We start from the raw sequence: 57,671 nt of genomic DNA, 5'->3' as shown, positions 1-57,671 counted from the left end.
TTTGCCTTGACTACCTCTCATGTTACAACCGCAGTACCCTCTTCAGAACCGATTACCTTAACGCTTGTAGGTAGAACAGTGTATGCCGCACCGGTTCAAACTCTCTCAGGAACTGTATATGAAATAACAGGCGACCTCACTTTTACACCGACCCCTGATGTCAGGTACGTTGTAAAAGGTACTTTGGACGCAGACTACTCTGCCGTCTGGGTAGAAGAAACAGAAACAGGTAAAATCATAAAGAGCAAAATTGAGACATATGAAAATACTGAATTAGGCTTCTTTGAGAAATAATCTCGAAAAGATAGAACAAATCATAGCCAGTGCCTTCCATATTCGTCCAATAGCGGGAGTGCCTGGCTCAGATAACCCTTGCTAATCGCACTCCTTGTCGTGAGTGCGATTAGCAAGGGTTAACTTAAGCTCTGTTAAATTTGACCTGAAAACTGGATTATTGCAGCGATCTTGCCCTGCGCTACTCGCTGAGTGCAATGCTAGTTTCGCTGGCGGCAAATGCGCTCAGTAATCATTTTCCCCTAAAGTTGCGAAGGCCACCTACAATATCAGTAGCAACACATCTGGTATGTAGGTGAATTGAGCCTTACCACAGCAGGCAACCCAGAAATCAAATGGACTATTGGAGTTGACTACAGGCACGTTTGCGTGCCAAAGAAACATTGCCTTGAGCATACGTCCGGACAGTGATATTTTGCAAGGCACGAGCCATAGTCATTACAGATAAAACTATTCAATGAAGCCCAACAAACTTTTCCTCGCGTTTGGCCTGGTCTGCGAAAACGCCTGGGCATGGCGCTACAGCAATTGCAGCGGCAGCTGTAGTGAATTTCTTCGCACTATTTCGGGAGGCAACACTGGGATACTTGCCCTTGAAATTGCGCTATTTGTTTTTGTTGTTCTGACCCTTTTTATTAAACTCATGGAAAAATGGCACAAATAAGTGCAGGGCTTATTTGCAAAACACTTTGCCACCAATCATTTTAAAGGCGGGCGTGCCGCGCACCAGCGTATCTCGGGCAAACACGGTATCGCAACCTGGACACACACCGCCAAGCTTAGTGTGATCCGTCACAATACGTTCTTTAAAGCACTTAACCAATGCGCCTTTTCCACCCTTTCGGTATTTATACAGCGGAGCCTTACAGTTGGCACAAAAAATATCGACGGTTCTGGTGGGGCCTTTTTTATTGGGTTTCGCCATGAGTCACGGTAAAAATCTAATACTGAATAAAGTGAAGTATATCTGGGAACACTTTTGCTGGACATAGCAATACCGCATAGATGTATCTGCATTAGCGAGGTTTGCCATCGTTGCAACTGTATACAGGAAGGTTCTACGAGATCAGTTGTGTGAGATTGACGCTAGGGGTTTGGCTGTATGAAGTGGCCGCTAAAGGGCACTTAGCAGGAATACGCGGGCCGCACACAGCGGCCGACAAAAAGGTCAGGTTTTTTTCTGGTAAATGATACCCGGGTTACAGCGCAGCATATCAAAGTCGTTGTTCAGACCCGCCATAGATTCAGACGCACCAAGGAACAAATACCCTTTAGGGTTAAGCGCTTGGGCAAACTGGCTGATGATCTTCGCTTTAACATCCGGCGAGAAGTAAATCAGTACATTACGACAGAAAATCACGTCAAACTTGCCCAGCAATGCATAAGAGTCGAGCAAATTTAAATGTCTGAAGTTAACCATGCGGCGAATAGGCTCATTCACTTTCGCCATCCCGTTACCACTGTCTGTAAAGAACTTCTTTTTACGTTCCGGTGACAAGCCGCGTGCCAATGCCAGCGCATCGTACTCGGCATTTTTACACATATCCAGCATGGTATTGGAGATATCTGTACCAACTATCTGAACACCCATTTTCAACGCGCCAGGGTTTGATGTCTGAAACTCATTGGCTGACATGGCAATAGAATAAGGTTCCTGCCCGGATGAACTGGCCGCAGACCAAATCTTAACGGGCCGACGCAGATCTTTAAATTCAGAGAAAATCTTCGTTTTAAGTAGCTCAAAAGGATATTGATCACGAAACCACAGGGTTTCGTTAGTGGTCATCGCATCCACCACAGCGGCACGCAATTGCCGCTCGTGCGGGCTGAGCGTTTTACTAACCAGAGCTGACAGAGAGTCAACGCTAAAACGAGACATTAAGGGCGCCAGTCGGCTTTTTACTAAATAAAGTTTGTTGTCGCCCAGTACAATCCCACACTGTTGTTCTAAAAAAGTGCGAAACTGGTCATACTCGCTTTGTTCTAAGTGTTTATTTTCCAAAGTATTACCGCCACTAATTAATCGCAATGAACCCATTTCTTCACGGCTGTTGCCAATTCATCGGGGTTAAATTTAGCAATAAAGTCATCAGCACCGACCTTTTCGATCATTGCGTGGTTAAATACGCCACTCAATGAAGTATGTAAAATAACATGCAAAGGCGCCAGTTTAGGATCCGCTTTTATCTCTGCGGTCAGGGTGTAGCCATCCATTTCAGGCATTTCAACGTCTGAGATCAACAAGCCCACGCGTTCAGTGACATCGTTCTGGCAATCCATCTCCGCAATTTCTTTCAAGCGGATCAGGGCTTCTTTACCATTTTTGGCCAGCTCAGTCTGCACTCCTAATGGCTCCAGTGCGCGCTTCACCTGATTACGTGCTACCGCAGAATCATCGGCAATAAAAACAATACGCTCACCCAGGTCTCGCTGCATTTCACCGTCGGCGACAATTTCTTGACTCACTTCAGTGTTAATTGGGCAGATCTCATTAAGGATCTTTTCTACATCGAGGATCTCAACCAGCTCATTTTCAATTTCGGTGACCGCAGTCAGATAGGAATAACGCCCTGCACCTGAAGGCGGCGGCATTATTTTTTCCCAGTTCATATTTACTATGCGCTCAACCGCCCCCACCAAAAACCCCTGCACAGAGCGGTTATACTCAGCAATAATGATGAAGCAGTCTTTGATATTTTCGATAGGCGGCCCGCCAACAGCCAACGACATGTCGATCACGGAAATGGTTTGCCCCCGAATGTGTGCAACGCCTCTGATAAACGCATTGGACTTAGGCATTGCCGTCAGGGGTGGGCACTGTAGTACCTCTCTCACTTTGAATACATTGATCCCAAAGCGTTGGCGCCCTCTGAGGCGAAATAGTAAAAGTTCAAGTCGGTTTTGACCCACCAACTGCGTTCGTTGGTTTACTGAGTCCAAAATACCTGCCATGTCATTCTCCTGCTATAAAACTGCTTATCGGAACAATGTTTGCTTGTACTCTACCATTCAAAGTCGCCCTTGAAGCGGTGAGGCAAATCACGCAAAATCTTTATACCTTGTTTCACCACATAAGCATAGTCGAAACATCATGAGTTTGTTAAAAATTACATTATCCGCTTATTTCTTTCCCATAGTGGCATATTTTTTAGCCACGTCATTTGCTTATGGTCAAACCTATGAGTCAAAAGACATTGAAAAATTAGCAATAGATTTTATTGCAACGCAGACCCCTGCGCCCACTCAGGCAGAAGAAGAGCAACACGTTACGGCGTTACCACTGGACACCCGCATTCCTGAACGTCAATGCCTGCAACCACTGCAAGTTAGCAGCAAATCCAGCCCGCCTTTTAATCGTCAGGTGACGGTTATGGTGCGCTGTGACGACTTGGAGTCTTGGGTTCAGTTTGTTCATGTAAAAATCGAAACACTGCTCCCTGTGATTGTCAGCACCCGCATGCTTGATAAAGGCGTACTGTTAACTGCAGAGGATTTAACAATCGAGATGCGACCCAAGCACTTTGTGCGTGCGGCCAATATTGACGATATGGCACTGCTGGTGGGCAGCAAAACCAAACGCCGCATCCAACAGGGTAAACCGCTTAGCATGTTTCAGATTTGCATGATTTGCAAAGGCGATAACGTGACAATTCTGGCCAGTGATGGCACACTTATGATTAAAACCAATGGTATTGCCTTGCAGGATGGGAACTTAGGAGAGCAGATCCGGGTCAAAAATGCGAGGTCAGGAAAAACGGTGCTTGCACGGGTGAAAGATGTTGATTCAGTAGCAGTCAAAATCTGATTTTTTTGCTAAAGTAAGCGAAAGGCTTGCCGATATAAAGGCTGAAGCAATTTAACTAACGGGTCATCATCATGGTAAACAACATTAACGGTCAAAATCAGCCGAACAATGTTGCAACGAATGCAAAGCAACAACGTGCTGAATTACAAAGAAATGAAGCAAGCAACACCGCAGCCAAGCCACAAGCGCAAGCTAAAGCCGCTGCCGACTCAGTGAGTCTGACGCCGCAAGCTCAGCAACTGAAAGGGTTGCAGGAAAAAGCGCAACAAGCACCATCTTTCGACAGTAAAAAAGTCGATGAACTGAAAAAAGCCATTGCCGAGGGCAAATATCAGGTAGACAGCGAAAAGCTGGCTAAAAATATTGCCGCCTTTGAGTTCGATTTATTTGGATAGAGTATAAGTGGACGACCAAACGGCACTGTGTGCCCACCAGCTAACAGCGCAAATTAATCTTCTGGAAGCTCTGACCCAGCTTCTGGACGATGAACTGGATGCGCTTGCTTCTCGCAACGGCGACAACCTCAAAGAAATCGCTCGCACTAAGCTTACGACCCTTAATCAGCTGCAAAAGCTTGATAAAGACCTGTCTAAATACCCGCAAGCGACATTTAGCCACGAAGAAATCACCCCGTTAACCGAGCAGGTTAAAGATTTACTGTATCGCTGCAAAAAACAAAATGACGTTAATGCTCAGGCTGCGCACCAGGCACAGCTAACCGTTCGCGAGCTGAAAGATATTTTGATTGGCGCGCCCACCTCGATGACCTATGGGCAAGATGGCAGTGTCGTCTCTAATATGGGTGAGTTGGTTAAAAATCTTAAAGCCTGAGTGTTCAGGCTAAATCTACTCGGCTTTGGTGGGAAACAGGTTTTTGGTGATCACCAGGATCACGCCGAACACCTCAGCCAGCGTTCCCGCCATGTATAAATTCAGTGTCCACTCTTCAAAATGCAACTTATCCATACCCACCAGTACGAGCACTAAGTTCATAATCAAAAGTTGTACGGCAAGAATAACAATAAACCACAAAGCATAACGCTGTTTCAGGCCACGGTCTGACTCGGCATCTTTAACCTTCTGCGCCTGCATGGGGTCAACATTGGTGAATTTATTCTCTTTGACGTTGTGTTTAATTTGCGCAACAAACGATGACTGCTCGGCCTTACTATCTTCCCTGTTTTGCGTCATTACAACAGCTCCAGCGCATTGAGCTTATACTTAAGGGCTTCAACGGACACACCAAAATGCAGCGCCATTTCAAAGTGGGCCATTTTCTTACGATGCAGCTTTTTCACTTCTTCATTGGGCATTAATAAGTTGGCAGCAAACTGGTTGGCGAACACTTCTTCCTCGTCTTCGCCGGTAGACGCGCTGGGGCCTCTGAGGTCGATATATTCGTATTCTTTGTCTGTATTGTCAGACTCGATACGGGAAATATAATGGCCAAGCTCATGGGCACAGCTAAAACGCTTGCGATTCAGGTGGTCGTCCTGATGTAACACGATAACCGGATCGGCACCCGCCTCTTTGATAAGCGCACCCGACACCTTATCTGGTAGCGCCATTTCTACAACGTCCAGGCCTAGCGACTTACAAATGGTCACAGGATCAACCGGAAACTGACTGTCACACCACAAACGTTTAAGCACCTTTTGCGCTTCATTTCTCGGATCAAGCACCGACAAATCTCCCATTAACCTTACTCTGCACCTCAGATCGCTGAGGTGATGTGTATATTTAAACAGTATAAATTGAAGGCACAATGAAAGCAAAGGACATAATTTACCGCCCTAGCCCGTCAGGGCTCGCTCAGTAATACGTGACGCGCTCGACTTTGCGTGGTTTCACTTCACCGATATACAAATCGTGAACCCGCTTCATATCCAGCTCCAGCTCTGTGGTATAGATATCCCCAACCGCATAGCTTTTCATTACCTTAGCACCGCGGATCAAGCCTTGTACCTGACTGCGTAACCCATCGTTTTGTGCAATTGCGCCCTGTACCGTGGTGCTGGCACTTAATCTGTGACCATATACCTGCTCAGCCAGCTCACGATAGGCTTCAAGCTTAGATACCTTAATGGCCATCAGCATTTTTTCTGTGTCGCTGCTGCCCGGCTGTGAACTCAGTGGCGCATAGCCAACCGCCTTAAGCACAGGGTAAGAATCGGGTTTTACATAACTGTATTCAACATGCTTATCTATAATAGAGCTACATCCCGCCAGGCTTAGTCCTGTTGCAACAACACAGAATTTAACCAGGCTGACTACCCGTTGATGCCAAAGCGCTCTAAACTGATTCATAGGGTAACTCCTCTGTGTGGCCTGTTGGCCATATCATCAAGTAAGGTTTCTGTATGCACAAACCTTGCCAACACCATTGGCACGAGACTTGCTGTTTCAGTATAGAGATTTGCTTAGAGTTCGGTAATAAAGTCATGAAATTGTCGCGTATTATGAGTGTGTTACTGGCTACCGCCAGTTTTGGGGCCAGTGCAGAGTGGTTTGAAGTAACGGGCTATGCCAATGCGCACACCGAAGATCTGGCCGAAGCACGCCAGGAAGCCGTACAGGATGCCATCACTCAGGCGCTGATCTTCTCCGGTGCGACCGTATCCAGCGTTCAGACCCTGGCCGACGGCGTGCTCACGCAAGATCAGATCAAGATAAAAAGTCATGGCGAGATCCAACAGATCAACCTGGTTTCTGAACAAAAGCAAGATGGGATCGTCAGTGTTACTTTGCACCTGGACATCTTCCCCAAGCTGGAGCAATGCGCACAAGCGGCGGTGGCAAAGCAGGTGACCATCACACAAAGTCAGCTTATTCAGCCGCATCAGGCACGCCTGGGTCAAATTTTTGACATTGCCAAAGCCACCAGTGAACGCCTTTACCATACACTGGCGCAACGCAATCTCACCGTTAAGCCGATCCCCTATCTGGATCATGCGATCAATGCCCGTCCGTTTTTTACTCAACGCTTTGAATACGATGGACAGCTGATCGATTCGCTGACCACCGTGAGCAATAGCCAGTACGTGCTGATGAGCCAGATCACGGACGTTGCAGCGGGAGATAAAACCAACGATGACTACGCATTCTGGCAGGATGAAGAATACGTGCGCAGCTTTAAAATCGACTTTGTAGCATTTGATGCGCTGACCCGAGACAAGGTGTGGCAAAAACACTATGCCGTCAGTGGCGTCTGGCCTTTCGAAAAGACCAAAATTGTTGATGTCTACAGTGATACCTTTTGGCGTACCAACTATGCCAAACAGATCCAGAGCGTTTTTAACAGCGTGGCGCAGGATCTGGACTCGGCACTGTCATGCCTGCCCAGCAAAGGTAAGATCCTGCACCGGGAACAGGGCAAGCTGGTGATCAACCTGGGCCGCAATCATGGTATTGAAATTGGCCAGGTATTGACTCTCTCTCACCGCCGCGACATGCAGGGCTCGACCAACCAGTTTTTTCCGCAAAGTATTAAGACCCTGAATCAGGTGCGTATTACTCAGGTAAATGCACAAAATGCGATTGCCGAGAATATTTCAAAGCGCCCGCTGAATAACATTCAGATCAACGATCTGGTAGAAGTGATGGTACAAACCCAGGAAGATTTTGCGCTTTAGCCGCACAGTATCAAAAGCACGCTCGGTAAAATTAGTCACCCTCTCATGATGAGGTTCACCTGAATCAATTCAGGTCGTTCAGAGTGAGGCTTGGTTACTGTATCAGGATTGCTTTAAAAGAAAAGTAGCTGGCGGCCCCTGCAGGAATCGAACCTGCAACTACCCCTTAGGAGGGGGCTGTTATATCCATTTAACTAAGAGGCCGTGCCGCTGCGAAAAATACTAAGCGTTTTCGCTTAATTGGTCAACCATTTGATTCTTAATACAATAACTGATTTTTTTACGGTGGGTGAGCTGCGGCAAAGGAAAAATCAGCGCTTTGCCGCTAAATGGCTATCTGGCCGCGGTTGCGCCGGAATCTAACACAAAGTAGGGAATGGTCACCATACAGCTGGCAACCACCAGGCGGCTTTCAAAATCGAGCAGCCGCGCATTGACTTCTACGCCCCGGTCACGGTAAATCATAGTGCCCGACAACACATGGCTGGGTTCGGGTTTACCCGGTAAGGCTCTGCTATCGCGGGAAAACAAAAAATCGCCACTGCGGGTGACCTGGATCTGTTGCTGTGACTTGAAATCCAGCGCAGCATAACCCAGCTTTTGGAAAGCATGGATCAGGTTCTCGGCCAGCTGATTACCCAGCTGATTGCTGCTTCTGAGCGTATCATCAAAGCTCACAAAGCTTGTGACCGCCACGGAATGAGGGTGCACGCCTAATAGAGAGTCGGACAGCTCCAGCGCTATCTGGGATGCATAGTTGGCCACCTGTTTACGGTGTCGTTCGCTGATAAAGCCTGGATCAATCGGCTGCTCGGCCTCTGGCGCTTGTTCCTCCAGAGCTTCATAAAGCACTTCTATCTCTCGAAACTTGGCCACTTTGGGCGTCATGGGGGTGGTTTCCACTGCCTGTGGCGCCGGCTGCGTCCCCATCATCTGACAGCCACTCAACATGACTATCGACAGCGTTAAGCCACTCAGAATGCGTGTTTTCATGATCACTCACCCGCTCGTTGTAACCGGATCCCTTCGTGGATAGCGCCGTCTCTTAGCGCATTCACCACTGACTGAGGTAAAAACCCTTGGGCAGTGCCCACCACCACTTTGCTTTGCATACCCACAATCCGGGCATTCACTAAAATCCCACCTTGATGATGGGTCAAGGTGCCTGCCAGTACGTATTTAAATGGCAACTCATCAGAGAGCTCTAAAAAGTCACGACTGAAGATAAAATCCCCGTGCTTGGTGACGCGCATAAAGTCCGTGGTTTTAAAATCGATCACCGGAACGCCAAAGTTATGTAACTCATGAATAAAGCTTTCGGCAATCTGGTTGCCAAGCAAGGTCGCATGGTTAAAGTCTTCGTCTAAAAAGACAAAACTCGATACCGCTACCGGCGTCTGGTCATTAATGTATTTCACATTACTCACCATGTCCTGCATCAGCTTCTGTACATAGTGCGTCACATTTTTGGCCGCCATACGTTGTGATGCAGACATTTGTTGTACGCCCCTGGGATGGGCCTGAAACTGTTCAGCCGCACTGAATTTGCCTGGTGACGTGGCGGTTTCCTGGTGTTTTGTCATACCCAGTTGTGCGCACCCAAATAAAGTCAGGGTGGGTAACACAAGTGCTATCACAGATTTTTTCATCTTTGTCTCCACTAATACTGGCCGCGATGTAGCTTGCCATCTCGCATCTGGGCTTTTTCATTGCCCCACAACACCGCCTTGGGCACGGATATGGTCGCCGCGGATGCCGTGCGACTATCAAGCATAGTGATCAATCGCGCATTGATCGTGTAATGGTCGTGGCTTTCACTGATGGTCCCTGTCAGGGCAAGGTCAAATTTATGACGTTCGCGCAGCAGGGCAATGTCACGGTTTAATAAGTTATCGGCACGGTCCGACAAAGTTAAAGTGCGTTGTAGCCGAAACTCCACCACTTCCAGGCCCATCTGCGTCACATAGCTGATCAGACTTTCCTGAACCTGGGTGCTTAGGCCACTGCCCTGATTGCTGGCAACGGCATTACCCAGCTGATCGGCCAGATAAAAGCTCGTCACCGCGACAGTCGCGCCCGGTTTAAGCGGACGGCTGTGTTCACCCAAGGCGGCAGCAAGTTGCCCCATATACTGATGCAATGTCGGCAAGGGGGGCGCTTGCTCCACCTCTTTTTGTTGCTGCGCTTTTAGCATGCCAGCGCAGCCACTGAGCAGCACCGACAGGGCCAGTGCGACTATCACAGCAGGAAGTTGCATAATGATCACCTCTTTCTATTTGACCAATCAAATGCAAAAAGCGATCCACAATGTATTATAGTCAGTGCTAGAGTGTGACAGGATTGTCTGTGTAATGACTCAACAGACACTGAGGATGAAACGGTTTAAGTTCGGCGCACAACGCCTTACCCTGCTCTTTGCGCTCAAACGCACCGAGTTTAAGCCGAAAATACCTTTGCCCTTTGACCTCTACTTGCTCAACATTGACGGGATGTTTGCGCAACGCTGGATAATCCTGCAGCAGACGCCGGTGGACCATTTTTAGCTGGCTTTGTTTTCTGGTGGCAGCCAGTTGCACTGCAAACTCCGCTTTGTTGTGATCCTCGACTACAACCACTGGTTCTTTTTTAGGTGCAGCGGGTATCGGCCGGCTGGGTTGCGCATTCGCAGCCTGTTGCTCTGCACCCGCCTTTGTCGTGTTACTGTCTTGCTCAACAATTCCCGGTGGCTTGCTGATTTGTGCCACCATCACCTCGCTTTGCGGTTGTGCAGGTGCCAGCGCAAGCTGTAACTGGGTACTGAGCAAATTCAAATCCTGCTCAATACTCAATAGTTCATTGACCTGCGGCGCAACTTGCTGCCACTGCGCGATACTGCTCTTCATCTGCTCGACTTGCGTGTTTAACGCCGTCAATTGCTGCTCCAGCTCTGCCAGCCGCTGGTTATCCTGACCAGTGCTGGCACAGCCGCTAAGCAAACTGAGCAAAGGCCATACCAGATAAGGAAATAACTTCATCGCTTGCTCCTTTTATCGTTTTAATTCTGTTTGTTCCAGCTGACACATCACGCCGGCTGTTTTCAAGGTTTCACAACGTTGTGTCAGTTGCGTCGTATCGTCAGCATTTTGGGTAAACTCTATACCCAGCACATAGGTTTCAGCCTTTTCATCAAAAAGATAAAATGGCGGTTCAGGTATCAAATTCGGGTGACGCTTGCGCAATAGCAAGGCATAGGTTTTTAATACTGCCAGTGAGGTAAAGCGCCCGGCAGATAATACTGTGACATCAACACTCGCGCGCGCTTTCAGTTGCAAATCCACTTCCAGCAGCATATCCCCATGCTGCGATAAGGCGACCTCAGTGACCTCGGTATGCGTCAGGCCGCGCTTTGCCGCATTGGCCACTTGTGCCTGATAGCGTCCGGGTTTGATCCCGGTGATCACGTAATAGCCGTCATAGGCACTTTGGGCACTCGCAGCGACCTGCCCTTGCTCGTCTATCAGCGTTACTTCGGCATAGGGAAGAGGTGCATTTTCTTCACTTTCCCGTTTATACACCATGCCCTCTATTTCACTGGTATTCACCATAGGTAATTCCAGATATTCAACGTAGCCACGTCGGGGTGTGATGGCTAAGCCCTCCATTGCAGGCGCAACGAAGGGTGTTTCCACACTGTCGATATCAATCACCATATCGGTTTTTTGATTTAACGGCATACCACTGAGTAACAGCAGGCCTTGTTCATCCGTGGTCCCCTGCAAATAGTTTTGCAGTGCACGCACGCGTACATCAGGCATCACTTCGTCATCACCATCGAATATCCCATTATTATTGTTGTCCAGATATACCTTGACGAGCACGGCACCGTTACTTGCCAGCCGTCGGCGACTGAGCAACATCTGATCTGTGTGTGGATGATAACCAAAACTGAACTGACCATTTAACCCCAGCTGCCATTCATCTTCACTGTCGTAACTCAGTAAGCTACTTACGCGCATTTTATCACCCAGCCAGTTAAGCCCGAGTTCCCCTTTATGGTAATCAGTATCGATTGTATCCCGAAACCCCAATTCAACATTGAACTGCTCGCTGAAGCTGCGATACAAGCGGGTTTCATAGGCGATCAACTCACGCTCTGGATGCAGCTGGTAGTCAAAGATTAAACGTCCAAACACCCGGCCAAAACGGCTTTGAAATCGTACTTGGCCATTGAGAAGGTGATCTGCCTCGGCGCTGTCGTTTTGCCATTGTAATGTGTTACTCACGTTTACCCCCAAGACAGCGCTGCTCATCTGACTGGTCACCACAGTTTGTTCGCGGCCTCGATCACTTTCACGCCACTGCACGCGGTTTTGGTAGTTTAGAGCGCCCATGTCACCGCGCACAGCGCCGGACATGGTTAACTGCAGTGTTTGTGTATCAGAGAGCTCACCACGACGAATGCCACTGGTGATGAGGCTGCGCTTGTTAAGCCAACTCGCGCTGATGGCCTGTCCAGCCAATTCGCTACGCGCACTGAGCTGTGCCTGTTGTTGTGCCTCATTGTCCCTGTGTAAATCCAGGTTAAGCAGCAGTTTTTTCCACAAACTCAGACGCGCACCTGTGGTCAGGATGTTTTTTATGCTGGCGGATCCGGAGAATGCATGCGCAAAGCCACCATAGACAGACAGGTTTTCGTAAACCCCCTGATCATAACGGCCGTTAAGCTGCCATCCTTTTTGGTCGGATGTAAAGTCCTCGTTATCCAGTAGGGAGTTACCCATGTCAGTAATAGACACGTCAAAATAACCGCTCCCCGATTCAATGCCCGTTCCCTCAACGTAGTAATTTCTCGTTTCCCGTTCTACCTGCCCCTGCGGTCCATATTTCACCAGTTCAAAACGGTTCCCGCCAAAATACAAAGGGACCCCTGCAAAATCAAATCGCCCTGTCTGGATTTGCAACTGCTGTGCAATCATCAAATTATTGTGATACAGCTCAACATCCCAGCCAGACTGAATGGGCCCACTGATCTGTACGGTATTATCCAGACTGGTGCTTTGCAGGGGCGTGTCTGACACGCGCAGCCCCATGCCCTGGTCACTATTTAAACCAGCACCAATTTTGCTGGCAACAATATCACCCACCTCCAACTGAGTTGCCGCCACTTTGCCCAGCAGCTCCCCTTCAGGATCTTCTTTTGCTACCTTAAGGCGCCCTTGATCAAGCAACTTCCCTTCCCTGCCGGCAACAAAGTATTCGACATTCCAATATGCCAGATCCTGCGCGCCCAGCATTGAGTAATAAAGTGAATCTTCCGTCTCTTTTTCTGGGTCACTGGTGGGCGTATCGAGCGACTCATTGCGATTCAGTTTACGGCGGTAACCAAACTGCACGTCGAGTAAGGGGGACGACAACGCCTGATAGTCGTTGGGCTTCCAGGGCAAACGAGATGCTCTATTTGCCCACTGATTGGCCGCTTTGCGTTTAGCCCGGTTGAGCCTTTGAATGGCGGGTAATGGCTGTTCGGAGCGTACATAGAGTTGTTGATCGGTGTAATTAAACTGCAATTCAATGCCAAACCACTCCATGAGTTGCTCGGCTTCAACGTAAATATCCTCTCCTTCACGGCTGATAAGCTCAGGAGCAACACGCAACTCACGTTCGTTAAGCTTTACCTGCAAACGTTTGGCGTCGAGAGAAAATGATTGCTCTGGTTTGAGATACCACCCCGACAGGACATTGTCTTCCGTCTCGTCAATGGCAAAATCAAGTACGGCTATCAGACTTTGTAATTCGACCTGAGCCTCGCGGGCACTTTTCAGTGCAAAGACCTCACCCAGGTATTCTCGCTCTGCATAAACGGAGAGAAACAGCGCTTCCCCTTCAGGAATACCGGTTTGTTGCGCTGGATTTTGTACTGTCACAGACGCTTTTGCTTGCGCCAGCTTAGCCTGTGCACGTTGCAAAGTTTGCAGCGCCTGTGTCAGTTTGGCCTGCTCTATAGCAATAGCAGGCGCACAAAACAGCCCGCTTGCCAGCAGCCAGATTGGGATCACATTCCGTGTCATCACGCGCCTGACTATTGACCTGAGGAAACCGTAAATATCCGCTCAGCAAACTGCTGCTCCGTATACTCTGAACCACCGTCATACACGACTTTAAGCTGACCAGAACGGCGGTTTTGAAGCAGTTCTGGTTTTAATATCGTCAATTTCAATTCAGCCCGACTGACTTCAGGATAAATACTGTAGCTATTCGTTAAGGCAATTTGCTGCCACTGGGCCTGCTGATTTTGACGCCACAACACCCTGAGATTACCAAATGAACTGGCATTGCCATTGCGCTTCAGTGTTACCGCTACTGTGTCATATAAACCCGTATCGCTGCGCAGTATCTGTGCCTGCTCAACCTCAACCTGAGGAAGCGAGGTAGACTGACGGTAAATGACAGGAATGCTATAACTCATGATCATGTTCAGACGGATCCCACCCCCTGGTTGGCCTTGTTCCTGTCCATTTGGTAATGCCTGAAAAAACAAATGAGAGCGATATTCTCCTTCGGCCATCCCCTTTTTACGCCGCAGCGCCAGTTTCACTACCTGGCGCTCACCGGGCGCGAGTCGAACTTGCTTCGGTGTCATCCTCAGCAACTCACTCAATCGCATTGGGTTTTCTTCACTGGCAATATCCTGGTAGCCACCTTGTGGCAATGCGCGCTTCTCCTTAAAGCTCAGGCGATAAGTTTTATACTCCTGGCTGCTATTGATCAGAAAGATTTTTGCATGGCGCTGACGTTCATCAAATACGACCCGTGTGGGTGAGATCATCAAGCTGGCATGGACTTTCAGCGTGCACAAAAGTAACACGGCAAACATTATTCGAAGCGTGGCATAGTTCATGATTTGGAGCCTTATGTAACTGCATATTGTTGAACAGGCGATGTAATGGACCTGTTCAGTAACTTATTTCAAGGCTGACCGTAGTCTGATAGTTGCCATCCAGATAGGCGTGCGCCAGAGGCTGGCTTTGCATGGTACCGCCAATCACTAAGCGGGCCCGTCCAAAACGGTCTGTATATACCCTATCCACATGGTGAAGCGCTGTTATCCCCAAGTGTCCTGCTGTACTTTGGCTGGTATGATTCAATTGATCATTGAGCAAGTATGTTGTGACATTCAGGTACACACCAACTGGAAAATCCTCCAGTAACAATTCTGCCGGGTGCCCTTTTTGGATCACATGAATACTACCTGACGAACTGGTAGCCCCCGTCGGTGAGACAGTGACAGATCCAATTTGGTGAGGTGAAGCAACAATAATTTTGCCAAAGTTTAGATCACTATTGAGTGTAATTGCCCCATAGCCAGGCACACTTAGTAATACACTCAGGATGTATATCAGAGCCTTAGTCATAGTAACAGGCGGGATATCCCGCCAACACAACTTAGTAATTTAGCTCTAAGGTGAAACTACCTTCATAGGTGCCATTCAGATAATTACCAGTAGCGGCGCTGGTTGTGGTCAAAGTTGCGCCCACATTGAACGCGACTGTACCATCTGAATCAACCTGAATTGTACCGGTAACAGGCCCTGGGGTGCCTGATGTCATATAGTAGGTAAAATTACTCAGCAAAAACCCTGGAGTACCTGGTGGCAGGTTTGTCGGTGAGACCGTCGTATTCGTCGGATCCGTAATCGTCAGCGTAGAAAATGGCGCAACGCCATCCACAGTAAACGATGCCGGGCTGCCCGGATTGATAACCGCAATCGACGCCAGGTTTGCGTTAGTTGAAGTGACAGTAGGCGCGGTAGCAGCGTTCGCCGCAACGGTCAGCGTCGCCGTTTCCGCCCCAGCTGGGTCACCTGAAGCTCGAATTGTACCAAAATCCAAGTCGTTGACTTTTACAAAGTTGAACGAGTTGGTCACTTGTACCGTGGCCTTAAATTCCGCAGGCTGGGCATGTGAAAGAGCGGGCATAACTGCCAAAATTGAGAGCAGGGTGTACTTATTCATTAACTTATCCATGAGTAGGTCCTTTTTAGTGCCGGCCAAATCCACTTGGCCATATCAATTATTAACCAGTGGCAAACACTGTGCGCGCCACCTTTATTACTACTTTATAATGATTCGATTGAATGACGTAATTCTGCTCCTCTGAGTACAGTGGGTAGTAAGTGCTCAAATTAGAGTAAGCGAACTAGTCAGTCCTCTTAATATCGTACCTAAATATAAAACCTTTAGCTATATTTCAATATTTTTAGTTAGTTAACTAATTTGCAGGGCTGGCCACTTGCTTTTATCAAGCGGCAAAACAACTGGCTTTCTTGCTTAGACGAGAAACCAGATGCGCGCGTCTCATAAAACCGAGTACCATTTTGCGCCGGTTGCTGTAAAAAAATAGACACGCCTTTGAACATATCCGGGTAGTAACTTTGCATGAGTTGCAAAGACTGCTCAATCTGCGTGTTTTGCGCATTCGCTCGCTCACTTCGCAGGTGACGACCAAATTGCACTAGATGGGCATGATTACTTCCAGGCTGGGGTGTGGCCGTGTTCTCTGAATCAGTTGCCTGGTGGGTAATGACAGGCTTATCTGTCTGAGCAAATTGCTGTTCCAGGGAGGAAATATGATTACTTTCAGACAACAGTTGCAGGAGCTGACTGAGATCCTGTTCCATCTGCGCAACACGCTCAATGCGTGCTTTGTGCTGGTTATAGGTCTTGATCAGCTCTGCTCTGGCCTGCGCTTCAGCTTCCTGGTCTGGCCCAGGGGCCGTATTACAAGCAGACAAACAGCACAGTAACACCAACCCAATAAGGGTTCTGGATGACTGACGAAAAAAACATCGCCTTTTGGTACGGGTGCGATAAAACATTTCTATCTTCCTTTTTGCCCTGACGGCCTTCACTGGCCGTCTACAACAGATAGTAAGCCAAACACCCCTTAAATAGCAACAGGTGCCTTAATGTTAGGGTCGGCGTTATAGCCTTCAATGGCAAAATCCTCAAAGCGATAGTCATAAATAGACTCAGGCTTGCGCAAAATGTTGAACGTGGGCAGGCCCTTAGGCTCACGTTGTAACTGCTGCTCAATCTGTTCCATGTGGTTTGAGTAAGCATGTAAATCGCCAAAGCTGACAATCACTTCACCAGGTTCAAGGTCGCATTGTTGCGCCAGCATATGCACCAGCAAAGACAAACTGGCGATGTTATACGGCAGCCCCAGGAAAATATCTGAGCTGCGAATATACAGTTGCCCGGATAATTTACCATCTGCCACGTAGAACTGATAAAGCAGGTGACAAGGCGGTAAGGCCATACGACCAGCCTCGACATTTTCTTGCGGACTCATCGACTCATCGGGCAGATACTCCACATTCCAGCCATGAAATAAGATGCGACGGCTGTTCGGATTATTTTTGAGCGTATCGACCACATAGTCTATCTGATTAATTTCTCCACCGTCTTTGGTCGGCCAGGCTGTCCACTGCTTGCCATAAATTGGGCCAAGGTCGCCGTTTTCCAGTGCCCACTCATCCCAGATTTTTACCCCGTTTTCATTTAACCAGGTTTTATTGGTATCGCCTTTAAGAAACCAGATCAGCTCATTGGCAATGCTCTTGAAGTGCAGCTTTTTGGTGGTCAGCAGCGGAAAACCATCCTGGAGGTTGTGACGAATTTGACGGCCAAATACGGAGCGCGTACCAGTACCAGTGCGGTCCCCTTTCTGGGTGCCGTTCTCTAATACATCTCGCAACAACTCCAAATACACTTTCATGCTTTACTCCTCAAATGATCTCACTAATGACCCGACTCAGGGCTTATCTGGCACGAAAGTATACTACGTTCGCAAGCTGGGGTAACTAATTCACGACGGGATTTATTGGCAGGCAATGTGGGCCCCTGAGATCTGGGGCCCACCGACATTTATGCGCGGGCAGTTGCGGTGCGCTTGTGGCTCCAGAGCATCAGGCCCAGGCCACCGATCACCATAGGTAAAGACAAGATCTGGCCCTGAGAAATCATACCGGCATACAAACCGATATGGGCGTCCGGTTCACGGAAATACTCAACGATGAAACGGAAAGTACCATATCCAAGCAGGAACAAACCTGCCACGCTGCCAGCCGGACGTGGCTGTTTTCTGTACCAGATCAGCATAATAAACAATACCAGTCCTTCCAGGAACGCCTCGTAAAGCTGCGACGGATGACGTGCAACCGGGCCTCCCGTAGGGAAAACGACGGCCCAGGGAACATCTGTAGCACGGCCCCAAAGCTCACCATTGATAAAGTTACCAATACGTCCTGCCAGCAGGCCTACCGGCACCATGGGAACCACAAAGTCGCCAACCGCCAGCGGAGATTTCTTGAATCGCCACGCAAAAATAAAGATACCCGCTATCACGCCCAGTGCACCACCGTGGAAGGACATGCCACCCTGGTCAATGCGCAGCAGGTACATTGGGTTTTCAAGGAAGTGGCTGAACTGGTAAAACAACACATAGCCGATGCGTCCGCCCAGGATCACCCCAAGCATGCCGTAAAACAGCAGATCACTGACTTCATCTTTGGTCCAGCCCGAGTTGGGCTTGTCGGCTTCTTTATTTGCCCACCACATGGCAAAGGCAAAGCCAATCAGATACATCACGCCATACCAGCGTACACTTAGGGGTCCAATCGAAAAAATAATTGGATCGATTTCTGGAAACTGCAAAGCCATCGCTTTCCCTCAATAAAATAACATTTTTCCCGCAATCACCACGAGCAGTAACGCGAACACTTTCTTAATCACTGGCACCGGCAGAGTGTGTGTTGCTTTGGCCCCAATTGGAGCGACAAACCAGGATGTCAGCACAATACCAAATAATGCCGGTAAATACACAAAACCGGCAAAACCGTCGGTTAATTTCAATGCCTGCCCACCCGATACGACGTAACCAATAGAGCCAAACAAAGCAATCACAATACCGCTGACTGCCGCGCAGCCTATCGCTTTGCGCATGTCCACACCAAAATAGCTCAGCAGCGGCACAATCAGCACGCCACCGCCTATACCTATCATGGCAGACAAGGCCCCCATTAACGAAGTGATACCCGTCAGCACAGGGCCGGATGGCAGATCTCGCATTTTTTTCGCCTTGCCTGGGCGAGTACTGAAGACCATTTTAGCGGCAATAAGCAACACCGAAATGACAAACGTCCACTTGACCCAGTGCACAGGGATAAGCGCGACCATAAAACCACTGACCAAGGCACCCACGGCCACCCCCGCCATTACCCAGGGGGCAATCTCCCAGGGCACATTTTGATTTCGATGGTGAGCCAGCGCAGAGGAGGTGGACGTAAACAAAATCGACGCCAAAGAGGTGGCAATGGCAACCACTATCACATACTCATCGGCCAATACCTCAAAGTACAATAAGATTGCCGACAGCACAGGCACAATGATCAAGCCACCGCCAATACCGAGTAACCCGGCCAGAAAACCGACAATACAGCCAAGCAAGGCGCAGCTTAAAATGAGTAACACACTGATTGTCATAAAGACACTCTTATTATTTTGGGCGCGTTATAGTAGCGTATCTGTGCGCACGCCTCCAGTCGCGGTTCAGGCCGTATCACTTTTGGCGTACAGCAACTCACTGAGGCCCTGGGCTATCAAAAATTCGCGCAGCAGTCTATGCACCTGCTTGGCGCTGGATGCCACCAGACACTGGGCCAGCAAGGCTTCCATGTCTTTGACGGCAAGCCTGCGTAGCGTCCACTTTATTTTATTTAACGAAGAGATGTTCATGCTGAGGCGACGAAACCCCATGGCAACGAGTAAAATCGCGCCTTCGGGTTCACCACCCAGCTCTCCGCACAGACTAAACGGCAACTCGAGCTGCTGGCAATCATCGGCAATTTTCTTCAGCACTCGCAGCACACTGGGATGATAAGGTTCAAATAACTCAGCGACCTGCGCATTGGCCCTGTCTACCGCCAGCAGGTACTGCGTCAAGTCGTTGCTACCCACAGAGCAAAAATCAACCTTGTCGGCCCACTCGGGCAATAAAAAGATACTCGATGGCACTTCCAGCATCACGCCGATATCGGGCTTATCTATGGTATAAAATTGATCAGCCCACTCTTCTTGCAGCTCAAAGTATGCCTGCTCCAGCAGTGCCAGCGCTTCGTCTACTTCCTCTGTATGACTGACCATAGGCAACATGATCCGTAAGTTACCCAGCCCGGCATTGGCTTTGAGCATGGCCTTGAGTTGATCTAAAAACAGCTCGGGATGGTCGAGCGTAACCCGGATCCCCCGCCAGCCAAGAAAAGGGTTATCTTCACTGATGTTAAAATAATCCAGGACTTTATCGCCGCCAATATCCAGGGTGCGCATAATAACGGGCTCAGGGTGATAACGCGCCAACACCTCGCGATACCAGTTTTCCTGCTCAGCCTGTGACGGAAACTGGCCGCGCTGCATAAACCAGGCTTCGGTGCGATACAAACCTACACCATCGCAGTATTTGGCACTGAGGTGCTCGGTAGACAAGTCCAGACCCGCATTGAGTAACAAGCTGATCCGCTCACCATCGGCGGTGACAGACGCCAAATGGTGCTCGGCCTCAAATTTATCGTGCAGCTGACCTTCTTTCAGTTTCAGTGCAGAGTATTCATTACGCAAGACCTCGGAGGGCGAAATATAGACTCGCCCGGCATAGGCATCGAGGATCATATCTTTGCCATCGAACTGCAACAGCGGAATATCCTCAATCCCCCAGATTGCAGGGATCCCCATTGCCCGGGTCAGGATTGAGGCATGGGAGTTTGCCGAGCCATGAACGCTTATCACCCCTTTGAGCTTATCTTTGGGTACTTCGGCCAGCATCGCCGGGGTCAGCTCATTGGCAATTAAAATAGTATTGTCCGGATAGCTTTTTACCATGCTTTCTGTGCTGACCAGATGGTGTAATACCCTCAGCCCCAGATCTCTGACATCGACCGCGCGCTCTTTGATATAGGGATCGGACATAGCTTCAAACTGTGTCACCAGCTCGATAATCACATGTTTTAACGCGGATTTGGCATTCCAGCCTTGCTCCAGCTGTTGCTCAACGCGCTGACCCAGGCTGCGCGCATCTAACAGCTGCTGATAGACCTCGAATACGGCCAGCGCTTCTTTGGGTAAGGAGTCACTGAGGGTGTTTTTTAATACATGAAATTCTTGTCGGGTCGCAGCCACCGCTTGCTGGAATAACTGGCGCTGCTGATGGATTTGCTCACACTGCTGAGATTCAATGCTGGCAAAGTCGAGCTTTGGGATCACCACAAAAGCTTCACCCAGTGCTATGCCTGGGGCACTGGCAACCCCTTTAAGCACCGAGGTTTTGTGGCTGGATGCATCCTGTTTGAGCGCGGATTGTAACTCTACCTGCGCAAGCTGTGAGGCCAGTTGCGCAGACAGTGTAATAAGAAAGGACTCTTCATCATGACTAAACACCCGCTCATCACGTTGCTGAACCACGATGACACCCAGTACTTTGCGTTGATGCACCACTGGAACCGACAAGAAGGCGTTGTAGCCTTCTTCATGTACTTCGGTGTGTAGTTTAAATCTGGGGTGACTTTGTGCGTGCGCTATGTTGATCGGCTCTTCCCGCTGAGCAACTAGCCCGACCAGGCCTTCAGTAAAGCCAACCCGAAACCGCCCGACGGCATCAGGGTTGAGACCATCGCTGGCCATCAGTACAAAATTGTCCTGACTATAATCGGCAAAGTAAACCGAGCAACACTCTGTGTGCATTGCCTCCTTAACCATCATCACAAAGCGAGATAAGGCCGTTTCGAGGTTATCCTGCTGAGAGACAACCTCCGCGATGGTTCGTAATGTTGCTAACACACCTGACTCCTAAATTGGTAGAAATCGCTCTGTACTGCTCATTTACTCTTTCTAATTACCCTGATCTGACCTACGCCTGCACCGATTAACGGCGTCGCCAGTGATCTTTATGCGCATGCTCTTTGCGATTAAAGGGCATCGCAAAAGGCGCAAACTCTTTCATTACCCGGCGGTATACATCGCGCTTAAACGACACAACCTGACGCACCGGATACCAGTAACTCACCCAGCGCCAGTCATCAAATTCGGGATGATGGGTGCGCATTAAGTCTACATCTTCATCTTTGCACTTGAGTTTCAGCAAAAACCATTTTTGTTTCTGGCCAATACACACGGGACTGGAGTCTTTACGGATCAGTCGCTTTGGCAATTTATAGCGTAACCAATGTTTTGAGCTGGCAACGATCTCGACATCTTCCGGTCGTAACCCAACTTCTTCATGCAGTTCACGGTACATGGTCTGTTCGGGTGTTTCGCCTTCATCTACACCCCCTTGCGGAAACTGCCATGAATGCTGGCCATAGCGCCGCGCCCAAAATACCTGCCCCTGATTGTTACAAATAACAATTCCTACATTGGCACGAAATCCTTCGGCATCAATCACCTTAAGTGCCTCGTATATTTGTTTGATATGATTTTGATTGTTCCACAACTCAGGGCACTGGGCAAATTTAATTCCTGCTTTTACGCAACTTACCCACAACTTGTGCATAAGTTTAATTATTCATGATGATTTTACAGACAAATCCACAATAACACGATGAAATCTGCATTTTCTCCACAGAATCTGTGGATAATTATGTTTATATACTTGTATTTATCCAAAAACAGGTTGATTTCGCCTCTTATTGATGTAGAGTAAAATTTAAAAAGATCATATAAATCATAAAATTAAACCTAAAGAGTGAGAAAGTCACAGCTTAAAGAATAACCCACAACGAAGCAGTTCAAAAAACACACAAAGCGGTTTTCATCCACATTGGCGAATTATTTTTGTTACCATACGAGGCCAAGCAGAAAAAGACGAGCCAGATTGTGTCAAAGCCAACACCTCCCCATTCCATTGCCGAACTTATGACCCGCGTAGACGCCATCGCCGGGCAAACACTCGGAGAGCTTGCGGCGCAATTCCATTTTAAAACCCCGCAGGATCTGAACCGTGAAAAAGGCTGGCCGGGACAGCTGATTGAATATGTGCTCGGCGCCAGCGCAGGCTCTAAACCTGTACCCGACTTTGAATTTATCGGTGTCGAGCTAAAAACCTTGCCGATTGGTTATAACGGCAAGCCACTCGAAACCACCTATGTGTCTGTGGTGCCTCTGACCAACCTGACTGGTTTGCGCTGGCAGGACAGCACAGTGAAAAAGAAACTGGCTCATGTATTGTGGCTACCAATTTTGGCAGAGCGCGATATAGCACCCGTGAACAGGACCATAGGCAGCGGCTTTTTATGGCAACCAAACGCCTTACAGGAACAGCAGCTACAACGGGACTGGGAAGAACAAATTGAATTGATTGCGCTGGGGCGGGTCGATGAGATCAGTGGCAAACTAGGCGAGGTCATGCAGATCCGACCAAAAGCGGCCAACAGTAAAGCCCTTACCGATGCGATTGGTCCTCAGGGCAAATTAATCAAAACCCTGCCCCGCGGGTTTTACCTGAAAATGCAGTTTACCCAGGGCATTCTGGCTGAGCAGTTTGTGGGTTAGCAACAGCAGACATCATCACGCACCTGACCCACATAGAATGACAAAAGGAGAAGTCATAAAATGGCCTTCTCCGCTGCGTCTATTTTAACAGCTTGAAATTGTTAAGCCCACTGCTGTCCAGCGACTGATACTGCCCTTGCGGACAGGTGCGCGAACCGTTATAAAATGTGAGTTCGATTTTTTGATCTGTGCTCAATGCCACAAGTAGCGCGCTGTACAAGGCTTGGCAATATTCTTTTGTACTTCCCGTTAACTTACATACTCCAGAATCTGATACGTCCAGTGGCTGGGTGTGTCCGCCAGAGGTTGTCCCAACAGTAGACACAACAACACGACCTTCAGGTTTAAGCTGTACATTAGATACCTTTGCGCTGCAATGGACGTTACCAGCAGCCATTACACCTGCTGAGTTGAAAGCCATCACACCAGAAAAAACCAATAAGCTAAGTACTTTTTTCATTTTAATATTCTCCTTTATATTGAATAAGGCCTGAAAATATCGAAGCAATTTTTTAAACAGCTCAGCAGCAGCAAAATTTTAAATACGAAATGTCGAAGTTGGACACTGCAGCTCCCAAAACAGGGCAATAATCCTCGGCCTAATAGTAGCTAAGCAAGTATTTTTGCGTAAAAAAGCCGTGCTCAAAGCGCGGCTTTTTCAGTCAGATAATTTAGATTACTGACCTTTGATCTCGCTACGACCTTTGTAGATTGCCTTGTCGCCCAGCGCTTCTTCGATACGTAGCAACTGGTTGTACTTAGCAACACGGTCAGAGCGGCACAGTGAGCCAGTCTTGATTTGGCCAGCCGCAGTACCCACTGCTAAATCAGCGATGGTTGCGTCTTCTGTTTCGCCTGAGCGGTGAGAGATAACCGCAGTGAAACCTGCGTCCTGTGCCATCTTAATTGCGTCCAGAGTTTCAGACAGTGAACCAATTTGGTTGAACTTGATCAGGATTGAGTTACCGATCTGCTCATCGATACCACGCTTAAGGATCTTCGTGTTAGTAACGAACAGGTCATCACCCACCAGCTGTACTTTGTCACCGATCTTATCAGTCAGGATCTTCCAGCCAGCCCAGTCGCTTTCGTCCAGACCATCTTCGATAGACACGATTGGGTAACGCGCAGCCAAATCTGCCAGGAAGCCAGCAAAGCCTTCAGAGTCGAACGCTTTACCTTCGCCCTGTAGGTCATATTTGCCATCTTTGTAGAACTCAGACGCCGCACAATCCAGTGCCAGTGTCACATCTTTGTTCATTTCATAGCCCGCTGCTGCAACCGCTTCAACGATCACTTCCAGCGCTTCTTCGTTTGACTTAAGGTCTGGTGCAAAACCACCTTCATCACCTACGGCAGTGTTAAGGCCACGTGATTTCAATACTTTCTTCAGGCTGTGGAAGATTTCTGCACCCATGCGCAGTGCTTCACGAAAGCTTTTCGCGCCCACTGGCTGAACCATGAACTCCTGGATATCAACGTTGTTGTCAGCGTGCTCGCCGCCGTTCAGGATGTTCATCATAGGTACTGGCATAGAGTACTGGCCAGCTGTACCGTTGATGTCTGCAATGTGCTCGTACAGCGCCACGCCTTTTTCTTGTGCTGCTGCTTTAGCCGTTGCTAAAGACACAGCCAGGATAGCGTTAGCACCCAGCTTTTCTTTGTTTTCAGTGCCATCCAGGTCCAGCATTAGCTGGTCAATTGCACGTTGTTCAAGGGCATTGTGTCCGTTCAGGGCTGCTGCGATTTCGTTGTTAACATAGTTTACCGCGGTCAGTACACCTTTACCCAGGTAACGAGCTTTATCTCCGTCACGTAATTCAAGTGCTTCGCGAGTTCCTGTTGATGCACCAGATGGTGCACACGCGCGGCCCCATGCGCCCGACTCTAAATGAACATCGGCTTCAACGGTAGGGTTACCACGTGAGTCCATAACTTCACGGCCAATCACTTTTACGATTTTTGACATCTTGATTCCTCTTTTCCCAAAGTGGTGAGTGTGTTGTGTGTCTGCTTTCGCATTGCTATATACCCGCTTGTTGCAGTTACATAGCAATACGGTGTGTTACTTACGGCGATTAAAAAAGCCGTGCACTGAGGCACGGCTTTTCATCATTAAGAATCAGCTTTTTGGTAGCTGAACGCAGCTGCAACGAACCCTTCAAACAGCGGGTGGCCGTCGCGTGGCGTTGACGTAAACTCAGGGTGGAACTGAGCCGCAATAAACCAGGGGTGATCTTTGTTTTCGATGATCTCAACCAGTTTCTTGTCTTCCGACAGACCCGTGAAGGCAAGACCTGCCTGCTCAAGGCGCTCAACGTAGTGGTTGTTTACCTCGTAACGGTGGCGGTGACGCTCAGTGATCTCGGCATTGCCGTATACGTCGCGTACTTTTGAGCCTTCTTTGAGGTGACACAGCTGAGCACCCAGGCGCATCGTACCACCCAAGTCTGACTCTTCAGTACGGGTTTCAACGTTACCGTCGGCATCTAACCACTCAGTGATCAGACCAACAACCGGATGAGGCGATTTAGCATCAAACTCAGTTGAGTTAGCGCCTTCAAGGCCCGCTACGTTACGCGCGTATTCAATCAGCGCAACCTGCATGCCTAAACAGATACCTAAGTAAGGCACTTTGTTTTCACGCGCATATTTGGCCGCCAAAATCTTACCTTCAACACCCCGGTTACCAAAGCCGCCCGGTACCAAAATCGCATCCAGGTGGTCAAGCAGTTCAGTGCCTTTGCTCTCGATGTCCTGTGAATCAACATATTCGATATTCACGGTTACTCGATTCTTCAGGCCAGCGTGCTTAAGCGCTTCGTTTACTGACTTGTAGGCGTCTGGCAATTCAATGTATTTGCCAACCATACCAATGGTCACTTCGCCTGTTGGGTTTGATTCCTGATATAACACCTGTTCCCACTCAGCCAAGTCTGCTTCTGGTACATCCAGGTAGAAACGACGACAAACCAGGTCATCCAGTTCCTGTGATTTAAGCAGTGCCGGGATTTTGTAGATGCTGTCTACATCCTGCAATGAGATTACGGCTTTTTCTTCCACATTCGTGAACAGCGCAATCTTGGCACGCTCGTTAGCTGGCAGTTTACAGTTTGAACGACATACCAGGATATCCGGCTGAATACCAATTGAGCGCAGCTCTTTTACCGAGTGCTGAGTTGGCTTGGTTTTTACTTCACCCGCAGCGCCCAGGAACGGCACTAAGGTCAGGTGCATAAACAAAGCGTGCTCACGGCCCAGCTCTGTACCCAGCTGACGGATGGCTTCAAGGAAAGGTTGTGACTCAATATCACCCACAGTACCGCCGATTTCAACAATCGCGATATCGTGGCCTTCTGCCCCTTCCAGAACACGACGCTTGATGTCGTTAGTGATGTGTGGGATCACCTGAATGGTCGCGCCCAGGTATTCACCTTTACGCTCACGACGCAGTACATCTTCAAAAACACGACCCTGCGTGAAGTTGTTGCGGCTGGTCATTTTGGTGCGAATAAAACGCTCGTAGTGACCTAAGTCCAGGTCAGTTTCTGCGCCGTCTTCCGTCACAAAGACTTCACCATGTTGGATCGGGCTCATTGTGCCAGGGTCAACATTGATATAAGGATCCAGCTTAAGGATAGTGACGTTTAAACCACGCGCTTCTAATATCGCAGCCAATGAAGCAGCTGCAATACCTTTACCCAAGGAGGAAACAACTCCGCCCGTTACGAAGATAAATTTTGTACTCATGCGAACCCTAGAATATCAGGAAAAATGGAATTTAAATAAGAATCAAGACGGGGCAATAGTATAGCAAAAGCGCAGGGGGCAATCCAGCGAAAAATCACCCCCTTTAATTATTCTCACCTGAACGCTGGCGTCGTTTGACTTCTTCCCACGCCTCATCCATTTGCGCCAAGCTGGCGTCCGACAAGGCGATTTCCCGCTCCGCCAGAATGCCCTCAATGGCACTAAAGCGGGCGATAAATTTGTCACTGGCTCGGCGCAAAAGCTGCTCCGGGTCGCGTTTGATGTGACGTACCACATTTACCGTAGCAAACAGCAGATCGCCGAGCTCCTCCGCACTGTGCTCGGAGTCAGGGTCGTGACTGAGTGCCTCACTGACTTCTGTCACTTCCTCGGCCACTTTGTCCAGCGCGCCCTGATAGGTAGGCCAGTCAAACCCCAAAGACGCAGCGCGCTTTTGAATTTTCGCAGCGCGCGATAAGGCGGGTAAATTCAGTGGGACATCGTCGCCAAAGCGGACCGGCTTGGCACTGCGCTCCTTATCTTTGATGGCCTGCCACTGCGCACTTAATTCAGCATCGCTCAACGTGCTATTAGGAGTGTCAAAAACATGAGGGTGACGACGCACCAGCTTATCATTCAGCCCTTTCACTATGTCTTCAAACTCAAAGAGCCCGGCTTCTTTGCCCAACTGAGCATAAAAAATCACCTGGAACAGTAAATCGCCCAGCTCATCTTTTAGCCCGACAAAGTCTTGCTGCTCTATGCTGTCGGCCACTTCGTAGGCTTCTTCAAGGGTGTGGGGCACTATGGTTTCAAAGGTTTGTTGTTGATCCCAGGCGCAACCCTTTTGCGGGTCACGCAGGGTTGCCATAATCTCTAGTAATTGCTGCAACGAGGCGCTCATAGTCAGTGTTGTCTCCGGGCTTCAAATACGCCTTCTATTTGCATCAGCTTGGTCAGTAAGCGGTTCATCGCGGATAAGTCACCCACTTCGAGTTTCATGGTGAAAATGGCAATGTGCTTATCATCCTGCGTATTGACGTTCATATTCATCACATTGAGTTTTTCGTTGGCCAGCACCGAGCTGATATCGCGGATCAGGCCGTGGCGGTCATTGGCCTCAATATGCAAGGTCACGGCATAGCAGGCGCGCACATCGTCTGACCAGCTGACGGCAATTTCCCGCTCCGGATGCTGCTCACAAATATGCGCAAAGGAGTCACAATCGGCACGATGCACGGCAATGCCCCGCCCTTGGGTGATATAACCGACAATCTCATCCCCCGGAACCGGCTGACAACACTTGGCAACATGGCTCATCAGATTACCAACGCCTTCAACCACAATGCCATTGCTATCGCCCTTGTGCTTTTTCGGCGTGCTCATTTTGAGCTTAGGCATCGGCTCTGGCTTGTCCTGAACATAATTCAGGAACTGGTTGATGCGAATATCACCGGCCCCAATGGCCACCATTAAATCGTCGAGCTCCTTAAAGTTAAAACGCTCAATGGCGGAGTCGAGATCTTTGTAGGTCAGGTCGAGCTTTTGCAAATGACCGTCGAGAATTTCTTTCCCTGCCTGCAGGTTTTTATCTCTGTCCTGCTGCTTAAACCAGTGATGGATCTTGCTGCGCGCTCTGGATGAGTGCACATAGCCCAGCGACGGGCTGAGCCAGTCACGGCTTGGCGACGGATTTTTCTGGGTCAGGATCTCAACCTGATCGCCGGTCGATAGCTTATGGGTAAAGGGCACGATTTTGCCAAATACCTTGGCTCCGATGCAGCGGTGTCCAACGTTAGAGTGAATGTAGTAGGCAAAATCCAGTGGCGTCGCGCCTAATGGCAAGTCAAAAATATCGCCTTTGGGAGTAAAGACATACACTCTGTCTTCTACAACCTGGTTTTTCAGCTCTTCGGCCAGCTCGCTGCCATCGACCACTTCTTCTTGCCATTGCAGCAGTTTTCTCAGCCAGCTGATCTTTTGCTCATAGCCTGAACCACGACCCGGCAGCGCCCCTTCTTTGTACATCCAGTGCGCCGCCACGCCCAGCTCGGCATCCTGATGCATGGCCTGGGTGCGAATTTGGATCTCAACGGTTTTGCCCTCTGGGCCAAACACCACAGTATGGATGGATTGATAACCGTTTTGCTTTGGTGTGGCGACATAGTCGTCAAACTCTTTGTGCAGATGACGCCAGTTGGTGTGCACTATACCCAGCGCACCGTAGCAGTCCTGAATTTCATTGACCACCACCCGCATCGCCCGGATATCAAAGAGTTGATCAAACTCGTAATTCTTTTGCACCATTTTTTTGTAGATGCTGTAAATGTGCTTAGGTCGGCCATACACTTCGGCCTCAATGCCCGCCTCTTTGAGCTTGCTCTGCACCAGCTCAACCATATTGGCCATATAGGCTTCACGGTCCAGGCGTTTATCCGACAACTGCTTGGCAATGCTCTTGTAGGTTTTTGGGTGCAAATAGCGAAATGAAAGATCTTCGAGCTCCCATTTGAGCTGACCGATCCCCAGCCGGTTGGCCAGTGGCGCAAAAATATTGGCCGTGGCTTTGGCTGCCACCACCCGCTCTTCCTCAGAGGCGTTTTTAACGGCGCGCAAATAGCAGATCTGCTCTGCCAGCTTGATCACCACGGCGCGGACATCTTCCACCATGGCCAGTAACATGCGCCGAATTTTGTCTATCTGCAAGCTGCCCTTGCCCTGATGGGCCAACGTACTGATGGACGCCATTTGCTCCACGCCTTTGAGCAGCAGGGCAACATTTTCGCCCTGTGCCTCTTCAATGGCGTCGATCTCAATTTGCCCGGACAGGAAATAAGGAGTCAAAAAAGCCCCGGCCAGTGACTCTGAATCGAAGTTCAGCTCTGCCAGGATCTCAACCATTTCAATGGCTTTGGCCAAAGTGGTGGTCGCCTCATCTTGCGGACATAAATCATACACCTGATCCAGCCGGTCGCGCTTTTCCTGCGATAAATTCAGTAACCCAAGCCGGGCATGAAAATCAGCCGGAAGACCGGATTGATGAGACTGGCGAGTCGCAACCATATGACTACCTCCTTTGGAACAACGCCATGGTTTCTATATGTCCTGTGTGCGGGAACATATTCATTAAACACACTTTATCGACCACAAAGCCCGCTTCCAGTAGCAATGCCGCATCTCTGGCCATAGTCACCGGATCGCAGGACACATATAAAACCTGTTTAAATTGCGTCAACGGCAACTGGCGTAAAATCTCGTACGCCCCGGTGCGTGAAGGGTCTAACACCAGTACATCCAGCGCCGCATGAAACCAGTTCGCCGTCGTCAGGGGCTGAGTGAGGTCAAACTGGTGAAAACTGACCGTGTCGATGTGGTTAGTGTGCGCATTTTGCCGTGCCATTGCAACCGACTCGGCCACCCCTTCTACTGCAACCACCTTGTTTGCGTGTTTTGCCAACAATAAGGAGAAGTTACCAATTCCACAAAACAGATCCAGAACCTGCTCTTTGCCCGTCAAAGCCAGCCACTCAAGTGCCCTTTGCAGCATTTGTTCATTAATATCGCGATTAACCTGAATAAAGTTGTCGAGCTTAAACGCAAACCTTACGCCGGCGCTCTCATAAGCGGGCAACAACGCATATTCTGGCTGCGACTTGCCATCATCCCAGACAAACTGCCAGTTTTGCCCGGTAAGACGCTCTGCAACCTGAGCTTTAACCTGTGAGCTAATTGCCCGGGTATGACGCAGCAGTACAAACGCACCATTATCCGCTGCACAGAACTGGATATGGCTGACGCTGCGCAGCTCAGGGTGGGTATTCAGAGTCTGGCGCAGCGCCTCAAAGCCACCAGCAAAGGCATCAACCATGACCGCACAGTGATCAATTTCAATAATTTTCTTAGACCCGGCAGAGCGAAACCCTAGTTTGAGCTGGTTAGTTTGTTTGTCATAGATGCAGGCAATGCGCCCGGCGCGGCGATAATGGCGCTCAGGCCCAGTCAGTGGTGGCAGCCAGGGCAACTCAGTTGCTTTGGCGAATTTGTCAAATAAGGCCGACACCGCCTGCTGCTTGTGCACCAGCTGCGCATCGGCGTCCAGATGCTGTAACGCGCAGCCACCACATTGTTGATAGTATTCGCAAAACGGCGTAACCCGCTCCTCACTTGCCTCCAGCACCTTGACGGTTTGCGCTTCGAAAACACGACTTTTTTGTGTCTTTATACGTGCTTTAACCCGCTCGGAACTGAGTGCACCATCCACAAAACCGACTTTTCCCTGGTGTCTGCACACACCGCGCCCCTGATGGTCCAGCGAGTCAATTGTCAGCTCAACTGTCTCGACTTGCTTACTACGTTGTTTAGAAGATTTTCCAGCACGAAATATTTGTGCCATATTGCCGCCCCTATAAGATTGCTAAACACCTGTTAACTCGATACTCTAGGGCTCAGACTACTTACTGTTTTACATCCAATTTATGTCTAAATTGAGTTTGCGCGACAGCGTATTAGTGTTGACCCTGATCCCAACGGTGTTAATCGGCCTGGTACTTGGCGGTTATTTTACTATAAATCGTTACGTTGAGCTTGAACAAATCCTCAAGCAACAAGGCACCAGTCTGGCCAATACTGTGGCAATGACGGTGGAACAACCGCTGGCTGAGCGAGATAAAGCCAGGTTACATCGGGTGATCACCACTACCCACAACCAGCATGGCAGTTTCGTCAATAGCATCGCGCTGTTCAATGAAGACAATCAGTTGCTGTTAACCAGTAACTATCATAATGAATTTAATCAGCTGCATTATCGTGGCAATGTCACAGAGTTACATGCCACTGAAATCGTTCAGTACCTCGACAGGTACATTATCTTTGCGCCCGTAAAACAGCCGCAACAGCAAGGGACTTCGGACTGGCAAAATGCCCATACCCGCACCACCGCTGTGCTGATGATAGAGCTCAGTAAAGACCAAGCCATTATTGGCCAGCAACAAGCACTGCTGTTCAGTGGTGCCATCATTATGGTGGCTTTGTTGCTGAGTGCCTTTGTCTCGACCCGGCTCAGCCGGATGTTCTCAACGCCGCTGTCTCACCTGCTGTTGGCCACGGATAAGCTGCTTGAGGGCAAAACCAAAATTGGCGTCGAGCAGCCGATGCAGGGCGAATTCGACTTACTTCGTGAGGGCCTCATCACCATCAGCGAAAAAATGGTGCTACAGCGCGACGAAATGCAAAAGCACATAGATCAGGCCACCAGCGATTACCGGGAAACACTGGAGCAGTATGAAACTCAGAATATCCAGCTGAATATTGCGAAAAAAGAAGCCCAGGTCGCCAACCGGGTTAAATCCGACTTCCTCGCCAAGATGAGTCATGAACTCAGAACCCCGCTGAACGGCGTAATTGGCTTTACCCGCCAGCTCTATAAAACACCCCTTAATAAGCACCAAAAAGACTACTTAGATACCATAGAGCTGTCGGCCAACAGCCTGCTGACCATCATCAGTGATATTCTCGACTTTTCGAAGCTTGAAGCCGGCGCCATGGACCTGGAAAGCATTCAGTTCCAGCTCAGGGATGCGGTGAATGAAGTGCTGACATTGCTTGCCCCAAGCGCCTATGAAAAACAACTGGAACTGTCGATTGCCATCAATCGCCAGGTGCCGGATAACCTGGTGGGCGACCCGACGCGCTTTAAACAGGTACTGATCAATCTGATCAGCAATGCCATCAAGTTTACCGAAAAAGGCTCGGTGAAAGTCGATATCAGCCATCGACTCAAGGGCGACAGTCAGACCTCGCTGCTGATCTCAGTCAGCGATACCGGGCTGGGCATTGCACAGGAAAAACAAGACACCCTGTTTACCCCATTCGCTCAGGCCGACTCCAGCATTACCCGCAAATTCGGCGGCACAGGTCTTGGCTTAATCATCACCAAACATATTGTCGAAGCCATGAGTGGGCGCATCACGCTCAACTCTGCGCCTGGCAGTGGCTCTTGTTTTACCTTTAATGCCATTTTTAATCTGCCAAGCCGTTTATTTGACGACGACCTGCCGACCAAACCGCTGGAAAACAAGCGCGTGCTGTACTTTGAACCACAGGAACATACCCGCAATGCCGTTAAAGCTCAGCTTGAAGATTGGGCGATGCAAGTAACCTGCTGTAAAAATGAAGAGACCTTCTTCGGCGCGCTGGAGCAGGAATTTAAGTATGACATTTGCCTGATCGGTAACATGGCAACGGTAGACGATATGCAAACCGTGAAGGCCTATATTACCCAGGCCAGGGAAATGGCGGATTATCTGTACCTGATGGTCAACACCATTTCTCACAATATGCGTGAATCATTAATTGGCAGTGGTGCCGATGCCTGTATCAGCAAACCTATGCACCACAGAAAACTGTGCGACATGCTGGCAGCGCCTTACCGCTTAGATCACCCAAGTGTATCAATTGATGACACTGACTTAGCGCACCTGCCGCTCAAAGTGTTGATAGCCGATGATAATGACGCCAATTTAAAGCTGCTTTACACCCTGCTGGAAGAGCAGGTCGATACCATAGATACGGCCCACAATGGTGCTCAGGCGGTGAGTTTATGTAAGTCACAAAAGTACGACCTGATCTTTATGGATATTCAGATGCCGATCATGGATGGCATCACTGCGTGCAGAACCATTAAAGAGTCTTCACTGAATGATGATACGCCTATCATTGCAGTGACGGCGCACGCATTAACGGGTGAAAAAGAGCAGCTGATCAAAGATGGCTTTAACGGCTACATGACAAAGCCGATAGATGAAGACATGCTGCGGCAGATCATTTGCGACCACAGTCCGTCATTGCCCCCGGAAAAACAAAAGGCACAACAGCCTCAGGTGGCCAGCATTGCCCCGTTTGAAAGCCACTTACTGGACTGGGAGCTGGCCCTGCAACGCGCTGGCAATAAACCAGAGCTGGCCCTGGAGATGTTGGATATGTTGTTGCAAAGTGTCCCCGAAACCCTCAGCCAGCTGAGTGAGTCGGCGCAACAGGAAGATACCCAAACGCTGCTAACGGTGATCCACAAGTTTCATGGCGCCTGCTGTTATACCGGTGTGCCGACGCTCAAGAACCTGGCCGAAACGCTGGAAACGGCCTTAAAACAATCCCGTGACTTTGATTATATTGAGCCGGAGTTGCTGGAGCTGATTGATGAGCTGCAACATTTAGAACGAGATTCACAAGCCGTATCGGGGCCGACACTGACGCATTAGCAAATGTAAAGAGGTTGTCCGCTATGGCTCGACAATCCTACTGGCATTAAAAAAGGCGCTGATGCGCCTTTTTTAATTTAATTTGCCCAACACTTACAGTGCGGCAAAGATCTCGTCGGTTTTCGCCGCGCAGATAAAGTCATTTTTGTGCAGGCCTTTGATAGAGTGGCTCCACCAGGTTACTGTCACTTTGCCCCACTCGGTCAACAGACCCGGGTGGTGACCTTCATCTTCCGCCATGTCACCCACTTTGTTGGTGAATGCAATGGCTTGCTTAAAGTTTTTAAACTTATAAACACGCTCAAGCTGCATAATACCGTCACGTACTTCTGGCACCCAATCCGGGATCAGCTTGATCAGTTCAGCTAATTCGGCATCTGACACTTTAGGCGCATCCGCACGACACGCTTCACATTTTTGTGCACTTAAATCAGACATCAATAAATCCTTAACTTGCTAGTTTGTTTTTAGGTGGGAACTTAGGCTCAAACAGACCCAGTTCTTTGGCCTTACGTACCTGCGCCATAATATCCATTTGTGAGATATCAAACAAATCGTCAATGGCGTTAATGGTGTAGTACAAAGGCTGCATAATATCAATTCGATACGGTGTGCGAAGCACGTCAAGTACTTCTAACGGGTTGATCTCTGGCTCGTTGCTGTAAACGTACTGAGTTTCACCCGGGCTTGATAAGATCCCGCCGCCATAAATGCGCAGGCCATCTTTGGTTTGCATCAAGCCAAACTCAACGGTAAACCAGTACAAACGGGCCAGGTAAACGCGGTCTTTTTTCTCTGCGGCATAGCCCAGCTGACCGTACTTGTGCGTAAACTCCGCAAATGCCGGGTTAGTCAGCATGGCACAGTGACCAAAAATTTCGTGGAAAATATCCGGCTCCTGCAGGTAATCAAACTCCTCGCGACTGCGGATAAAAGTGGCAACCGGGAACTGCTTGTTAGCAAGCAGGCGGAAAAACTCATCAAAGTCGATCAACGCAGGTACTGGCGCGACCTGCCAGCCCGTTTCACGCTCCAGTGCCTCGTTCAGCTCGTGTAGCTGCGGGATACGGTCGTGGGGTAAATTGATTTTTTGCAGGCCTTCGAGATATTCATCACACGCTTTGCCTTTGATGCATTCAAGCTGTCTGGCAACCAGTTCAGACCAGATCTGATTTTCTTCTTCTGTCCATTCGATCAGGCCCTGCTCGTTGGGCTGTTTAGACGTGTATTTACTCGATTTAGCCATAGTAACCTTCTTGGTAATGCGTCGCATTTGAACAAAAACAACGCGTCAAAGTGTTACCCGGATACTATGTAAAAGTGAGGAAAAGTTTAATAGCCAGGCCTGAAATCGGCCCGGCCAGAAAGGTCAATTTTGTACGGTTTAATTTACACAATTGGCCACCAAAAAACACACCCCTTTATTTATAGGGCTCACAAAGCAATTAACTGTAAACATTTATATACACAAAAACGCTTTTTCCAGGTCTTCCATGATATCTTCGACGGCCTCAAGCCCAACGGAAATACGGATCAGGCCATCCGAGATCCCGGCTGCCTGACGCTCTTCAGGCGTGTAAGGAGAGTGTGTCATGGATGCCGGATGCTGGATCAGCGTTTCCGGATCGCCCAGACTCACTGCCAGGGTGCACAGCTCTGTCGCATTAATAAATTTCTCGCCTTCACTGACGCCACCTTTGATCTCAAATGCAATCACGCCACCGGCGCCTTTCATCTGCTCACCGAGGAATCGATAGCCCGGATGCGATGGCAAACCCGGATAGTAAACGGTATCCACCTTAGGGTGGCTATCAAGAAACTCCGCCACTTTTTGCGCACTTTCACAATGCCTTGCAACACGCAGGTGCAAAGTTTTAAGGCCGCGATTGATTAGCCAGGCATCGTGTGGGCTGATGGTTGCCCCGATATCTTTCAGTACAGTGAGTTTAATGGTTTCAATGTGCTCCGCGCTGCCACAGACGATACCAGCGACGACATCGCCGTGACCGTTAAGGTATTTGGTTGCACTGTGGATCACGATATCGATGCCAAAATGCTTGGGCTTTTGCAGTAACGGGGTCATAAAGGTGTTGTCGATAACGCTGATCAACTTGTGTTGCTGGGCGAACTGCCCCAGCATGGCCAAGTCCAGTACCGTCATATTGGGGTTGATCGGCGTTTCGGCAAATAACATTTTGCTGTTTGGCTGCAACGCATCGACCAGCGCCTGCTCGTCTGTCATATCGACAAAGGTGACCTCAATGCCAAACTTGGGCAGCATGTGGGCAAATAAGGCAAAGCTGCACCCATACAGTGCTTTAGAGGCAATTAGATGATCGCCCTGCTGTAAAAAGCTCAGCACAGAGGCAGAGACTGCGCCCATGCCCGTAGCCGTGGCCGCCGCATCTTCCATCTCTTCGAGCTGAGCCAGTTTTTCTTCCAGCTCACGGGTCGTCGGGTTGCCAAGGCGGGTATAAATATAGCCAGCCTCTTCACCAGCAAAGCGCGCAGCACCTTGTGCTGCATCTTTAAACTTAAACGTCGAACTCTGATACAAAGGGGCCGTCAGGGCACCATGCGGGTCATCAAAGTGGTGTGGACCGTGAATACAATTGGTCTGATCATGTAACTTCTTCATTGCTTGCCTATTTTTGTTATTCGAACGAATACCAATTAGATATTCCATGGCACAAAAATGTACAAGCGTGCCGGACGCGCAGATGGCTAACCCGGGCCGGTTAAATTAGCCCGGGTGTACACATAAGTTGTCATAACAAAGGGAGAAAAACGAAAAATCCAGATAAATAAATACATTTAAAAATAGTGTGTACTTACACACTATTTTTTACCAGTCTCATCCGACCTGTTAGTGGATTGGCGAATTAACAGGTTCGCCAGTTTCCGGGCCGTCTGCGATAAGTAGCCTGAGGCAGGCTTACTAACGGGGATAGGCCGACATAAAGCCATAGCTTTATAGCCCAGCCGAGCGGTAAACACGCCAGCACTGAGCCCTTGAGCTGAACGTGCCGACAGTTTACCCAATAACTCAGCGCCCAGGCTGGTGGCTGCCAGATCGCTCAGCAACTCACTGGCCCCGACAAAGATGATCTGTTTGAGCAGTAAGCGGTAAAGCTCAATGCGGCTGCGATAACCCAGTTTAATCCCGTACAGCTGGCTTATCTTTTCTATCAGTACAACCCCACGCCACAACACGGCCAGCATATCGGTAATGGCCATGGGGCTTATCGCCACCATCAGTGCGGAGGTGCTGGCAAACTGCGCGATGAGCGAGCGGGCGCGCTCATCCACATCCTGAAGTAAGGTATTGTCGTACAGCGTCAGTACTTCCTGATCGGTAAAGTGGGGTTGTATGGTCGCCATAAACTGGCTGACCTGCGCCTTGTCATGCTGCTTCAGCAGCGGCTTTAACCAAGTTTGTGCTTCACCAATTTGGTTGCTGCTTAACAACCTTTGTGCCCCGGCCCGTTGCTGCTCGAGCTTTTTTAACCTGCCAAGGGCACGTACTTCTGACCAGCAGAACTTTGCCAGCACAACCAGTGCGCTGATAATGACCAGCCCGTATAATCCGGCCAGAACCCAGCTGCGGTTAAGCGCATCGAGCAGTGTCAGCGTCATCTCTACCGGGATCAGCACAGCCAGGCCCAACAGCAATAATTTACGCCAGGTCAGTCCGGATCGGGTCGGTTGTACTACAGGCTCCAAGGGGATCGCTTGCAACTCAGTATCAAGCGCTTGCTCGCGCTCATCAGACATGCTTATATCAGCCTGCTCTGCGCCTTGTTCAACGCGCCGCGCTTGTTGTTCGGCCTCTGGTGTTGTTGTTGACTGTGGCGCCTCGGGGGGCGCTTCAACCTGAACTCGTCGTCCGCGATGTGACTGGGCAGGCTCACTCATAAAAGTTTATCTCCCAATAAAAACTGTAATACATGATCGAGCCGGATATGTTCGATTTGCCCCTGATAAGCCGGGTAAGGCTCAAAAGATAAGAACTCATACCCCTGAGCGGGCCACTGCTGTGCGCTGGGCAAATGCTCGGGCGGGATTGGTGGCAGATAACTGATATAATTTGACTCCCCCACCGGCTTGCCATAAATACAGGACAAGGTTTTACCCTGCTCGGTCAACTGTTTCGGCTGTGTACTCTTTACCGATGAAATTGCCATAGTATCGATTTCCACGCCTGAGAACTTTAATTCGTTTTCGCTGGGCAACAGCAGAGCATGTAATAAACGCGTCAGTTTATCCTGATCGGCCAGTGCCACGCTGTCACACTTATTGGCCGCAAACAACACCTTGTCTATGCTGGGACGAAATAGCCGTGACAAAAACCCGCTTTTACCATGGCGGAACATCGCCAGCGTATCACTTAACGCGGATTGCGTTTCTGTCAGCGTGGTGTGGCCGTCGTTGAGTGCACTGAGCAGGTCTACCAGTACCAGCTGGCGGTCAAAACGGCAAAAGTGCTCACGATAAAAAGGCGTGATCACCTGCTTTTTATATGCCTCAAAACGCTGTTCAAGATGATGATACTGGCTCTGCTCGGGCACGGCATCCAATCCGGACACCGGGAAAAACTGTAATATCGGCGCCCCTTCAAGCTCTCCGGGGATCAACATACGGCCCGGCTGCAACCGCGCCAAGCGAGTTTGTGCCTTGAGCTGCTTAAGTACATCCGCATACCCATTAGCCAGCGCCGCCAGCTCGCTTTCATCCACTGTGGCAGCAGCATTAAACTGGGCCAGTTGCTGCAAAAAAGGCGCGCTGATATGCGCATAATCCGACTGTGCCAGGCGCTTGAGCTGTTGCTCGCTCCAGCTGGCAAAATCCTGGTTCAACATCGGTAAGTCCATCAGCCATTCACCCGGATAATCTATCAGCTCCAGATAAACGGTGTGAGTGTCGCTCAGGTGTTGTCTCACCCCCTGCGCCGAGCGAAACTTCAGCGCCAGTGTCAGGGTGTTGATCCGCTGAGTCGACGGTGGCCAGCTGGGTGGATCGGCCAGTAAATGTTGCACCGCGTTTTGGTATTCAAAACTGGGAATATCCAGTGCGCTTTGTGGCACCTGTTTGCAGGCGACCAGTCGTTGCTCACGCACCACTTCAAAGAAAGGCAGGTTTTGTGCTGTCGCCTGAGTGGTTAAATGTTTAACCAGGGCGGTAATAAAGGCCGTTTTACCGCTGCCGCTGAATCCGGTTACAGCCAGCTTAACATGCCTGTCGAGACTTCGGTTGAGGGTTTTGTGGGTGGTTTGCTGTAGCTTTTGCAGCGCCCTGGCAGTCAGGCCGGATACACTCATAAAGGCATCTATTCCTTATTTTATCGGCAAAGGTGGCATGGCTGCCAACGCTCGGGCAGCGCCCCCTTTGCACCTAATCATTCACTCAGAGCTTGTTGATCTCGCGCTTTACCGTGTATTCGCTCGAAGTAACGTACGTTTCCATGTGCTGGATACGGCCATCCAGGCGCGTTAAACGTTCTTTCAGGTCAAACAGTGCCTGACGTGGTGGCTCACCTTTTTGCCAGACTTTAAACTTCACCGAGACAGGGTCTTCGTCTTTACTCGAATAGTTGCTGTTTGTGCCGGGGGTTTGTGGTGTTTCAGTTTTCTTATCCAGAATAAACCAACAGGCGATATAAACAACAATAAACAGCGGGCCTCCGGATAACAACACCGCAGTGACGAACAGGATCCGAACCAGCCACAGCTCCATGTCAAAGTAATCGCTCAGTCCCGCACACACTCCCGCCAATTTGCCCCTTTTCGGGTCGCGGTATAATTCTCGTCTACGTTTACTCATACTTTGCGTCTCCATTCTGGTGACTCTTGATCAAGCAGGGCCTCCAGCGTTTCAACGCGTTGCGCCATTTTCTCTGCTTTGTGTGCCAGCTCTACCAGCTGACGGTGCTCGTGTTCGCTCAGCCCCTGACTGACCTGCTTTTTGCTACGATAGTGCAGGATCAACCATAGCGGTGCCACTACAATCATAAAGATGATGATCGGGGCGACTAAAATCTCTGCATCAAACATATTCCTCTCCTGTCTAACCTGGGCACGTTGTTCTTTTCATTATTGCACCTACCTTAACAGCAGGTGCAGTCAAATTCACTTATCGGCTAATTTTTTCTTCAGTGCCGCAAGCTCGTCGTCGACTTTCTCATTCTTTTGCAGATCAGCAATTTCATCGGCCAGAGATTTCTTACCTAAGTCGTAAGACTCAACCTGAGATTCCAGTCCGTCGATTTTGCTCTCGTAACGCTCAAAGCGATTCAATGCATCTTCGACTTTACTGCTATCCAGTGCCTTCTTAACATCCAGACGAGATTCGGCTGAACGCTGACGCAACACAATGGCTTTTTGGCGCGCTTTGGCATCGGCCAGCTTTTCTTGCAACGTGGTGACTTCCTGTTGCAGCTTCTCAATGTGCGACTCTACATGTGCCAGCTCTTGCGTCACGCTGTCTGCGGCATCGGTGGCTTTTTGCTTTTCAAGCAAGGCCGCACGTGCCAGATCTTCACGGTCTTTGGTCAGCGCCAGCTCGGCTTTTTGCTGCCAGTCGTGGGCCTGAGTACGTAACTGCTCAACGCGACGCTCCAGCTCCTTTTTCTCAGCCAGCGTTTTTGCCGACGTTGAACGGACTTCTACTAAAGTGTCTTCCATTTCCTGAATGATCAAACGGACCATTTTTTCTGGATCTTCCGCTTTATCCAGAATCGCATTGATATTAGAATTAACAATATCAGCAAAACGTGAAAAGATTCCCATAATCTATTACCTCTTTGGTTAGTAATTTAGTTTGCTGATTAGATATATCAATTAGCTTGCCAACTTTTCAATAAAATTAATTTATTAAAATCAACAAGTTATAATAATATAAAAACACTTTCGCTTCATCACTTTTTAAAATACACTAGATGTTAGTCAAAAATACTAAGAGTTAGGCAATATGAGTCAGTTTCGCCAACAGGATAATTTACTCGGCCAGTCGGATAGCTTTCTTGCTGTATTAGATCAGGTCTCGCAGCTTGCTCCACTGGAGAAACCGGTACTGATCATCGGTGAGCGTGGTACCGGTAAAGAGCTGATTGCCGCCCGCCTGCACTACTTATCCGAGCGCTGGGATCAGAACTACGTCAAACTCAACTGCGCAGCGTTAAACGAAAACTTACTGGAAAGTGAGCTGTTTGGTCACGAAAGTGGTGCCTTCACCGGCGCCAGTAAACGACACGAGGGCCGCTTTGAGCGCGCCAACGGCGGCACGCTGTTTCTTGATGAACTGGCTAATACCTCAGCCATGGTGCAGGAAAAACTCCTGCGGGTGATCGAGTATGGTGAATTTGAACGGGTTGGCGGTAAGCAAACGGTCAAAGTCGATACCCGACTTGTCTGCGCTACCAACGAAGACTTACCCACCCTTGCGGATAATGGTGAGTTTCGTCATGACTTGCTCGACCGTTTAGCCTTTGACGTCATCACACTTCCTCCTCTGCGTGAGCGCAAAGAAGATATTCTGCTGCTGGCGGAACATTTTGCCATTAACATGGCTCGCGACTTAGGCTGGTCTTTATTCAGTGGCTTTACCCGCAGCGCCACAGAGTTGCTGCTTGAGTATCCCTGGCCGGGCAACATTCGGGAGCTAAAAAATGTCGTGGAGCGGAGTTTGTATCGCCACGGCAGTGAACAGCTGGCGGTGCATCAGATTGTTTTCGATCCGTTTGCCAGTCCCTACCGACCTACTCAAAGAATTAAAAAAGCCGCAGAGGCGTCAGCTCCGGCAGCGCCCGCACCTGAGGTCAAGGCGCAAACGCCGCAGACCAAACCGTCGGTTGCCTCATTCCCGTGCGATCTAAAGTCGCTCTCCAATGAATTTGAAATCGATCTGCTGCACAATGCCCTTGAGCATAGCCAGTTTAACCAGAAAAAAACCGCCCAGAACCTTGGCCTGACTTATCATCAGTTACGGGGCTATCTGAAAAAATACAATCTCCTGGACTCGCAACAAGAGGCTTAGCCGTGGCTAACAGAGCAACTGATAAACCACCGACCCAGACTCCCTGTCTGGTGACATTGCGTCAGCATCTGGGCAAAGGCTGGCTGCTACCTATCAGTGCGTTTATCGCACTGCTGCTCAGTGGCTGCAGTGATAACAAAGCGCAGGCACAGCGCAAGATCCAGGGGATCGTCTATTGCGCCGAAGCCAACCCGGTGTCGTTTAATCCGCAGGTCACCACAACGGGTTCAACCATAGACATTATTGCCAACCAGTTATACAACACGCTGATCAGCATAGATCCGCTCACTGCGGAGTTTCGCCCTGAACTGGCAACCAGTTGGGAGATCAGTGAAGACGGTAAGCAGATCACCTTTACGCTACGTAAAGACGTCTCTTTTCATAGTACAGACTATTTTACCCCCACCCGCACTATGACTGCCGATGACGTGGTGTTTTCGTTTAACCGCCTGTTCGATGTGTACAATCCGTTTCACTTTGTCGGCGATGCCAATTACCCCTATTTCCAGAGTGTTGGCATGGATCAGTTGATCCGCCAGATAGTCAAAGTAGACGACTACACAGTAAGGTTTGAGCTATTCAGTAGTGAAAGTAGCTTTTTATCCAACATTGCCACCGACTTTGCCGTGATCCTGTCACAGGAGTACGCCATGCAATTGGTCGCGCAAGAGCGCAAGCAAGATTTCGACATGCTGCCCGTGGGCACTGGCCCCTACAAATACAAGGGCTTTTTGCGCGATAACCTGATCCGTTACCACAAACATCCGGATTACTGGAAGCATGACCTGGCGATGGATCAGCTGGTGTATGACATCACCACCAACAATACCAGCCGCATTGCAAAGATGCTGACCAAAGAGTGCGACATTACCGCGCACCCCAGCGCCACTCAGCTGGAAACTCTGGCGGCGCGCAAAGATATTCGGGTTGATAAGGCCGTCAACCTGAATGTTGGCTACTGGGCCTTTAATACCGAAAAGCCGCCCTTTGATAACGTCCTGGTGCGTAAAGCGCTAGCGCACAGTATCGACTTTCAGAAAATCATGAAGGCGGTGTTTTACGGCAATGGGATCCAGGCCCGCTCCATTTTACCGCCTTCTTCCTGGGCCTTTCAGACTCAGGCCATGCCCAGCTATGACCCGGAGCGTGCCCGGGAGTTTCTGGCACAAGCCGGTTATCCGGATGGCTTTGAGATGGATTTATGGGCCATGCCCGTGTCGCGTATTTATAACCCCAATGCCCGTAAAATGGCCGAGCTAATTCAGAGTGACCTGCGTGAAATAGGGATCCGGGCAACCATAGTTGAATACGAGTGGAACACCTTTTTGGAGCGCGTCGGTCGCCATGAGCACGACAGCGTATTACTCGGCTGGGCCGCCGATACGCCAGATCCGGACAACTTTTTCAGCCCCTTATTAAGCTGCACCGCTACCTTCAGTGGTAAAAACCCGGCAAACTGGTGTAACCCGGAGTTTGACTTATTGCTGACTCAAGCGCTGGATACAACCGACCTACAGCAGCGTAAGCAGTATTATCAGCAGGCGCAACAAATGTTGATTGCCGAACTACCGGTTGTGCCGATTGCCCATGGCATGCGCTTTCAGGCCAGCAATACCAGCGTGATGGGCATCGAGTTGCGCCCCTTTGGCGGTATTTCTTTGGCGAACGCGAGGAAGAACTAACTATGTTTGCTGACTTTTTATTTCGCCGCCTCAGTTTGCTGCTGTTTATGCTATTTGCACTGACAGCCTTCACCTTTGCGCTGAACTATATGTTTCCCGGCGATCTGCTGACCAATTTCAGCGGTGAGCTGAACGCCAATTTCAGCCAGACACAAATCCTGGAACAAAAGTATCACATAGACGATAACTTGCTGATCCAGTACCAGGCCTTTCTGGTCCGGCTCTTTGAGGGTGACTGGGGACTGTCTTTGTCTTCCGGTCAGGCGGTGTTCGGTCATGTAAAGCAGCTCTTTCCCGCCACCATAGAGTTGTGCGTTTATGCGCTGATTATGGCACTGTGCTTGGGGATCCCGGCCGGTGTTATCGCCAGTGCTTACCACAACAAATGGCCAGACAAAATGATCAGTTCGCTGACCTTACTGGGGTTCTCCATTCCCGTGTTCTGGCTGGCCCTGCTGCTGATTATGATTTTCTGTCTCAGCCTTGGCTGGTTTCCTATGTCGGGGCGCATTGGCCTGCTTTATGAAATCCCCCCGGTCACCAACTTTATTCTGCTGGATATCTGGTTGCATGATTTTCCGTATGGCGGTCAGGCCTTTGCAGATGCGCTGCATCATCTGACCCTGCCCACCGTGGTGCTTGCCATGTACCCGACCACAGTATTAGTACGTTTTACCCGGGACTCCATGCTAACCGTACTGGAACAAAACTACATTAAAACTGCCCGGGCCAAAGGTCTTAACCGCCGTCAGTTGATCCTTGACCATGCTCTGCGCAATGCCCTGCTACCGGTGATAAAACAAATCGGCCTGCAATTTAGTACGCTGATCACGCTGGCCATGGTAACCGAAGTGATTTTTTCCTGGCCGGGGATTGGCCGCTGGATGATTGAAAGTATCTATCAGCGAGACTATCCGGCCATTCAGGGGGGGCTGCTTGCGGTCTCCTTTTTCGTCATTTTCGCCAATATGCTGGCCGATGTGATCCACACGCTCCTTGACCCGATAGCCAGGAATCAGGCCCATGGCAAAGTTTAATCTCTTTACAGAAGAGTCTAACCGCTCTCCGCTATCCCGGCTGTGGCGGAAATTTAAAGCCAATCACCCGGCGCTGGTTGGTCTGTGGTTGTTTATTGCGCTGACCTTGCTTGCGGTGCTGGCACCTTTGTTGGCACCCTACGGCATTGATCAGCAGCATGCCGATGCCTTATTACTGCCCCCGTCCTGGCACGATGAAGGCAATGTTAATTTCATCCTTGGCACCGACGATTTGGGGCGCGATGTATTGTCTCGCCTGATGCGCGGCGCCACTTACACCTTTGGTTTGTCCATTGTCGCAGCCCTGTTAACTACTCTGCTGGGCGTTGTGCTGGGTACTTTAGCCGGATGCAGCCAGGGCTTTAAATCGAGCCTGCTCAATCACCTGCTGGATATTACCCTGGCCATTCCCTCGCTACTGCTGGCCATCATCATTATTGCTATTCTCGGCCCGGGCTTATTCAATACCGTGTGGGCAATTATTTTCGCGCTGCTGCCACAGTACATTCATTCAATCCGTAACCTGGTGGTCGAAGAGCTTAACAAAGATTATATCAGTGCCTTCAGGCTGGATGGTGCTAACCGCTGGCAACTGATAGTACGCGGTGTACTGCCCAATATTTACGAGCATATCGTGGTGATATTCACGCTCGCTTTGTCTACCGCCATCCTGGACATCGCAGCTCTGGGCTTTTTGAAACTCGGGGCTCAGCCGCCCACCACCGAGTGGGGGGCTATGCTGGCGGAAAACCTGGGCCTCATTTACCTTGCCCCCTGGACCGTGGGCCTGCCCGGGGCGCTGTTGTTTTTATCGGTGCTTGCGACTAACCTTGTCGGTGACGGGTTACGTGACGCATTGCAGGCGAGAAAGGCGGATTAATGCAATTACTTGATATCAAAAACCTCACCATTGAGTTACCCACAGACAATGGCGTGATACGTGCCGTTGATCGGGTCAGCATGAGCCTCAAAGAAGGTGAAGTACACGCGCTGGTTGGTGAATCCGGTTCTGGTAAAAGTCTGATAGCCAAGGCCATAGTCGGGGTTCTGAACAACCGCTGGCGCATCACGGCAGATCGGATGCACTGGCAAGGGGTGGATCTGATGCGCCTGAGCCCGGAAAAACGCCGTAAACTGGTGAGCCGGGATATCGCCATGATCTACCAGGAGCCCAGTCGTAGCCTGGATCCGACTGCCAAGATTTTTGAACAAGTCGCTGAATCTTTGCCCGATAACTGTTTTAAAGGCGGCTTTTTCAGCCGTCGTAATGAGCGCAAAGAAAAGGTGAAAGCGCTATTGCATAAAGTAGGGATCCGGGATCACCGCCGGGTCTCGAGCAGCTACCCACATGAGCTCTCAGAAGGCGTGTGCCAGAAGGTGATGATAGCCATGGCCATTGCCCGAAGCCCCAAACTTCTGATTGCAGATGAGCCAACCACAGCGCTCGAAACCACCACTCGGGCGCAGGTTTTCCGCTTATTGAAAAGCCTCAACCAGCTAAAAAACATGTCGATTTTGATGATCACCCATGAGCTGGAAGAAATTGCCGACTGGTCACATGCCATGCATGTTCTTTACTGTGGTCAGATGGTTGAAGCAGGCCCGACAACCAAAGTCTTTTGTCACCCCTATCACCCTTATACGCAAGCCCTGGTGAAATCGCTCCCTGACTACGCCCATGGGATTGGCCACAAAGCGTCTTTCTTTGCGCTCAAAGGCACCATTCCCCCTTTACAGCACTTACCGATTGGCTGCCGCCTGGGGCCCCGCTGCCCGCAGGCACAGCGTGAGTGTGTAGTCACACCGGAACAGGTTAAGTCGCACGGTCATGCTTATGCCTGTCATTTTCCATTGCTCCAGGAGAAGAAAAAATGCAACCCGTGCTAAAGGTGCAGTCGCTGAATAAAACCTTTAACACCCGGGCAGGCCTGTTTCGACGCAAGCGCGTTAAGGTGCTCAAAGATGTCTCTTTTGCCGTTGCTCCGGGCGAAACGCTGGCGGTGATTGGCGAAACCGGCTCAGGTAAAAGTACCCTGGCCCGGGTTTTGGCTGGCGCTGAGCACGCCGATTCGGGGCAGATTTTGCTAAGTGGTGAAATGATTGAAGACAATGGTCATCAAAATCATGATTGTCGTCATATCCGGCTGATCTTTCAGGATCCGACCCGCTCACTCAACCGGGGCCTGACCATAGGCGATATGCTGGACGACTGTTTGCGCTTAAATACCCAACTCACCAAGCATCAGCGCGATAAAAAAATCGTCGCAACCTTGTCTCGTGTTGGCTTGCTGTCAGAACATTATGACTACTATCCCCATATGTTCAGTGGCGGGCAGTTGCAACGTGTGGCGCTGGCGCGCGCTTTGATTTTGGACCCTAAAGTGGTGGTGCTGGACGAAGCCCTGTCGTCACTCGACCCGTCTGTTCGGGCACAAACCGTAAACCTGCTGCTGGAACTGCAACGTGATTATGGCTTAAGCTATATCCTGATCACCCACCACCTTAGCTTAGTTCGCCATATGAGTGATAAGTTACTGGTATTGAGCAGAGGAAGATGCGTGGAATACGGCAACAGCGAAGCAATTTTTCGTGCCCCTCAGTCTAAGGTTATGCAAAAGCTGCTAGCAGTTTAACTACTGAGACTTCGTTAATTCAGACATAAAAAAACGCCGGGGTCCCGGCGTTTTTTCGTTTAGCTCTTCGATTATGCGTAACTTACTGCATTTCGTCGCTAAATTGTAAAGTTGGACGAACCACCTCAGCATCGGACTCCAGAGCGCTCAACAGAGCAAGGAAGTTTTTGTTCACCACAGACATGGTGATGTTTTGCTTCTGCTGTGGCTCCACTTCACCAGTGACCGCTGTGGTTGTAACCCCTTTAAGCACCAACAACGCGGCATCACCACTATTTAGCTCAACCAGCGCAGACTGAGCCTGGTCGCTATCCGGGTGTGCCAGTTTGAATGCCTGTTGGACAATCTCCGGCGCAACAGTAAAGCTTTGACGTTTCAGGGCTGTTTCGCTTTTCACTTCGACTGATTCTGCCGCAGCGATATCGCTCAGTGCTTTGCCTTCTTCCAGCTGAGCATATAGCGTGTTCGCTTTTTCTTTAATCAGCTCAGACGCTTTTTCGTTCTCAAGACGTGTTTTGATCTGCGCAGTCACCTCTTCCAGCGGCTTCACAGTCGCCGGCTTGTGGTCCAGAACACGTACCACAACAATGTGCTCGTTGCCTGCTTCAAGCACTTCTGAGTTAACTCTGTCTTCGATCAGCTCAGGCGTGAAAATAGCATTAGCAATGCTTGGATCGTTAAGCGGTGCAGGCAACGCCATGCGCGATACCAGCTCAGTGCTTTTCAATTCAATATCCGCAACAGCCGCCGCATCTTCCAGAGTATCTGCCACTTCAAACGCCAACTCTGCGATCTGAGATTGTTTCTCATAAAACGCATTGGCTTTAGCAGTGCTTTCCAACTCTGCACGCAAGTCAGCTGCAACCTCTTCGAATGCTTTTGACTGCTGCGCCTGTAAATCGGTTAGCTTGATAATGTGAAAACCAAATTCAGTTTCGACAACAGGAGAGATATCACCGACATTTGCCAGCGCGAATGCCGCTTCTTCAAACTCAGGCTCCATCATGTCACGCTCGATCCAGTCCAGATCACCACCGATTTCTGCTGAAGCGATGTCGTCAGATTCGTTTTGTGCCAGCTCGGCAAAGTCTTTGCCACCTTGTAGCTGCTCGTACAAAGCGGTCGCTTTTTGCTTCGCCGCATCGGCATCGTCAGTGCTTTCAATCAGAATATGTGCAACACGACGGCGCTCTTCTTCCAGGTATTGCGTCTGGTTTTCTTCGTAGTAAGCGCGCACTTCTTCGTCAGTGATCGGCTTATCCAGGGTAATATCTTCAGACTTAAGCTCTAAATATTGCAACGCAATTTGTTCAGGCGCCTGGAACTGCTCCTGATTAAGCTGATAGTAGTCAGAAATTTCAGCATCTGTTACAGATACCTCACCTTTAACTGTCTCTTTGCTCAGCTGAACGTAATCAATGTCACGTGTTTGTTGTTGCAGAGCCAGCGTTTGCTTCAGCTCGTTGTCCAACACGAAATCAGACCCAGCAACCGCAGAAACCAACTGATTGCGGGTCATTTCTTCACGCATATACTCACGGAAAGTGTCTGGCTGGAAGTTCATCTGGCGGATCAGCTGCAGGTATCTGTCGTTACTGAATTGGCCACCTGACTGAAAGTAAGGCAGCTCAAAAATCGCTTGCTTTACTTGCTCGTCACTCACTCTCAGGCCTAACTCAATCGCTAGCTGGTTTTGTAGTTCTTGTTGTACCAGGCGGTCAATGACCCCACTGCGGATCTGAGCCATGTATGCCGGATCTGCTGAGATTTGTGTAAAGTACTCACCAAACTGACGCTCCAGCCGTGCACGTTCATTTTCATAGGCGCGGGAGAATTCCATCTGTGTGATCTTAACTCCGTTAACTTCTGCTACGGCCTGCTCTGTGGTTTGACCTAGGTAACCACCGATCCCTGCCAACGCAAAAGACAAGATCACTACACCAAGAATAATTTTGGCTGCCGGGCCCTGTGAGCCTTCTCTAATCTTTTCTAGCATTTATTCTATCTCTTATCTAAGTCCAAGCACGTAAGTCCAAGCACACTCGGTACTGTGGGTTTATGTGCGTATCCAAGCTCGCTGAACACAATACTCCAGCGCCCTGTTTCATCTCTGTACCTATTTATATGGATAAGTGCGGCAATTGCAAGCACAGAAGTGCAAACTTACATGCAACTCAGCCCATTGGGCCAAATCGCCATTGGTCAGGCGACTGTGCGTCATTATCCAGCTGGTATAAAAAAAGCGTATCTTAGCAGATACGCTTTTTTTCTTGAAGCTTATCTGGCCCAATCACACTATTTTAACATAGGTCACCGGACAGACTGAGCGAAATCTGCTTAGTTTACCGCGTCTTTCAGAGTCTTACCGGCTTTGAAAGATGGGATGTTAGCTGCAGCGATTTCGATTGCCGCACCAGTTTGTGGGTTACGACCAGTACGCGCTGCACGCTCACGCACTGAGAAAGTACCAAAACCGACTAGGGCAACTGAGTCACCGTCTTTTAGCGCACCAGTTACTGACTCAATGAATGAATCCAGAGCACGACCAGCAGCCGCTTTAGAAATATCAGCATCAGCTGCGATTTGATCGATTAATTGAGATTTATTCACAATATCATCCTCTTACATTGTTATTATCAAGAGCGATGAGGGCTTACCACTAACATCACTTTTGTAGTTAACTCAGAGAAATCTGACGATTCTCTATTTCATCTAATGTCTCAAAGCCTAGTAACCACGCGGGTTGCGAGCTACCAGGCTAATCCAGTGCTTAAGTTAGCATACCATATAGATTTGAAAACCCTTTTTACGCACTTTTATGTACTTTTTCTGCTTTACCCGGCCGACTTTTGCGACTCAATGGCAAAACTGTCTACTGGATGAGCGAGTGCCAGAGATAAAACGTCATCAATCCAGCTCACTGGGTGGATTTCCAGACCTTCCAGCACGTTTTGCGGGATCTCTTTCAAGTCACGCTCATTCTTCTTCGGAATGACCACCGTTTTAATGCCACCACGGTGCGCGGCTAAGAGCTTCTCTTTCAGTCCACCAATAGGGAGAACCTCACCGCGTAACGTGATTTCACCTGTCATCGCCACATCGCTGCGCACCGGATTACCGGTCAGACTAGAAACCAGAGCTGTGACCATGGCAATACCGGCACTTGGGCCGTCTTTTGGCGTCGCACCTTCAGGCACGTGTACATGGATGTCACGTTTCTCATAGAAGTCTTCATTGATCCTAAGCTTTTCGGCACGATTGCGTACCACGGTCATGGCAGCCTGAATCGACTCTTGCATTACATCGCCAAGCGAACCGGTATAGGCTAATTTGCCTTTTCCTGGTACCGCTGCACATTCGATGGTCAGTAAGTCACCGCCCACTTCAGTCCAGGCCAAACCTGTGACCAGGCCAACGCGATCGCCATCTTCTGCTTTACCATAGTCGAAACGCTGAACACCCAGGTAACTTTCCAGGTTTTGGCCGTTGATCACCACCTTGTCTTTGGACTTACTCAGCAGGATACTCTTAACCGCTTTACGACACAGCTTTGACAGTTCACGCTCCAGGTTACGTACACCGGCTTCTCGGGTATAGTAACGTATGGTATCAATGATCGCGCTGTCTTCAATTTCAATTTCATGGTCTTTCAACCCGTTACGCTTGATTTGTTTCGGGATAAGGTGCTGTTTAGAGATATTTAGTTTTTCATCTTCGGTGTAACCCGACAGACGGATCACTTCCATCCGATCAAGCAGTGGGCCCGGGATGTTAAAGCTGTTAGAAGTCGCGACAAACATCACATCCGACAGGTCATATTCGACTTCCAGATAATGGTCGGCAAAGCTGCTGTTTTGCTCAGGATCCAGCACTTCAAGCAATGCTGAAGCTGGGTCGCCACGCATATCAGAAGACATTTTGTCGATTTCGTCCAGCAAGAACAGCGGATTCTTTACGCCCACTTTGGTCATGCTCTGGATCAATTTACCTGGCATTGAACCAATGTAGGTACGTCTGTGACCGCGGATCTCCGCTTCATCACGCACGCCACCCAGTGCCATCCGAACATACTTACGACCTGTTGAACGTGCGATAGATTGCCCCAAGCTGGTTTTACCCACCCCAGGCGGGCCCACCAGACACAGAATAGGGCCTTTTAACTTGTTGGTGCGCTGCTGAACCGCAAGATACTCAATAATACGATCTTTGACTTTCTCCAGACCGTAGTGGTCGGCATCAAGGATTTTCTGCGCATTCGCCAAGTCTTTTTTAACCTTAGAGCGTTTTTTCCACGGCACACCGATCAGCGTATCGATGTAAGAGCGAACCACAGTTGCTTCAGCCGACATAGGCGACATCATTTTCAACTTGTTCAGCTCGGAGGTGGCTTTTTCTTCTGCCTCTTTGGGCATTTGCGCTTCTACGATGCGCTTTTTCAGCGCTTCAAATTCATCCGGGACATCATCCAGCTCACCCAGCTCTTTCTGGATGGCTTTCATTTGTTCATTGAGGTAATACTCGCGCTGCGATTTTTCCATCTGCTTTTTAACGCGTGACCGGATCTTCTTCTCAACCTGCAACAGGTCGATTTCACCTTCCATCAGCGCCATCAAATATTCTAATCGTTCAGTGACGTTATATAACTCGAGCACCTTCTGCTTTTCAGGTACTTTGATAGGCATGTGCGCAGCCATAGTGTCAGCAAGGCGCGCCGTTTCATCAATCCCGGAAACCGAAGTCAGCACTTCTGGCGGGATCTTCTTATTAAGTTTTACATAGCCTTCAAACTGACTGATAGCACTGCGGATGAAAATATCCTGCTCCGGGCCTTCAATGTTTTCAGACGCAATAAATTGCGCTTCTGCCAGGAAGTACTCGTCGGTCACCAAAAACTTTTCTATCTTGGCGCGCTGAGTGCCTTCGACTAATACCTTTACGGTGCCATCAGGTAATTTAAGTAGTTGCAGTACGGTAGCGACGGTGCCAACCTGATAGATATCATCAGTGTCTGGGTCGTCTATTGACGCTTCTTTTTGCGCCACCAAAAAAATTTGCTTGTCATTCTCCATCGCGGCTTCTAGGCATTTTATTGATTTTTCTCTGCCTACAAACAACGGGATCACCATATGAGGGTATACGACCACATCACGCAGTGCCAATACGGGTATCTCGACTCGATCCATTCTCTCAAGCGTCATTATATTCTCTTCGCACTTCATTAATTTCAAGGATTAGGGAGGTATATGGGGATTGCCTTTAAAAAGTTCAACCTAAATACCAATCCGTATCGATTTCTAGTTTGAGTTTATACCAATTTGCTTAATTAAGTGTTCTATTTTGAGGCGAGAAAATAGCCTCGATAACAAGGCAAAAATTTTGCTATTTAGTTGTTCTAAATGAGAAATTTTTAACGCTGTTAGCGTCATATTTGCTCCGTCAAATTGAACAGGTATTAAGTGAAATTGGTAATATAGTTTGCTGGTACAACTAAACTGTAGACAAAAAAAGGAGCCTGAGGCTCCTTTTTGCGATAAAACTCGCTCGTTACTCCGATGCAGCTTTATCCTGACTGTTGTTTTCGTAAATCAAAATTGGGTCAGATTCACCTTTAATGACGGTTTCATCTACCACAACTTTAGTTACGTCTTCGATGGACGGCAGTTCGTACATAGTATCCAGCAGGACACCTTCTACAATGGAGCGTAGTCCGCGTGCGCCGGTTTTTCTGTCCATCGCTTTACGAGCAATGGCCTTAAGCGCGTCTTCACGGAACTCAAGCTCAACCCCTTCCATCTTGAACAATGCACCATATTGCTTGGTCAGCGCATTTTTAGGCTCATTCAAGATTTGGATCAACGCGTCTTCGTCCAGTTCAGTCAAAGTTGCAACCACAGGCAAACGACCGATAAACTCAGGGATCAAACCATACTTGACCAGATCTTCCGGTTCAACATCTTTAAAGGTCTCACTCAGTGAGCGTTCGCTGTCTGAGAGTTTCACCTGAGCGCCGAAGCCAATACCTGTGTTGGTATGACTGCGCTGCTCAATCACCTTATCCAGACCCGCAAATGCGCCGCCACAGATAAACAGGATCTTCGATGTGTCGACCTGCAAAAACTCTTGCTGAGGATGCTTACGCCCGCCTTGTGGCGGCACCGAGGCAACGGTCCCTTCAATCAGTTTTAACAGTGCTTGCTGAACGCCTTCGCCCGATACGTCACGGGTGATGGACGGGTTATCAGATTTACGTGAAATCTTATCGATTTCATCAATGTAAACAATGCCGCGCTGTGCTTTTTCAACGTCGTAGTCGCACTTTTGTAAGAGCTTCTGGATAATGTTTTCAACATCCTCACCCACATAACCTGCTTCGGTTAGAGTGGTGGCGTCAGCCATAGTGAAAGGCACATCCAGTAAACGTGCTAGCGTTTCTGCTAGTAGCGTTTTACCACTACCTGTTGGACCGATCAGCAGGATATTACTCTTGCCCAGTTCCACATCGCCTTTCAGGCCCTGGTTTTTCAGTCGCTTGTAATGGTTGTACACAGCAACCGAAAGCACTTTTTTAGCGTGCTCCTGGCCAATCACATAGTCATCAAGGTGATTGCGGATCTCTCTAGGTACCGGCAATTTATCAGACGAATCGTGTTGCGGCGCTATATCCTTGATTTCTTCTCTAATGATGTCGTTACACAGTTCGACGCATTCATCACAAATGTACACTGACGGACCAGCGATCAACTTGCGTACTTCGTGTTGGCTCTTACCACAAAATGAGCAGTATAAGAGCTTACTATTCTTGTCGCCGTCTGTAGGAGTGTCTGACATTCAGCTACCTCTTAAATTTGGTCAGTTATCTACTGCGATAACATAAAACATATTTTAACTATACCAAAGAATTTTGCCTTTAGCATAGCCGGGCCAACCGCATTTATCTAACAGTGTTTAGAAATACGCCTGCCCGAAACAGATTACTTGATGTTTCTGCTGCTATGAACGGCATCAACCAGACCGTATTCAACGGCTTGCTCGGCGTTCATAAAGTTGTCACGATCCGTGTCATTGGCCACGACATCGTAAGGCTGGCCAGTATGTTCAGCCAACAGGCGATTCAGTTTCTCTTTGATCGTCAGGATCTCTTTGGCGTGGATCTCAAAGTCTGATGCCTGGCCCTGGAAACCACCCAGCGGTTGATGGATCATAACGCGTGAGTTTGGCAGGCAGTAGCGTTTGCCTTTCGCACCGCCAGAAAGCAGGAAGGCACCCATGCTGGCAGCCTGGCCAACACACACAGTGCTCACATCTGGCTTGATAAAATTCATTGTATCGTAAATCGACATACCTGCAGTCACTGAGCCACCCGGTGAGTTAATGTACAGATAAATGTCTTTTTCAGGGCTTTCTGATTCCAAGAAAAGCAGCTGAGCAACAATCAGGTTTGCCATATGGTCCTCAACCTGACCGGTCAAAAAGATAATGCGCTCTTTAAGCAAGCGAGAATAAATGTCATACGAACGCTCGCCTTTCGCTGTTTGCTCAACAACCATAGGGACTAACGCGTTTAGAGGATCAAACATACCGTCATTCATTTTATAGATTCCTTATAAACAGGGAAGTGCACTGCAAAACCTGGCTGCTTGTCAGTCTCAATACACAGGACAAGCAGGATTTGTTTACTCGAGTTACAACAAGCTGGTTTTGAGGTATAAGTTTATACAAAAGGTGCTGATAAACAAAAGTATACGCACAATCGTGTTGCTTTGAGAAAACAAACAAAAATGGCTCGCAGCGCTGCAAAACACAGAGCAATACGAGCCATTTAAACGTTAGCTTAACAGTAAGTCAATGATTTCGTCTTTGACGATATCAAAAGGGCTTATTGAGCCGCCTGTTGTGGGTTCATGATGTCGTCGAAAGACTTCTCAACATCAGCAACCTGAGCTGCTGCCAGAATCGCATCTACCGCTTGCTCTTCCATTGCAACATTACGCATTTGCTGCATAAGTTGGTCGTTGCCTTTGTAGTAAGCAACTACTTCACTTGGATCTTCGTAAGCAGAAGCAACTGTTTCAATTAGCTCTTCAACTTTTGCGTCATCTACTTTGATGTCATTCGCTTTGATCACTTCGCCTAACAGCAGACCCGTTTTAACGCGTGTTACTGCTTGCTCGTGGAACAGCTCAGCTGGTAGCTCAGGCATGTTCTTAGCATCGCCACCGAAACGCTGTGCAGCTTGCTGACGTAGCGCATCGATTTCCTGGTCGATAAGTGCTTTAGGTACTTCAACTTCGTTAGTTTCTAGAAGACCTTTGATCGCTTGATCTTTGATCTGAGCTTTCACAGCCTGACCAAGTTCACGCGTCATATTTTTCTTCACTTCTTCTTTCAGTGCGTCAACACCGCCTTCAGCAACACCGAACTTAGTTGCGAATTCGTCAGTCAGTTCAGGCAGTTCCTGAACTTCAACTTTCTTCACAGTGATCTTGAACTGTGCCGCTTTACCCTTCAGGTTTTCAGCGTGGTATTCTTCAGGGAAAGTTACGTCTGCAACCACTTCTTCGCCTGCTTTCTTACCGATGATGCCATCTTCGAAACCAGGGATCATGCGGCCTTGACCAAGCTCAAGAGGGAAATCTTCCGCTTTACCACCTTCGAACTCTTCGCCTTCAACAGTGCCCAGGAAGTCGATTGTTACACGGTCTTTCTCGCCTGCAGCAGCGTCGCTTTCAGTCCAGTTTGCGTGTTGCTTACGCAGAGTTTCTAGCATGTTCGCCAGGTCATCTTCAGTTACGTCAACCACTGGCTTCTCAACTGAGATCTTCTCAAGATCTTTCAGTTCAACTTCAGGATAAACTTCAAAAGTCGCATCAAATTCAAGGTCCTTACCTGCTTCCAATGACTTAGGAGCAAAAGTAGGTGCACCAGCAGGGTTGATCTTTTCAGAAACAATTGCCTCGATGTAGTTGCGTTGCATCAGCTCGCCCGCAACTTCTTGCATTACCGCAGCACCGTAGCGCTTTTTAATAACAGATACTGGTACTTTACCGTGACGGAAGCCGTCGATACGCTGTGTTTTAGCCAGTTGTTGTAAGCGTTTTTTTACTTCAGTCTCAACGTTCTCAGCTGGAACTGTGATAGTCAGACGGCGCTCAAGACCTTGAGTCGTCTCAACAGAAACTTGCATGATATAACCTCAATTTTCATTTTTGGCGACAACGCGCCTTCCTTACAAACAAGTCGACTTTTTATCAGACCAGATGACAGCAGAGCATCATATCTGCTCAATCTCGATTAAGCAGATCACCGTTGAAAACATCCCTACATTTGATGTTTAAGAATCAGTGCTGATCCCCGTCAGACTTGCTGCCTGCCCATACAGGGCGCTATGTTAAATAATAGACGCGGCATTATAACCTATAAAACGGGAGAGTCGAGCAATCGCAGCAAATAATTGATGTTGCTTAGGACAAAATTAAGGAATTAAACGGATTTGAAAAAGCATAGAGAAGAGGAGGTGGTCGGCGATGCAGGATTTGAACCTGCGACCCCTTGGACCCAAACCAAGTGCGCTACCAAGCTGCGCTAATCGCCGAATTTTAATTTTTTTGAAGATGGTCGGCGATGCAGGATTTGAACCTGCGACCCCTTGGACCCAAACCAAGTGCGCTACCAAGCTGCGCTAATCGCCGAACATATAGGTTTTGTAGATGGGGCGACTGACGAGGCTTGAACTCGCGACAACCGGAATCACAATCCGGGGCTCTACCAACTGAGCTACAGCCGCCACTACAAATGTGGATTTTAAAATGGCGCACCCGGAAGGATTCGAACCTTCGACCGACGGCTTAGAAGGCCGTTGCTCTATCCAACTGAGCTACGGGCGCGGCGCAAAGAATGCTTCTTCGTGCATACCACCAACTTTCGTTGATTACTTCCTCTATAAAGAAGGAAGTGGTCGGCGATGCAGGATTT

At 49.2% G+C, this 57,671-nt stretch carries 54 protein-coding genes and 5 tRNA genes (1 of these 59 running past the window's edge); 14 read left to right on the top strand and 45 right to left on the bottom strand.

Translation table 11 applies throughout. The features are described 5' to 3' along the window. Positions 1–294 carry the 3' portion of a hypothetical protein gene (locus tag TW77_RS03060; RefSeq protein WP_052713012.1) on the top strand. 222 nt of this gene lie to the left of the window's left edge, so the window shows 294 of its 516 coding nt (coding positions 223–516); the start codon falls outside the window, past its left edge; its stop codon occupies positions 292–294. Between the two features lie 457 nt (positions 295–751). Beyond that, on the top strand, positions 752–958 hold the full coding sequence (locus TW77_RS25375) for a hypothetical protein (RefSeq protein WP_046003501.1): 207 nt from the start codon (positions 752–754) through the stop codon (positions 956–958). A 9-nt stretch (positions 959–967) separates the two neighbouring features. Here TW77_RS25375 and TW77_RS24630 read toward each other — a convergent pair whose 3' ends face one another. The 3 genes from TW77_RS24630 to TW77_RS03040 form a co-directional block, all read right to left on the bottom strand. Next, entirely contained in the window at positions 968–1,219 is a 252-nt protein-coding gene (locus TW77_RS24630) for a hypothetical protein (RefSeq protein ID WP_082078801.1), read from the bottom strand. 243 nt (positions 1,220–1,462) lie between these two features. Next, on the bottom strand, positions 1,463–2,296 hold the full coding sequence (locus tag TW77_RS03045; RefSeq protein WP_046003515.1) for a CheR family methyltransferase: 834 nt from the start codon (positions 2,294–2,296) through the stop codon (positions 1,463–1,465). A gap of 17 nt (positions 2,297–2,313) precedes the next feature. Continuing rightward, a complete protein-coding gene (locus TW77_RS03040; RefSeq protein ID WP_010386777.1) occupies positions 2,314–3,246 on the bottom strand; it encodes a chemotaxis protein CheV in 933 nt (310 codons plus the stop codon). Positions 3,247–3,385: 139 nt separating this feature from the next. Here TW77_RS03040 and flgA point away from each other — a divergent pair, with 139 nt between their 5' ends. The 3 genes from flgA to flgN all read left to right on the top strand — a co-directional run bounded on the left by flgA (position 3,386) and on the right by flgN (position 4,930). Next, entirely contained in the window at positions 3,386–4,099 is a 714-nt protein-coding gene (gene flgA / locus TW77_RS03035; protein WP_046003499.1) for a flagellar basal body P-ring formation chaperone FlgA, read from the top strand. A 71-nt stretch (positions 4,100–4,170) separates the two neighbouring features. Then, on the top strand, positions 4,171–4,494 hold the full coding sequence (flgM, locus tag TW77_RS03030) for a flagellar biosynthesis anti-sigma factor FlgM (protein WP_046003498.1): 324 nt from the start codon (positions 4,171–4,173) through the stop codon (positions 4,492–4,494). A gap of 7 nt (positions 4,495–4,501) precedes the next feature. Then, complete coding sequence (gene flgN, locus TW77_RS03025) at positions 4,502–4,930, top strand: flagellar protein FlgN (protein WP_046003497.1); 429 nt, start codon at positions 4,502–4,504, stop codon at positions 4,928–4,930. 15 nt (positions 4,931–4,945) lie between these two features. On the opposite strand, the gene TW77_RS03020 is transcribed toward flgN, so the two are convergent. The 3 genes from TW77_RS03020 to TW77_RS03010 form a co-directional block, all read right to left on the bottom strand. After that, positions 4,946–5,290 carry a hypothetical protein gene (locus TW77_RS03020; RefSeq protein WP_052713011.1) on the bottom strand — a complete coding sequence of 115 codons (345 nt, stop codon included), beginning with the start codon at positions 5,288–5,290 and terminating at the stop codon, positions 4,946–4,948. Further along, positions 5,290–5,796, bottom strand: a complete 507-nt coding sequence (locus TW77_RS03015; protein ID WP_046003496.1) for an ImmA/IrrE family metallo-endopeptidase — start codon at positions 5,794–5,796, stop codon at positions 5,290–5,292. The genes TW77_RS03020 and TW77_RS03015 overlap by 1 nt, the downstream gene beginning before the upstream one ends. 115 nt (positions 5,797–5,911) lie before the next feature. Continuing rightward, a complete protein-coding gene (locus TW77_RS03010) occupies positions 5,912–6,406 on the bottom strand; it encodes an LPP20 family lipoprotein (protein WP_046003495.1) in 495 nt (164 codons plus the stop codon). Between the two features lie 134 nt (positions 6,407–6,540). Here TW77_RS03010 and TW77_RS03005 point away from each other — a divergent pair, with 134 nt between their 5' ends. Next, complete coding sequence (locus TW77_RS03005; protein WP_046003494.1) at positions 6,541–7,731, top strand: flagellar assembly protein T N-terminal domain-containing protein; 1,191 nt, start codon at positions 6,541–6,543, stop codon at positions 7,729–7,731. Positions 7,732–7,860: 129 nt separating this feature from the next. On the opposite strand, the gene TW77_RS03000 is transcribed toward TW77_RS03005, so the two are convergent. The 15 genes from TW77_RS03000 to rppH all read right to left on the bottom strand — a co-directional run bounded on the left by TW77_RS03000 (position 7,861) and on the right by rppH (position 22,204). Beyond that, positions 7,861–7,935, bottom strand: a tRNA-Arg gene (locus TW77_RS03000). Positions 7,936–8,064: 129 nt separating this feature from the next. After that, positions 8,065–8,724: a FlgO family outer membrane protein gene (locus TW77_RS02995; RefSeq protein WP_046003493.1), complete on the bottom strand. Its 660-nt coding sequence runs from the start codon at positions 8,722–8,724 to the stop codon at positions 8,065–8,067. 2 nt (positions 8,725–8,726) lie between these two features. Next, a complete protein-coding gene (locus TW77_RS02990) occupies positions 8,727–9,380 on the bottom strand; it encodes a FlgO family outer membrane protein (RefSeq protein ID WP_046003492.1) in 654 nt (217 codons plus the stop codon). A gap of 11 nt (positions 9,381–9,391) precedes the next feature. Further along, a complete protein-coding gene (locus TW77_RS02985) occupies positions 9,392–9,988 on the bottom strand; it encodes a FlgO family outer membrane protein (protein ID WP_052713010.1) in 597 nt (198 codons plus the stop codon). Between the two features lie 67 nt (positions 9,989–10,055). After that, entirely contained in the window at positions 10,056–10,745 is a 690-nt protein-coding gene (locus TW77_RS02980; RefSeq protein WP_046003491.1) for an SPOR domain-containing protein, read from the bottom strand. A gap of 12 nt (positions 10,746–10,757) precedes the next feature. Continuing rightward, on the bottom strand, positions 10,758–13,778 hold the full coding sequence (locus TW77_RS02975; RefSeq protein ID WP_046003490.1) for a carboxypeptidase-like regulatory domain-containing protein: 3,021 nt from the start codon (positions 13,776–13,778) through the stop codon (positions 10,758–10,760). An 11-nt stretch (positions 13,779–13,789) separates the two neighbouring features. Continuing rightward, positions 13,790–14,608 (bottom strand): fimbrial biogenesis chaperone, encoded by an 819-nt coding sequence (locus tag TW77_RS02970; protein WP_052713009.1) that lies wholly within the window; start codon positions 14,606–14,608, stop codon positions 13,790–13,792. Between the two features lie 55 nt (positions 14,609–14,663). Then, positions 14,664–15,122, bottom strand: coding sequence for a DUF4402 domain-containing protein (locus tag TW77_RS02965; RefSeq protein ID WP_046003489.1), 459 nt, complete (start codon positions 15,120–15,122; stop codon positions 14,664–14,666). 31 nt (positions 15,123–15,153) lie between these two features. Then, positions 15,154–15,735 (bottom strand): DUF4402 domain-containing protein, encoded by a 582-nt coding sequence (locus TW77_RS02960; RefSeq protein WP_046003488.1) that lies wholly within the window; start codon positions 15,733–15,735, stop codon positions 15,154–15,156. A 236-nt stretch (positions 15,736–15,971) separates the two neighbouring features. After that, positions 15,972–16,586, bottom strand: a complete 615-nt coding sequence (locus tag TW77_RS02955; RefSeq protein WP_046003487.1) for a hypothetical protein — start codon at positions 16,584–16,586, stop codon at positions 15,972–15,974. Between the two features lie 68 nt (positions 16,587–16,654). Continuing rightward, on the bottom strand, positions 16,655–17,488 hold the full coding sequence (locus TW77_RS02950; protein ID WP_046003486.1) for a thymidylate synthase: 834 nt from the start codon (positions 17,486–17,488) through the stop codon (positions 16,655–16,657). Positions 17,489–17,637: 149 nt separating this feature from the next. Then, a complete protein-coding gene (lgt, locus tag TW77_RS02945) occupies positions 17,638–18,432 on the bottom strand; it encodes a prolipoprotein diacylglyceryl transferase (RefSeq protein ID WP_046003485.1) in 795 nt (264 codons plus the stop codon). A gap of 9 nt (positions 18,433–18,441) precedes the next feature. Further along, positions 18,442–19,254 (bottom strand): sulfite exporter TauE/SafE family protein, encoded by an 813-nt coding sequence (locus TW77_RS02940; protein ID WP_046003484.1) that lies wholly within the window; start codon positions 19,252–19,254, stop codon positions 18,442–18,444. Between the two features lie 66 nt (positions 19,255–19,320). Then, positions 19,321–21,600 carry a phosphoenolpyruvate--protein phosphotransferase gene (gene ptsP, locus TW77_RS02935; protein ID WP_046003483.1) on the bottom strand — a complete coding sequence of 760 codons (2,280 nt, stop codon included), beginning with the start codon at positions 21,598–21,600 and terminating at the stop codon, positions 19,321–19,323. Between the two features lie 85 nt (positions 21,601–21,685). Next, entirely contained in the window at positions 21,686–22,204 is a 519-nt protein-coding gene (gene rppH / locus TW77_RS02930; RefSeq protein ID WP_010386751.1) for an RNA pyrophosphohydrolase, read from the bottom strand. Between the two features lie 431 nt (positions 22,205–22,635). Here rppH and mutH point away from each other — a divergent pair, with 431 nt between their 5' ends. Further along, positions 22,636–23,310 (top strand): DNA mismatch repair endonuclease MutH, encoded by a 675-nt coding sequence (mutH, locus tag TW77_RS02925; protein ID WP_082078804.1) that lies wholly within the window; start codon positions 22,636–22,638, stop codon positions 23,308–23,310. A gap of 79 nt (positions 23,311–23,389) precedes the next feature. Here the strand turns inward: mutH and TW77_RS02920 are convergent, their stop codons facing one another. The 6 genes from TW77_RS02920 to rlmD all read right to left on the bottom strand — a co-directional run bounded on the left by TW77_RS02920 (position 23,390) and on the right by rlmD (position 31,453). Continuing rightward, the gene (locus TW77_RS02920; RefSeq protein ID WP_046003481.1) at positions 23,390–23,770 is read right to left on the bottom strand and encodes a hypothetical protein; all 381 of its coding nucleotides are present in this window, start codon (positions 23,768–23,770) and stop codon (positions 23,390–23,392) included. Between the two features lie 216 nt (positions 23,771–23,986). Then, positions 23,987–25,279, bottom strand: a complete 1,293-nt coding sequence (gene eno / locus TW77_RS02915; protein WP_046003480.1) for a phosphopyruvate hydratase — start codon at positions 25,277–25,279, stop codon at positions 23,987–23,989. A gap of 146 nt (positions 25,280–25,425) precedes the next feature. Then, a complete protein-coding gene (locus TW77_RS02910) occupies positions 25,426–27,060 on the bottom strand; it encodes a CTP synthase (RefSeq protein ID WP_046003479.1) in 1,635 nt (544 codons plus the stop codon). Between the two features lie 103 nt (positions 27,061–27,163). Next, on the bottom strand, positions 27,164–27,964 hold the full coding sequence (mazG, locus tag TW77_RS02905; protein WP_046003478.1) for a nucleoside triphosphate pyrophosphohydrolase: 801 nt from the start codon (positions 27,962–27,964) through the stop codon (positions 27,164–27,166). A gap of 2 nt (positions 27,965–27,966) precedes the next feature. Continuing rightward, positions 27,967–30,123, bottom strand: a complete 2,157-nt coding sequence (gene relA, locus TW77_RS02900; RefSeq protein WP_046003477.1) for a GTP diphosphokinase — start codon at positions 30,121–30,123, stop codon at positions 27,967–27,969. Between the two features lie 4 nt (positions 30,124–30,127). Further along, positions 30,128–31,453: a 23S rRNA (uracil(1939)-C(5))-methyltransferase RlmD gene (rlmD, locus tag TW77_RS02895; RefSeq protein ID WP_046003476.1), complete on the bottom strand. Its 1,326-nt coding sequence runs from the start codon at positions 31,451–31,453 to the stop codon at positions 30,128–30,130. Positions 31,454–31,535: 82 nt separating this feature from the next. Between rlmD and barA the strand changes: the two genes are divergently transcribed. Continuing rightward, the gene (gene barA, locus TW77_RS02890; RefSeq protein WP_046003475.1) at positions 31,536–34,316 is read left to right on the top strand and encodes a two-component sensor histidine kinase BarA; all 2,781 of its coding nucleotides are present in this window, start codon (positions 31,536–31,538) and stop codon (positions 34,314–34,316) included. Between the two features lie 93 nt (positions 34,317–34,409). On the opposite strand, the gene TW77_RS02885 is transcribed toward barA, so the two are convergent. The 8 genes from TW77_RS02885 to pspA all read right to left on the bottom strand — a co-directional run bounded on the left by TW77_RS02885 (position 34,410) and on the right by pspA (position 41,101). Further along, the gene (locus TW77_RS02885) at positions 34,410–34,754 is read right to left on the bottom strand and encodes a 4a-hydroxytetrahydrobiopterin dehydratase (protein WP_010386740.1); all 345 of its coding nucleotides are present in this window, start codon (positions 34,752–34,754) and stop codon (positions 34,410–34,412) included. 10 nt (positions 34,755–34,764) lie between these two features. Beyond that, complete coding sequence (gene phhA / locus TW77_RS02880; protein ID WP_046003474.1) at positions 34,765–35,562, bottom strand: phenylalanine 4-monooxygenase; 798 nt, start codon at positions 35,560–35,562, stop codon at positions 34,765–34,767. A 213-nt stretch (positions 35,563–35,775) separates the two neighbouring features. After that, positions 35,776–36,954: a trans-sulfuration enzyme family protein gene (locus TW77_RS02875; protein WP_046003473.1), complete on the bottom strand. Its 1,179-nt coding sequence runs from the start codon at positions 36,952–36,954 to the stop codon at positions 35,776–35,778. Between the two features lie 200 nt (positions 36,955–37,154). Beyond that, the gene (locus tag TW77_RS02870) at positions 37,155–38,231 is read right to left on the bottom strand and encodes a TIGR01620 family protein (RefSeq protein ID WP_046003472.1); all 1,077 of its coding nucleotides are present in this window, start codon (positions 38,229–38,231) and stop codon (positions 37,155–37,157) included. Next, positions 38,228–39,634, bottom strand: a complete 1,407-nt coding sequence (locus tag TW77_RS02865; protein WP_046003471.1) for a YcjX family protein — start codon at positions 39,632–39,634, stop codon at positions 38,228–38,230. Before TW77_RS02865 ends, TW77_RS02870 begins: the two co-directional genes overlap by 4 nt. An 85-nt stretch (positions 39,635–39,719) precedes the next feature. Further along, complete coding sequence (gene pspC / locus TW77_RS02860; RefSeq protein WP_046003470.1) at positions 39,720–40,136, bottom strand: envelope stress response membrane protein PspC; 417 nt, start codon at positions 40,134–40,136, stop codon at positions 39,720–39,722. Continuing rightward, complete coding sequence (gene pspB, locus TW77_RS02855) at positions 40,133–40,366, bottom strand: envelope stress response membrane protein PspB (RefSeq protein WP_010386732.1); 234 nt, start codon at positions 40,364–40,366, stop codon at positions 40,133–40,135. The genes pspC and pspB overlap by 4 nt, the downstream gene beginning before the upstream one ends. Before the next feature lie 75 nt (positions 40,367–40,441). After that, positions 40,442–41,101, bottom strand: coding sequence for a phage shock protein PspA (gene pspA, locus TW77_RS02850; protein ID WP_046003469.1), 660 nt, complete (start codon positions 41,099–41,101; stop codon positions 40,442–40,444). A gap of 181 nt (positions 41,102–41,282) precedes the next feature. Between pspA and pspF the strand changes: the two genes are divergently transcribed. From pspF to TW77_RS02820, 6 genes are all read left to right on the top strand, one after another. Beyond that, positions 41,283–42,347 carry a phage shock protein operon transcriptional activator gene (gene pspF, locus TW77_RS02845; protein ID WP_046003468.1) on the top strand — a complete coding sequence of 355 codons (1,065 nt, stop codon included), beginning with the start codon at positions 41,283–41,285 and terminating at the stop codon, positions 42,345–42,347. 83 nt (positions 42,348–42,430) lie between these two features. After that, positions 42,431–44,029, top strand: coding sequence for an ABC transporter substrate-binding protein (locus TW77_RS02840; RefSeq protein ID WP_046003511.1), 1,599 nt, complete (start codon positions 42,431–42,433; stop codon positions 44,027–44,029). Positions 44,030–44,031: 2 nt separating this feature from the next. Next, positions 44,032–45,066 carry an ABC transporter permease gene (locus tag TW77_RS02835; RefSeq protein ID WP_046003467.1) on the top strand — a complete coding sequence of 345 codons (1,035 nt, stop codon included), beginning with the start codon at positions 44,032–44,034 and terminating at the stop codon, positions 45,064–45,066. After that, positions 45,053–45,946 carry an ABC transporter permease subunit gene (locus TW77_RS02830; protein ID WP_046003466.1) on the top strand — a complete coding sequence of 298 codons (894 nt, stop codon included), beginning with the start codon at positions 45,053–45,055 and terminating at the stop codon, positions 45,944–45,946. Before TW77_RS02835 ends, TW77_RS02830 begins: the two co-directional genes overlap by 14 nt. Continuing rightward, positions 45,946–46,953 carry an oligopeptide/dipeptide ABC transporter ATP-binding protein gene (locus TW77_RS02825; RefSeq protein WP_046003465.1) on the top strand — a complete coding sequence of 336 codons (1,008 nt, stop codon included), beginning with the start codon at positions 45,946–45,948 and terminating at the stop codon, positions 46,951–46,953. The genes TW77_RS02830 and TW77_RS02825 overlap by 1 nt, the downstream gene beginning before the upstream one ends. After that, positions 46,938–47,699: an ATP-binding cassette domain-containing protein gene (locus tag TW77_RS02820; RefSeq protein WP_046003464.1), complete on the top strand. Its 762-nt coding sequence runs from the start codon at positions 46,938–46,940 to the stop codon at positions 47,697–47,699. Before TW77_RS02825 ends, TW77_RS02820 begins: the two co-directional genes overlap by 16 nt. Positions 47,700–47,781: 82 nt before the next feature. Here the strand turns inward: TW77_RS02820 and TW77_RS02815 are convergent, their stop codons facing one another. The 10 genes from TW77_RS02815 to TW77_RS02770 all read right to left on the bottom strand — a co-directional run bounded on the left by TW77_RS02815 (position 47,782) and on the right by TW77_RS02770 (position 57,583). Next, positions 47,782–49,695, bottom strand: coding sequence for a SurA N-terminal domain-containing protein (locus TW77_RS02815; RefSeq protein ID WP_046003463.1), 1,914 nt, complete (start codon positions 49,693–49,695; stop codon positions 47,782–47,784). Between the two features lie 341 nt (positions 49,696–50,036). Further along, positions 50,037–50,309: a nucleoid-associated protein HU-beta gene (gene hupB / locus TW77_RS02810; RefSeq protein WP_046003462.1), complete on the bottom strand. Its 273-nt coding sequence runs from the start codon at positions 50,307–50,309 to the stop codon at positions 50,037–50,039. Between the two features lie 224 nt (positions 50,310–50,533). Next, positions 50,534–52,897, bottom strand: coding sequence for an endopeptidase La (gene lon / locus TW77_RS02805; RefSeq protein WP_046003461.1), 2,364 nt, complete (start codon positions 52,895–52,897; stop codon positions 50,534–50,536). A gap of 346 nt (positions 52,898–53,243) precedes the next feature. Then, a complete protein-coding gene (clpX, locus tag TW77_RS02800) occupies positions 53,244–54,527 on the bottom strand; it encodes an ATP-dependent protease ATP-binding subunit ClpX (RefSeq protein WP_046003460.1) in 1,284 nt (427 codons plus the stop codon). 143 nt (positions 54,528–54,670) lie between these two features. Further along, positions 54,671–55,288 carry an ATP-dependent Clp endopeptidase proteolytic subunit ClpP gene (gene clpP, locus TW77_RS02795; RefSeq protein WP_046003459.1) on the bottom strand — a complete coding sequence of 206 codons (618 nt, stop codon included), beginning with the start codon at positions 55,286–55,288 and terminating at the stop codon, positions 54,671–54,673. Positions 55,289–55,575: 287 nt separating this feature from the next. Beyond that, the gene (tig, locus tag TW77_RS02790) at positions 55,576–56,883 is read right to left on the bottom strand and encodes a trigger factor (RefSeq protein WP_046003458.1); all 1,308 of its coding nucleotides are present in this window, start codon (positions 56,881–56,883) and stop codon (positions 55,576–55,578) included. A gap of 331 nt (positions 56,884–57,214) precedes the next feature. Then, positions 57,215–57,291: transfer RNA gene (locus TW77_RS02785), tRNA-Pro, on the bottom strand. 20 nt (positions 57,292–57,311) lie between these two features. After that, positions 57,312–57,388: transfer RNA gene (locus tag TW77_RS02780), tRNA-Pro, on the bottom strand. A 19-nt stretch (positions 57,389–57,407) separates the two neighbouring features. Next, a tRNA-His gene (locus TW77_RS02775) sits at positions 57,408–57,483 on the bottom strand. Between the two features lie 23 nt (positions 57,484–57,506). Next, positions 57,507–57,583: transfer RNA gene (locus TW77_RS02770), tRNA-Arg, on the bottom strand. Between the last annotated feature and the right edge of the window lie 88 nt (positions 57,584–57,671).

The sequence above is a fragment of the Pseudoalteromonas rubra genome (genome assembly GCF_000967655.1).
Classification (GTDB): domain Bacteria; phylum Pseudomonadota; class Gammaproteobacteria; order Enterobacterales; family Alteromonadaceae; genus Pseudoalteromonas; species Pseudoalteromonas rubra_A.
This window is presented reverse-complemented; position numbering and strand designations above follow the sequence as displayed.

Coding starts and splice junctions, on each gene's coding strand:
- TW77_RS02965 (WP_046003489.1), bottom strand. CDS start 15,122: ATGACTAAGGCTCTGATATACATCCTGAGTGTATTACTAAGTGTGCCT.
- lon (WP_046003461.1), bottom strand. CDS start 52,897: ATGACGCTTGAGAGAATGGATCGAGTCGAGATACCCGTATTGGCACTG.
- TW77_RS02940 (WP_046003484.1), bottom strand. CDS start 19,254: ATGACAATCAGTGTGTTACTCATTTTAAGCTGCGCCTTGCTTGGCTGT.
- TW77_RS02970 (WP_052713009.1), bottom strand. CDS start 14,608: ATGAACTATGCCACGCTTCGAATAATGTTTGCCGTGTTACTTTTGTGC.
- relA (WP_046003477.1), bottom strand. CDS start 30,123: ATGGTTGCGACTCGCCAGTCTCATCAATCCGGTCTTCCGGCTGATTTT.
- TW77_RS02815 (WP_046003463.1), bottom strand. CDS start 49,695: ATGCTAGAAAAGATTAGAGAAGGCTCACAGGGCCCGGCAGCCAAAATT.
- lgt (WP_046003485.1), bottom strand. CDS start 18,432: ATGGCTTTGCAGTTTCCAGAAATCGATCCAATTATTTTTTCGATTGGA.
- TW77_RS02910 (WP_046003479.1), bottom strand. CDS start 27,060: ATGAGTACAAAATTTATCTTCGTAACGGGCGGAGTTGTTTCCTCCTTG.
- pspF (WP_046003468.1), top strand. CDS start 41,283: ATGAGTCAGTTTCGCCAACAGGATAATTTACTCGGCCAGTCGGATAGC.
- TW77_RS02875 (WP_046003473.1), bottom strand. CDS start 36,954: ATGAAGAAGTTACATGATCAGACCAATTGTATTCACGGTCCACACCAC.
- TW77_RS02865 (WP_046003471.1), bottom strand. CDS start 39,634: ATGAGTGTATCCGGCCTGACTGCCAGGGCGCTGCAAAAGCTACAGCAA.
- clpP (WP_046003459.1), bottom strand. CDS start 55,288: ATGAATGACGGTATGTTTGATCCTCTAAACGCGTTAGTCCCTATGGTT.
- phhA (WP_046003474.1), bottom strand. CDS start 35,562: ATGGCTAAATCGAGTAAATACACGTCTAAACAGCCCAACGAGCAGGGC.
- TW77_RS03020 (WP_052713011.1), bottom strand. CDS start 5,290: ATGACGCAAAACAGGGAAGATAGTAAGGCCGAGCAGTCATCGTTTGTT.
- TW77_RS02885 (WP_010386740.1), bottom strand. CDS start 34,754: ATGTCTGATTTAAGTGCACAAAAATGTGAAGCGTGTCGTGCGGATGCG.
- TW77_RS25375 (WP_046003501.1), top strand. CDS start 752: ATGAAGCCCAACAAACTTTTCCTCGCGTTTGGCCTGGTCTGCGAAAAC.
- TW77_RS03010 (WP_046003495.1), bottom strand. CDS start 6,406: ATGAATCAGTTTAGAGCGCTTTGGCATCAACGGGTAGTCAGCCTGGTT.
- rlmD (WP_046003476.1), bottom strand. CDS start 31,453: ATGGCACAAATATTTCGTGCTGGAAAATCTTCTAAACAACGTAGTAAG.
- TW77_RS02920 (WP_046003481.1), bottom strand. CDS start 23,770: ATGAAAAAAGTACTTAGCTTATTGGTTTTTTCTGGTGTGATGGCTTTC.
- pspC (WP_046003470.1), bottom strand. CDS start 40,136: ATGAGTAAACGTAGACGAGAATTATACCGCGACCCGAAAAGGGGCAAA.
- barA (WP_046003475.1), top strand. CDS start 31,536: ATGTCTAAATTGAGTTTGCGCGACAGCGTATTAGTGTTGACCCTGATC.
- clpX (WP_046003460.1), bottom strand. CDS start 54,527: ATGTCAGACACTCCTACAGACGGCGACAAGAATAGTAAGCTCTTATAC.
- TW77_RS03015 (WP_046003496.1), bottom strand. CDS start 5,796: ATGGGAGATTTGTCGGTGCTTGATCCGAGAAATGAAGCGCAAAAGGTG.
- tig (WP_046003458.1), bottom strand. CDS start 56,883: ATGCAAGTTTCTGTTGAGACGACTCAAGGTCTTGAGCGCCGTCTGACT.
- TW77_RS02985 (WP_052713010.1), bottom strand. CDS start 9,988: ATGCAACTTCCTGCTGTGATAGTCGCACTGGCCCTGTCGGTGCTGCTC.
- TW77_RS03040 (WP_010386777.1), bottom strand. CDS start 3,246: ATGGCAGGTATTTTGGACTCAGTAAACCAACGAACGCAGTTGGTGGGT.
- TW77_RS02950 (WP_046003486.1), bottom strand. CDS start 17,488: ATGAAAGTGTATTTGGAGTTGTTGCGAGATGTATTAGAGAACGGCACC.
- TW77_RS02835 (WP_046003467.1), top strand. CDS start 44,032: ATGTTTGCTGACTTTTTATTTCGCCGCCTCAGTTTGCTGCTGTTTATG.
- mazG (WP_046003478.1), bottom strand. CDS start 27,964: ATGAGCGCCTCGTTGCAGCAATTACTAGAGATTATGGCAACCCTGCGT.
- TW77_RS02980 (WP_046003491.1), bottom strand. CDS start 10,745: ATGAAGTTATTTCCTTATCTGGTATGGCCTTTGCTCAGTTTGCTTAGC.
- TW77_RS02960 (WP_046003488.1), bottom strand. CDS start 15,735: ATGGATAAGTTAATGAATAAGTACACCCTGCTCTCAATTTTGGCAGTT.
- TW77_RS02990 (WP_046003492.1), bottom strand. CDS start 9,380: ATGAAAAAATCTGTGATAGCACTTGTGTTACCCACCCTGACTTTATTT.
- TW77_RS24630 (WP_082078801.1), bottom strand. CDS start 1,219: ATGGCGAAACCCAATAAAAAAGGCCCCACCAGAACCGTCGATATTTTT.
- TW77_RS02870 (WP_046003472.1), bottom strand. CDS start 38,231: ATGAGTGAGCCTGCCCAGTCACATCGCGGACGACGAGTTCAGGTTGAA.
- TW77_RS02975 (WP_046003490.1), bottom strand. CDS start 13,778: ATGACACGGAATGTGATCCCAATCTGGCTGCTGGCAAGCGGGCTGTTT.
- TW77_RS02955 (WP_046003487.1), bottom strand. CDS start 16,586: ATGTTTTATCGCACCCGTACCAAAAGGCGATGTTTTTTTCGTCAGTCA.
- flgA (WP_046003499.1), top strand. CDS start 3,386: ATGAGTTTGTTAAAAATTACATTATCCGCTTATTTCTTTCCCATAGTG.
- TW77_RS02820 (WP_046003464.1), top strand. CDS start 46,938: ATGCAACCCGTGCTAAAGGTGCAGTCGCTGAATAAAACCTTTAACACC.
- TW77_RS02825 (WP_046003465.1), top strand. CDS start 45,946: ATGCAATTACTTGATATCAAAAACCTCACCATTGAGTTACCCACAGAC.
- eno (WP_046003480.1), bottom strand. CDS start 25,279: ATGTCAAAAATCGTAAAAGTGATTGGCCGTGAAGTTATGGACTCACGT.
- pspB (WP_010386732.1), bottom strand. CDS start 40,366: ATGTTTGATGCAGAGATTTTAGTCGCCCCGATCATCATCTTTATGATT.
- TW77_RS03005 (WP_046003494.1), top strand. CDS start 6,541: ATGAAATTGTCGCGTATTATGAGTGTGTTACTGGCTACCGCCAGTTTT.
- TW77_RS02995 (WP_046003493.1), bottom strand. CDS start 8,724: ATGAAAACACGCATTCTGAGTGGCTTAACGCTGTCGATAGTCATGTTG.
- TW77_RS02830 (WP_046003466.1), top strand. CDS start 45,053: ATGGCAAAGTTTAATCTCTTTACAGAAGAGTCTAACCGCTCTCCGCTA.
- pspA (WP_046003469.1), bottom strand. CDS start 41,101: ATGGGAATCTTTTCACGTTTTGCTGATATTGTTAATTCTAATATCAAT.
- flgM (WP_046003498.1), top strand. CDS start 4,171: ATGGTAAACAACATTAACGGTCAAAATCAGCCGAACAATGTTGCAACG.